Below are 57,671 nucleotides of genomic sequence, written 5' to 3'. Positions count from 1 at the left end.
GGTCCACAGAACTGAAGCTTTCGATATTGCAGGAAGCGTTCGGTGCGGATGGCAGCGTTTCGGATGTGGCGCGCCGGCACGACGTTCTTCCGCAACAGATATACGCCTGGCGAAAGAAGTTCTCGCCGCCCAAATTGGAATCTCCAGAGACCGCATCGTTCGTCCCGGTTTCGCTTATCGGACCGTCGGAGAACCCCAGCGACGGTTCCAAGAGGAGCGGTGTCCGGTCGAGGTGCAAAGACGTTGAAATCGTCCTGAGGAATGGCCGCTTGCTGAGAATTGCAGCGGACATGGATCTCGAGGTGTTATCGTCGCTGGTCGCTTGTGTGGAGGCGGCATGATCGGGCCTTCTGGAAATGTGCGGGTCTTTCTGGCCTGCGGGTGACCGACATGCGGCGTGGCATTGATGGACTGTCGGCATTGGTCGAAACGGTCATAAAGGAAGCGCCGGGGTCTGGCGCAATCTTCGGTTTCCGCGGAAAATGCGCCCAATTACCAACATTCTGCATACGGTTTTCGTTTTGCGACGATCGCATATCCTTGGCATCCGCTGTTCGGGAGAAAGGTGCAGGTCTCGCCGTATCGGCGCGGCAAGAGCCTGATGTCGATCTATACGGACGAGCGGCCCGATCTTTCCCGTGAGTTGCCGAACTGGATGTTGGAAATCTGCGTAAAATTTTCCCATCTGCGTCTCAAACATGGGCTCGGACGTGACATCACCGGACGAACTCCTCAGTCACTTTATGGCATCGTCTAACTCCTCCCCGAGCGTAACCATCTCTCATGAGCATGATCGCATATCCAATCTAGTGCCGCGCCACAGAGATTATGACTCTTTGACGGGGTAAGCTTTGCGGAGCTTTTGGCGGGCTTTTTCGGTTGTGAACATCCATTGGATCTTTGCGCCATTAGCGTTGCGTTGCTGCTCCCAGGCTGCGACTTCGGCGATTATGGTGTCTTTATTGTCGATACGACGGTCGAGGCATTGGCTGCGCAGGACACCGATCTCGATCTCGACCATGTTGAGCCAACTGGCGTGCTTGGGCGTGTGGTGGAACTCCAGTCGCTTCAGCACCCTTCGAGCCTCCGGGGCTGGAAATGCGTCGTAAAGCGCCCCGGCGGAATGGGTGGAGAGGTTGTCCATCACCACGCGGATGATCGGGGCGTCGGGATAATCGACGTCGACCAGTTCGCGCATGCACTGGGCGAAGTCTTGGTTGGTTCGCCGATCGGTGACCTTCACCCTGCGCCAGGGCTGGTGGGCGTCCATGAAGACAAACAGATTGACCGTGCCGTTTCGGCGATACTCGCAGTCGTAGCGTTCAAGCTGGCCAGGCTTGGCCGCAATGGGCTCGCGCACTTCGCCGATGAGTTGGGTCGGGCTCTCGTCGAAGCAGACCACGGGCCTTTGTGGATCAGGCGTCTCTGCGTAGAGGTCGAGAACATCCTCCATGCGCGCGACGTATTCCCCATCGAGCTTTGGGATGCACCACATGTCTTTGCGCCAAGGTTTGAGATGATTCTCAGCCAGCCGGCGACGTACGGTCTCCGAGGACAACTCGTCATGATCGGTGAGTCGGACCATCTCATCGGCCAGAAGCTCCAGGGTCCAGCGGGCTCGCCCGGGCGGCGGCTTTGAGCAGGCGGTCGCCACCAACAGCGCCTCCTCCTTGCTCGATAGCTTGCGCTCAACACCCGGGCGCGGTTCTTCACTGAGCGCGCCTTCCAGATTGGCTTCCACAAACCGGCGCTTGGTCCGGTAAATCGTCGATCCGCTGACGTTCAAGGTTGCCGCGATCACCTCGTCGCTGAAGCCTTCGTCCGCCGCCACCAGGATCTGGGCGCGCTTGATCTTGCGCGACGCATGGCGTCCCCCGCTCAACAAAACGGCCAGTTGATCACGTTCCGATTGGCTAAGCTCTACGTGAAACTTTATAGTCATCGACACCTCCTTCAGCGCGGAGACGCAGATGAATCCGAAAATGAGTCCCTCACTTGACCCGCAAGCCGCAACGGCAAGACATGGCCTTACGCAAGTCCAAGGCCAGTACCTGGCCTTCATCTACGCCTACAGCCGCATCTTCAAACAGCCTCCGGCCGAAGCCGACATGCGTCGCCACTTCGCCGTTACGGCTCCGTCTGTTCACCAGATGGTGCTGACCCTCGAGAAGGCAGGATTTATATCCCGCGTGCCAGGCGCAGCACGCAGCATCCAACTTCTCATCCCACCAGAAGACTTGCCCATTCTACGATAACCCAACCCGTCATAATCTCTGTGGCGCGGTACTAGCATAGACTGGAACGCGCGCTCGGCTTAGGATCCTACGTGTCTGATCTGGTGAGAGGGAGAGATAACAGCAATGACAAGTCCAAGGCAGCCCCAGTCACCCGGTGGTTCCGACCCGGAGGTGGATCAGTGGGCCAACGCACTAATGGGGGCAAACATCGATGGATGGATGCAACAGTACCAAATGGCGGTCCAGCAGCAACAGCAGCAGCAAGCGGGGCAGCCACAGCAAGCCGCAGGCCTGCGCGGCGACAAACAAGGTGAGACTCAGCGTCAATCAGGATGAGACTCGGCGGCGGGGGTGTGACGAAGGGAGGGCGTAGCCCGACTGGAGTTACACCCCCGCCGCGGCGCAATTTTTCGGCGTCTCATGATCGCGGTTGGCCCGGTAGCGTCGGTGATTTTCTGAGAATGGAGAATCACCTTTGTGCCGGGTCGCCATGTAACCGATCATCAGACGAGGCTTTTTATGAAGTACCGACAAAACAACCCCATTGAGGTCGCTGCCGCCAAGGCGTCGATCAGCCGGGCGACGGCTTACCGCATCGAGAAGGATGCGCGTCTTCCATCGCAGACCAAGCCGCCGCGCGACCGGCGTCGCCCCGATCCCCTTGAGCACATCTTCGACGCCGAGGTTGTTCCGCTCCTCAAGGCCGCGCCCGGCATCCGAGCGGTCGCCGTTTACAACGAGATGCTGCGGCGTCATCCAGAGCTGTCAGAAGGTGTTCGCCGTACGATTGAGCGTCGTATCCGATCATGGCGGGCTGTTCACGGTCAGGAGCAGGAAGTGATCTTCCGTCAGATGCACGAACCCGGTCGGTTAGGACTGTCGGATTTTACCGACATGGGCAGCCTCGGCGTGACGATCGCCGGCCAATCGCTCGATCATCTGCTTTATCACTTCCGGCTGGTCTGGTCGGGCTTCGAGCATGCCCATGTCATCCTGGGTGGAGAGAGCTTCGTCGCTCTGGCCGAGGGGCTGCAGAACGCCCTGTGGTCGGTTGGCGGTTCGCCGCTCTATCATCGCAGCGACAGCTTATCGGCCGCCTTCCGCAACCTCGATGCCGACGCCAAGGTCGATCTGACGCATCGCTACGACGAACTGTGCGCCCATTATCGCATGACGCCGACGCGCAACAACAAGGGCGTCGCGCACGAGAACGGCTCGATCGAAAGTTCCCACGGCCATCTCAAGAATGCGATCCGCGATGCTCTGCTGATGCGCGGAACCAGGGACTTTGGCGACCTCGGATCCTATCGCGCCTTCATCGATGAGATCGTCAGCCGCCGCAATGCCGCACATGGCAAGCGCATCGATGCCGAGCGCACGCATCTGCAAGCTCTTCCCGATCGTCGCACCACCGACTTCGAAGAGGTCATCGTCACCGTATCGAGCACCGGCGGCTTCGCCTTGCGCAAGGTCTTCTACACCGTGCCTTCCCGTCTGATTGGCCACCGGCTGCGGGTGCGTCTGTTCGACGATCGCCTCGACGTCTTCATCGGCGGCACGCATCTGCTGACATTACCCCGAGGCCGCGCCCATGCGAGTGGCAAGCACGATCAAGTCGTCAACTATCATCACGTCATTCATTCCCTGCGCAAAAAGCCGATGGCGCTTTTGGGGCTCGTCTATCGCGACAAGCTCTTCCCCAGGCCGGAATATCGCAGGACTTTCGACGCGCTCATCGAGCAACTGCCCGAGCGGCAGGCTTGCAAGATCACCGTGGAACTGCTTGCCTTGGCTCACGATCGCAGTTGCGAGCGTGAACTGGCCGAGGAGCTTGCCAAAACGCTCGACGCCCACAAACTGCCTGATCTGGCGGCTTTGAGAGCGGTCTTCAGCCCGGACCCGGATCAGTTGCCGATCGTTCATGTGCAACTCGCGTCGCTCAATGGTTATGAAGCCCTGATCGGCACGGCCTATGCGGGAGAGGTCGCATGAAGAGCAACATCCACACAGTCGATGAAGCCCGCCTCGGCATCATGCTCAACGAACTGAGGCTGCCGACGATCAAGACGTTCTGGCACCAATTTGCCGAGCAGGCCGATCGGGAAGGATGGCCTGCTGCCCGTTTCCTCTCGGCCATCGCCGAGCATGAATTGGCCGAACGCGCCCATCGCAGGATCGAAAGACACCTCGCCGAGGCCCACCTGCCACCCGGAAAGACGCTCGACAGCTTCGCCTTCGACGCTGTTCCCATGGTCTCCAAGGCCCAGGTCATGGCGATTGCAGCCGGCGATAGCTGGCTCGCCAAAGGCGCCAATATCCTGATGTTCGGTCCGCCCGGCGGCGGAAAGAGCCATCTCGCCGCAGCCGTCGGCCTCGCGCTAATCGAGAACGGCTGGCGCGTGCTCTTCACCCGCACGACCGATCTCGTCCAGAAGCTTCAGGTCGCGCGGAGGGAGCTTCAGCTCGAAGCCGCCATCGCAAAGCTCGACAAGTTCGATCTTCTCATCCTCGACGACCTGGCCTACGTCACCAAGGACCAGGCCGAAACGAGCGTGCTCTTCGAACTCATCTCCGCAAGATATGAGCGGCGTTCCATCATGATCACCGCCAATCAGCCCTTCGGAGAATGGAACCGCGTCTTTCCAGACCCGGCCATGACGCTTGCCGCGGTGGACCGACTTGTCCATCACGCAACAATCTTCGAGATGAATGTCGAAAGCTACCGGCGGCGTTCGGCCATGGAAGCCAAACGCCAGCGCGGCAGACCCGCCTCATTCGCGACAATCAAAAGCTCTTCCCAGCTTGTCGCGGAGCGGCAATCAGAACACGATGAAACTCTTGCCAGCGACAATCAACATGATAACTTCGCTCCAACCGCGACATAAGAATCTCATCCAGATTGTCGCTCGCGTCTCATCCTGATCGTCGCGCTATACGCAGGCCAAAGACGGCGGACCAGGGGCCCTTCATACTCTATCTCTACAGCCGACGAGACGGAGATCCAGGCGGCGGCGGCGACGGAGCGGGCTCGCGGGAAGCTAGCCGAAACCACCATCGGCCGTAATATTACGCACTTGCGTACGTTGGCCCATCGGCTAGAACCTTTCGGGAAAAGACTCGTCGACCTTGATGTTAAATCTTTGGTTGAAGCTGCTAAACAGCTAATCCCGGACGGACCAGAGGCGGTTAACATGCTGTCGAGGCATCGGGGCGCAAGCAGCTCAGTGGATCGTCGCAGTCGTTTTATTGTCTCCCCTGAAGATGATGCGTTGATTAGGAGGGCGGAGAATGCGGCTAAGCGCCGCGGAATGACTTCGAACGTCGGTAACCGTTCTTCTCTTCTCCGCCAGTTGGCGGATGGGCTCCGGCACCAGCGGCTGACTCTGGGTGCACTTGACGATGCAGCGCTGCAATATTGGGCCGCTCAGTTGATGCCGGGAAACTCTAAGATCGGGGCCGCATTGCGTCAGCTTGAAGAATACCGGGCGGAGGAGCGTGCCAAGAACAATCGTCAGGCTGGAGAAGGCAGCTCTCATCAAGCTGCGCCGTTTCCAATGGAAGTGGATCAAGCCGGCCAGGCGCCCGCCGATAGTTTCAGTGCGGAGGAGCTTTGGGCAGGAGCGGAGCAAGCCGGCCAGTTGCCCGCCGATAGGTTCGGTAGTTTCGACCCGGAAAACGGTTCCCCTTCGCCGGCCCAAAGTGTAAATCAATCAAGCCCGCCAATGTCGGATCAAGGCTACGGGGCATGGCTATTCGGCGCCGGCGCCGGCGCCGTCGACTTCGGACAATACCTCCCTCCAAATTGGGACGACGGCATCCAGGCGGACATGAACATGTTGCGCCGATTGTACTACAATAATGTACTCCCGGACGAGTACCGGCAAATGACAACTATCACTGTCAGTGGGCAGCTCTGCACGGCTGTATACAATGGACGAATAAATCAGGTTTCCGACGTTCGCATCTACCGCCGCCGGTAGTAGACGCGCCCGTGCTTGAGCATGAAGGCACTTACCTGTTGCCGATGGTGAGTTCATGCTGAACGGCGTTGTTGCGTGGATCACCCGGCGACTGATATTGAGCGGGTTGTTTTCAGTCTCCTGATCGGGATTTCGACGATGCCGCACACGTTCAATGCCGCTCGGCGGGACAAGATTGCCAAGCAGAAATATCAAGTGACGAATTGGCCGGCATATAATGAAAGCCTGCGTCAACGTGGTGATTTGACCATCTGGGTGAAGGATGAGGCCCTGTCTTTATGGACGGCGCGGAGGCGGGCATCGCGGGGTGGTCAGCCGAAATACTCGGATCTGGCGATTACGTTGTGCTTGACCCTGCGCGTCGTCTACGGGCTGGCGCTACGCCAGACCCAAGGCTTGATGCGCAGTGTCGCGGCGCTGATGGGGTTCGATATTGCCGTGCCTGACTTCTCCACCCTGTCTCGCCGGAGCAAAGGGCTGGCGTTGCCGTCGACAAAGTCCCGAGCCACAACATCAGGTCCGGTCCATCTGGTTGTCGACAGCACCGGCTTGAAGGTCTTCGGCGAGGGCGAGTGGCTGGAAAACAAGCACAAAACCAAGGCCAAACGCAAAAGATGGCGCAAACTGCACCTTGGTGGCGTTGGTGCATGGATCGGGACTTGAGCGGATCTGGATCTGTGAAGGGGCTATCTGTGTGGTCGGTCCATTGCGGCGGATGGATTTAGGGCGTGCGCATGCAAGCATACGATTGAGGGCGGCGCAGCCGATGGCCACTTCCGTCTGCTGAGCGTGAAACGACCGAGCCCGCAGACGCCGCCCGATGATGGACTTGTATCGGCCGATGGCAGTCTCGACCAGCGAGCGCTTGCCGTAGCCGGTGGAGACCTGCCATTTCATTCGCCCGTCTCTGCTGATTGCAGCGATATGCTGATCTCTTTGTCCGGGAGATTGATCGCCGGCTGGTTCGATCGCGTTGGCGCGCGGGGGAATGACGATGACGGCAGCCGCACTGTGGTCGGTGACCGCGTCGTAGGTGGGCTTCCCGTCATAGGCGCCGTCGGCTGTGAACTGCCCGATCCGACCATCGATCTGGTTGAGCAACGGCTCCACCTGCGATGCGTCGCCCGCGTCCTGGTCGGTCATCGTATGTGCAATGATCTCGCTGCTATCGGCATCCAGCGCCACATGCAGCTTTCGCCAACCACGGCGGGATCTGGCGCCATGCTTCTCCTCCAACCATTGGCCCGCGCCGTAGACCTGCAGTCCAGTGCTGTCGACAAGAATATGCACTGGCCCGTCCGGTCGACCCTGGAGGTCATGCGCCTTGTTGGGCGATTGCCATGTTCGCGCCCGACGGCTCAGGGTGGTATGATCGGGGACAGCGAGCGCCAAGCCCATCAAGGGCAGCACCGATCCTAATAATCCTTCGACCTGACGCAGCCGCAAGCCGAACACCAGGCCCAGCGTCAAGCCGGTCTCGATGGCTAGATCGGAATAACGAGGCTGGCCACCACGCGTCGCTGGGCGTGGAGCAAGCCACATGGCAAGCACCTCCGGTGTCAGCCACAGGGTCAAGCTGCCACGTCGCCGTAACCCCGCCTCATATTCCGGCCAGTTCGTCACCTTGAATTTCATCCTGCCGATGCGATGGCGGCGGGCGGCGTTATGTTTGAAAGGCATCAAGGTCACAGATCGGTTATTGAGGTTGCCGATCGCCTACACCACGACCGCTAAACGATCCGTGCACCAACGCGGATTGGCTGCACATATTACCGTGCATGGCGAGGCTCCTATGCTACCCTGCAAGATTTCTAGCATGAATTCGTGAAAGCTTTCTAAAGCGCAATGTGATTGCAAGCAGACTGATATCACGCAGGCAAGCTATCGTGATTGCTATCACAAAGGCCCGCCGAGCAGTTGTCGCATTCCCACTCTGGCCTATATTGTGATAGTGTTTAATCCTATTCAGCGCGATCCGAAATAAGGAGATTCCCCATGCGCAGCACGCAACAATTCAGCGTCACATTGCCGAACGATATGGCGCAGATGGTCAAAAGCAAGGTTTCGTCGGGCGAGTATGCCAGCGAGAGCGAGGTTATCCGCGATGGCCTGCGCGCCTTACAGGCGCGTGACAAGGCCCTAGAAGCCTGGCTGCGCACGGAAGTCGCCACCACGTATGACAAGCTGAAGGCCGATCCGAGCCGTGCGCTGAGCGTAGACCAGGTGCGGCAACACCTTGCCGACAAGCGTAAGCGGTCGGCCTCAGCGTGAGCCATATCGTCCATTTTACGCCGGAAGCCCTTAACCAGCTGGACGAATTGGAAAGCCATATAGCCGCGGAAGGGTCGCCCATCACAGCGGCTCGATACATCGATTCCATCGTGGCCCACTGCGAGAATCTGCGAACTTTCCCGCATCGAGGTACGCGGCGCGATGACATTCGGCCAGGCCTCCGGACGCTTGGATATCGCCGGCGTGTGACGATCGCGTTTGAAGTGGCGGGCGACACGGTAAATATTCTTGGCGTCTATTATGGCGGCCAAGACTACGAGGCGGATCTTGGGGATGACCAATAATTGCGCATCGCTATGTCAGTAATCGCTTGGTTGATCCGCCCGGCCGGGCATTGCCGCTTAGCGGCGGTAGGAGACGCCTATGGTGAACGGAAAATCCAAACCGCACCCGATTACACGGCGCTTTCTAACTGGATGGCGCATAATGAGGTGCGCGATAACGAGATTACTAGCTTGGTACTGAGACTTGCCGACCATGGAATGCGGGTGGCCCAAATCGAAAATCTAATGAAAACAGCACTCCGGGAGCAACTGGAAATAATAGAGATGTTCCCGTCGGACGAAGATGAAACCTGACGGGGCACTTGCTCTTTTGAAACTGAAGTACAGATGGAGGGCATCGCACTGTGGTTTTCTTCAAGGCGGGAACGCAGGGCGTTTTTGGCATTTGAATTCGGGAAGAGCGAGAAGTCGCTTCGGGTCGAATGCTAGAGGTGATTTAATGGCCAAGGTTTACAAGAGCGAGGCTCTGTCCGCGATCCATGAAACGATGGAGGGCCTGTTTGAGATTGGTGCGATCGACAAGCAGACGATGCGTGAATTCGATGAAGGGTGCCTGACCGCGGTCGAGACGATGACCCCCGAAGAAATCCGTTTCATTCGAGAGCGCGAGCATATTTCACAGCCAGTTTTTGCCAGCTACCTCAATGTGAGCAAAGGCTTGGTGTCCGGTTGGGAGCGCGGCGTCAAGAAGCCGGGCGGACCAGCACTGCGTCTCCTGACGGTCGTGCAAAAGAAGGGCCTTCAGGCAATCGCCTGATTGCGGCGAAAGCCGCGCCGGCCCGGAGGCGAACGCGCTTCCTCGTTGCGCCGTAGAGAGCCGGAGGGCCGTCCAGTGACAATGCCCCGGCGGCTTCAGCCGGGACCACTTGTTATGCTACCAGGACACCTCCGCACCGAGATAGTCTACGAAGGTCCCGGTCGAATCCATGTCAGTCTCCCATGCCCGTGCATGGATTCCTGCGGCGGCGTCCTCAACCTTTACCGTGGCGTCGGGTCCGCCCATTTCCGTTCGCGCCCATCCGGGATCGACCACCCTGACCGCGATCGACTCGGCGGCGAGGTCGGTCGCCAAGCCCTGCATCAGTTTGTTCACAGCCGTCTTGGACGCGCGATAGGCGATTCGGTCGGACTTCGCATAGTTCATCCTTCCCATCTGGCTGGAGATCGTGACGATCCGGGCGATGCCGGCTCGGTCTCTCGCAGCGCGTAGGTTGGGAAGGAAGGTCTGCACGACGCGCAGCGGCGCGAGGGTATTCACTTCCAGTGCGTGGCGAAAGCCGTCGAAGTCCATATCAAGGGTGGACTGGCGCTCCGGGCCGATAATCCCGGCATTGTTGACGAGAAGATCGACTGGACGGTCCCCGAGCATGGCAGCTACGCGGTCAAGCGCGTCCTTGCCGGTGACATCGACTCCGTCGAAGACCTCGCCGGGGCCACCAGCGTGGGCGCGCACTAACGCAATGACGTCAATCCCTTGCTCCGAAGCAAACACGCCAAGTGCGCGTCCAATTCCGCGTCGTGCCCCGGTAATAAGCATCGTCCTCTTCATGCACAACGCCATATTGGGAGCACGTTACAGCGCTATGACATTTATCCCGCCTCTGCGCCGCTTGAATTGGGGTGCCGAGCCGTTAGGCGCAAATGGGTGGGTCGATGATTCTCCATAGTGGGCCCTTCAGTGCACCGTCGGCTCCGACAGGGGAAGCATTTTCAGAGTTTTGTTTATGACCTTGCGGAGCTTTCGCCAGTCCGGGAGGTTGCGCTCGTTCACCCGCTCCTGGATCGCCGTCATCGTCCTTCGGGATGTTGGCGACCAATTCCTGCGCTTGCCAATAGGCCAGCGCAATGTGTTTGCGGTCATCAGGTCCGCATTGCGCGATTGAGTCGACGGCCCAAGCTAGCGTCTTTGACAAGCTTTCCACCTCTTTGTTCATGCCGGATCGAACGCTCCCTTGAACTCTGCGAGGGGCCGGCCGGTGTGCTGCTGGCTGTAGGAGATCCCCGACTTTTCGGAATCAAGCGCGCGGGCCATGGTCTGGAACACCACCGTCTCCTGGCCGAGCAGATCGGAGACGAGGCGGGCGCTGTCGTGATCGTTGACGCTGAACACCTGCAGCAGGCCGGCATTCGACGGCAACGATCTTGAGGATGAGGCCGGCAATGAGCGCCTTGGCTTCCTCGTTCCAATGGGCCTCGCCGGCCATGCCCGGTTCGTCGAAGACGAGGGCGTCGGCCCCGCTCCGGTTCCGGCCTGCTCATCGGCCGCGACGGCAAGACCGGAAAGCTCCTGCGCTATGACGGGCCGGCGCATCTCATTACCATGGCGCCGACGCGCACCGGCAAGGGCGTCGGCGCCATCATCCCGAACCTGCTGACGGCCGATCGCTCGGTAATCTGCATCGACCCCAAGGGCGAGAATGCCAAAATCGCCGGCCGCGCCAGAAAATCCTTCGGCCCGGTCCATGTCCTCGATCCCTTCGGCGTCACCGGCCTGCCCTCGGCCGCCTTCAATCCGCTCGACGGGCTCGATGTGGCCGGCCTCGATGTCGCCGAAGATGCCAGCACCCTTTGAGGGGAGCCACTTCCCGGTTGGTAGCAAATCGGGCCGAACCGTGAGTGTCGTCGGCGATGTCCCCGAAATGCAGGATCAGCGGATTGGTGATGAAGCGGAAGGCGAGGGCGGCAAGCACCAGCAGCGTGACGAGATCGAGGGCGATAACCGGACTGCTGCCGACGCCGAAGCCCATTTTCTCGAGGACGAACCGGCCGCCGAAGCCGATCACGAACAGGACGATGATGAGGAAGAACAGAAGGCCGAGCAGCGGCTTCCAGATCCGAAAAGGTGCGGAGAGCACTGCGACGAAAGCCCATAGCGGATCGCGCGCTGCCGCCCGCATCATGTTCTTGAAGGCGACCCACGCCGAGGTCGCCTGACTCATTCACCCGCCTCGCTTTTGTGAACCGCCGTTGTCCCATCCGGGGTTTTCAGCAGATCGGCAAAGAGCGCCTTGTCGTTGTCGCGCGTGAGGAAGCCGGGCAGCTCGCGGCGCAACCAGTCGCCGAGGCGTTTGGTGAATTCGGGATCGTTGGCGTTCTCGAGCCGATGCAGGACGAGCGCGCCGAGCAGGACCTTGCGGCGGGTATCGTTGGCGCGTTCCTGTTTCGACAGCCGCGCCTTGAGCGCCGAGCGTTGCGCCTCCAGTTCGGCCAATCGCTGTTCAATGGTTTTGCGTGCCATGCTTGTTCCTTTCATTTCGGTGCGGGCGCGGCCTTGAGCTTGACCATGATGATTTTCGGGTGATCGCCCGTGCTCTCCATGTCCACCAGGCCGGAAGCCGCGACCAGATCGGACAAGCGGGCGAAGCCGTAATTACGGGCATCGAAGTCCGGAGCCTGTTTGGCCAGGTGCGCGCCGACGCGCGCGAGGTTGGCGCGGCCGTTCTCGTCGGCCGAGGCGGTGACGGCCTTGGCGAGCATGTCGAGGGCAGCTCGATCGAGCGCTGGTTTTGCCGGAACTGGCTTGGCGGTCGGCGCGGCGGCTTCTGCTGCGGCTACCGGCTTGCGGACTGTTCGTTCTGGGGCGACCGGCGCTTCTGCTTCCGGCGCGGCGCCATTGAGCACGTCGAAATCACAAGCGGTAACGAAGGGGCGCGGCGTCTTGCGTTCACCGAAACCGTAGACCGCCACGCCCTGTTCGGGGAGCCGCGCCGCCAGTCGGGCGAAATCGCTGTCGCTCGAGACGATGCAGAAGCCGGAAAATCGACCCGTATAAAGCAGGTCCATGGCTTCGATGATCATGGCGCCATCGGTAGCGTTCTTGCCGGTCGTGTAGGCGAACTGCTGGACCCGCTGAATGGAATGCTCAACCAGGCAGTCTTTCCAGCCTTTCAGGTTCGGACCGGTCCAGTCGCCATTGATGCGTTTGACGCTTGCCACGCCATAGTTGGCGATTTCCGCGAGCAGCCCGGTGACGATCGACGGCGATGCATTATCACCGTCGATGAGAAGCGCGAGTGTGTCGGAAGCCATCAGTCTACTTCTCGTCACGTGCACGCGGCGGCTCGCCGGTTTCGTTCGCCGCTTCAGCAGCGGCAAGCTCCTTTGCTTCCGGTAGCAGATGCGGATCCTCGACTGTGGCCATATGTTCGGGACGCGTGCCGGTCGCGGGAAACACGATGCCGGTGATTTCGGGTTCGCTATTGAGAATGCCCGCCAGGAGCGCATCGACTTCGTTCACGTAATTGCCGGGAAAGTCGCGGCTCAAACTCAGGTCGCCGCTCGTGGTCTTGATCGTGACGCCACCGAGATGCGGCAGGAGATCGAATATGCGCATCAGGGCGTTGTTTGTCTCGGCACTGAACGCGATCATCCCATCGGTGTTTCCGACCATCAGCAATTGCCATGGCGGGCGACGCGTCCTGATTTCGTTCAGCTTGCCGATTACGACCCTGTCATCAGCCTGTCCGCTCATTGTGACGCTCCATCTCGTTGCCGATACGATTGCTACTACAGGAATGTTGCTGTCATTTCACGGAAAAGTTGCGTTCTCCGCTTGAAAATGCATCCCCTGTGTTGCGCATTCGCGACCTCACCTTTGTTGCATCGACATTGCCACAGGCGCCACACCGTGGCCGATTGAGCGAAAGCGACAGGAGATAGTGCTGTGGCATCGGCGGCTTATCGTTGTGCGGTTCGCCTGACCAATGAGCGCGACGGGCTTGTACATGATTTCACCCGGAAAGAGGGGGTGGAGCATACCGAGATTGTGCTTCCAGTGGGCGTTTCCGCCGATTGGGCTCTGGATCGTTCGACCTTGTGGAATGCGGCTGAGTTTGCCGAGAACCGGAAAGACGCGCGTGTCGCCCGCGAGTTCGAGATTGCGCTTCCGCATGAGCTATCGGCTGAAGGGCGGATTGCGGCGGCGCGGACGTTCGCTCAGGATTTGGCCGATCGCTATGGCGCAGCGGTAGACTTCGCGATCCATGCGCCGCATGAGCAGGGCGATATCAGAAACTACCATGCGCATGTGATGATGACAACGCGGCAGGTCGAAGAAAGCAGCCTGGGGGAGAAGACTTATCTTGAGCACAAGAATGCGCAGCTGTTGTCGAATGGTCTGCCGACGACCGACATGCAGCTTCGCGACATTCGCCAGTCGTGGGAGAGCATCGCCAACAGCCAGCTTCAGCGCGAGGGGCTGGATATCCGGATCGATCACCGTTCGCATGCAGAGCGCGGACTTGAGCTTTCGCCGACCGAGCATATGGGTGTGCATGCCTCGCAGATGCAGCGCAAGGGTATGGCGGTTGAGCGGGCGCGGCTGGACGGAGAGGCGGCGCAGCGTAATGCCGAGCTGATCCGGGAAAAGCCGGAACAGGTTCTTTCGATCATCACGCAGGAAAAGAGCGTTTTCGACCGGCGCGATATTGCGCGGGCGCTGCATCGCTATATCAACGACGATGCGCAGGCATTCCAGAATGCCTTTGCCGCCGTCATGGCATCGCCGGCGCTGGTCGAGCTTCAGCCGGAGCGCACCCACATTGCGGGGGATCGCGAGACGGGCGAGACAGAGTTGGCGCGGTATTCGACAAGGGAAATGGTCGAGATCGAATCCGGCATGGTGGGAGCGGCCGAGCGTATGGCCGAGGTGCTCAGCCATGGTGTCGATCGGCGGCATGTCGTTAGGGCGATGGAGCGGCAGGACGATGCTATTCGGCGCAGTTCCGGCGATGAAACCGCGCGGCTTTCCGACGAGCAGCGGCGCGCAATCGAGCATATTACCGGACCGGAACGCATATCCGCTGTCGTCGGGTTCGCCGGCGCTGGCAAGTCCACCATGCTGGCGGCCGCCCGCGAGGCGTGGGAGGCGCAGGGCTATCGGGTGCATGGCGCAGCACTGTCCGGAAAGGCGGCCGAGGGTCTGGAGGAAAGTGCCGGCATCCAGAGCCGTACGCTGGCATCCTGGTCCCGCGGTTGGGATAACGAACGGGGGATGATCGGCCGCGGCGACGTGTTCGTGATCGACGAGGCCGGCATGGTGGGAAGCCGGCAGCTCGCCCGCTTCATCGGCGAGGCCGAGCAGCGCGGGGCGAAGATCGTCCTTGTCGGCGACCATGAGCAGCTCCAGGCGATCGGGGCCGGCGCACCGTTCCGCGCCATTGCCGAGCAGATCGGCCATGCGGAGCTTTCGGAGATACGCCGGCAGCGCGTGGACTGGCAGCGGGAGGCGTCGGTTGCCTTCGCCACGCACCGGACGGCCGAGGGCCTGGCCGCTTATCATGAGCATGGCGATATTCGGTTCAGCGAGACCCGGGAAGACGCGCGCGGCGAGATCGTTCGGGATTACCTTGCCGATCGTGATCAGCGCCCGGACGGCACCCGCGTTGCGATGGCGCATCGTCGGGCAGATGTGCGGGCCATCAATGAGGCAATCCGCTCCGAGCTGCAGGACAGCCATCGGCTGGGGCGCGGCGCGGAGGGCGGAGAGCTCACATTCCAGACCAATGACGGCAAGCGCAGTTTTGCACCGGGCGACCGGATCGTGTTTCTGGAGAACAGCCGCGACCTCGGCGTGAAGAACGGCATGCTAGGCACCGTTCAGTCCGTCGAGCCGCACGCAATACAAGTTCAGCTCGACGGAAATGCGCCGGGAACGGACGGTCCGCGCATCATCGATGTACCTGTCAATGATTACCAAGCCGTTGACCACGGCTATGCGACGACGATTCACAAGAACCAGGGGGCGACGGTCGATCGCGCCTTTGTGCTGGCGTCCGGAACGATGGACCGGCATCTGACCTATGTCGCCATGACCCGGCATCGCGACGGGGCGCAGCTCTATGTCGACGGACAAGAGTTCACCAACGCCCGCGCCGACCAAATGTTGGCCCAAGGCAAACTGGTGGAGCATGGGGCCGCGCCCTACGAGCACAAAGAGGGCAACAGCCAGAGTTATTTCGTGACGTTGGAAAACGCAGCCGGCGAGCGTCACACCACTTGGGGCGTGGACTTTGAGCGCGCCATGGCTGAGACCAAGCCGGAGATCGGCGCGACGATCAGCCTTCGGCATCAGGGATCGGAGTCGGTTCGCCTGCCGGACGGACAGACGGTCGAGCGGCATTCGTGGAAGGTGATGGACGCCGGCGAGCTGGCCTACGCCCAACTCGAAAGCCGTCTGTCGCGATCGGGGGTGAAAGAAACGACGCTGGACTACGCGAAAGACTTTGCCGAGCGGCGTGGGATCGCGGAGGCGTTCGGAGTCAAGAGCGAGATCGAGCTTGCTCCGGCCCAGAAACTGTCGCAGGACATCACCTCCCGTCTGGGCCATCCAGGACAGGAGCAACAGGACCGGCCATCTGAGCGTCAGCGTGTCCACGAGGAACGTGCCGACGATCTGGCCGGCCCTGTTGGCGGGCGCGAGGGTCCGCGACAGCAGGCAACCTACAGCCGCGAGGCGATCGAAAGCTTGCCTCTGGATCAGCCACCGCGGAGGCCTGAACATGCGATTGCGCCACCCGGCCATCAGCAGGCCGAGAAACGCCCGCAGAGAGCCGAGACGCAGAAGCGCAGCACGTTCGCTGGCCTCAAGCTCAATGCGGGTCGTGGCGCCGCGCAGGAGCGCGACAAGGCCTCGCAGGCGGAGCGGCCGGGAAGGGAAGAGAGCTTGCGGCCAGCTGCCGCGCAGGACCGGCTCGCGGAGCGCGCGCGGCCTCTAACGGGCTTTGAGCAGGCCGTCGATCATTATGCGCGCGCATTCAGCGCCGCCGACAAGCAGCTTCGGCAGGACCTGCCCGTTCTCGAAACGCAGAGGCAGGAACTGCGCACGTCAGCCGAGCGCCTCGATCAGGCGCGGCCGGGATCGCACGAGCTCATGAAATCGGCCTTGCAATACGATCCGGAGACGGCAACGGCGATGACCGAGCTTTCCGGCCGCGAGCGTGTCGGCGAGCTCGTCGCCGGCATGGACCGGGAGCGGGCGGCGCTGGCAGACCCTAACGTGAGGGCCGATCGCTTTATCGAGCGCTGGCAGGAACTACAGGCTGAGCGTCGGACGCTCACAACCGGTTGGCATGTGGAAGCACGGGCAAAGATCGACAGCCAGATGAAAGGCCTTACGAAAAGTCTTGAACGCGATCCACAGCTTGAATCGGTCTTGCGCAATCGCGCTCAGGAACTCGGAATCAGTCATATCCGTCAGAGCCAGAATCTTGCCCGTGAAATGGAGCGCCATATAACCCAGAGCCGGAGCCAAAGCCTCGGGCTGGAACGATAAGGAGAAGACATGGCGGAAGAGTACCGCGACGAGGATCTGGACGGCCGGGACGATCTCGAGCCGGACACATCACCCGAGGATGACGCCGGCGATCCGGCAGCCGCCTTCGAGGCATTGCGGGAAACGGTCGAAGACCTTGCCGCCAATCTAACGCGAGAAATGACGACGATCCGCAAGGGCGTGGAAACCGCATTCGACCAGATCGAGCGGCAGGGTACGCCAGTCGACTACAGCGCCGAGCTCGGGCGCATCGTCCAGAGCCTCACCACGGTGGGCGAGCGGTTAAAGGCCGTGGAGCAATCCCCCGTTCTGCGGCAGGGTGCCGAGCACTATGCCCGCGCTCTCGAGCGTAGCGGCGACGGGCTGGTTCGCAACGCCGTTCAGCAACTCGAGCGGCAGGCGTCCGATCTCGAGCGCATCAGCGGCGTTCTCGCCTCCCATAGCAGAAGCGCCTTTCTCAGAAAGGATCAGGACATTCGGATGTGGACGGCCGCGGGCTTTGGAGTCATCGCCGGCATGTCCTTGCTTCTCATCTTGCCACGTTTCCTGCCGTTCTCCGCCGACAGCCATGTCGCGAGCCTCGTCATGGGCCGCGATCGCGACAGCGCCGGCTATGCCATGATCGAGGCCGTCGATCCCTTTACGGTCAAGAAAATGAAATGGGGCGGGCAGTTTTACGATGCCGGCGGCGGGGAGATTTCGGCGTGCCTGGAGAATGCCAGGCAGACGGGGAAGGACCAGAAATGCACCGTCACCGTGCCGGCTCCGGAGAAGCAGCAATGAGCGAGGCAGCAGAGCAATACCAGGCAGGACGCCGACGACGCTCGATCGGCCCCATGGGAAGGGCAAGCGATAGAAGCTCGTTGAATGTAGGAAGATCACGAGCCCAAGCCAGCTCCGATCGCGAGATCGGCCGGAAGTGCGCGTAGCCCAAAGGAGCGTGCCGTCAATGCAAACAGCAACGCCGATCCGACGATGAAGCCTCCTCCGACCGCTATCGACGCCATGAGACCCAGCAGGCCGCCCCCCATCAGCAAGACAGCGTTTCAATCCGCAGGTCCGGCTTCAGCGGTTTCGGATCGAAATGCCGCGATAAAGTGACTGATCCCTAGCAAGCCGAGGAATCCTGCGACCACGTATGGAACTGCGGCGGGACTGATGCCGTAAGTGAAGCCACCTTGGACGCGGTTGGCATTAAACGCGACAACGATGGGCGTTGTTGCGTGGATCACCCGGCGACTGATATGGAGCGGTTGTTTTCAGTCTCCTGATCGGGATTTCGACGATGCCGCACACGTTCAATGCCGCTCGGCGGGACAAGATTGCCAAGCAGAAATATCAAGTGACGAACTGGCCGGCATATAATGAAAGCCTGCGTCAACGTGGTGATTTGACCATCTGGGTGAAGGATGAGGCCCTGTCTTTATGGACGGCGCGGACGGCGGACATCGCGGGGTGGTCAGCCGAAATACTCGGATCTGGCGATTACGTTGTGCTTGACCCTGCGCGTCGTCTACGGACTGGCGCTACGCCAGACCCAAGGCTTGATGCGCAGTGTCGCGGCGCTGATGGGGTTCGATATTGCCGTGCCTGACTTCTCCACCCTGTCTCGCCGGAGCAAAGGGCTGGCGTTGCCGTCGACAAAGTCCCGAGCCACAACATCAGGTCCGGCCCATCTGGTTGTCGACAGCACCGGCTTGAAGGTCTTCGGCGAGGGCGAGTGGTTGGAAAACAAGCACAAAACCAAGGCCAAACGCAAAAGATGGCGCAAACTGCACCTTGGTCTCAATCTTGTCAGTGGTGAGATTGTTTGTTCCGATCTGACCGCGGATGATGTCGGCGATCCGACAGCGTTATCAGGACTTCTGGACCAGATCGGTGGCCCCGTCGAGAAGTTCATTGCCGACGGCGCCTATGATGGAACGCCAACCCGAGATCTTCTGGCGACACGCTTTGGTGAGATCGTGGAGGTCATTATCCCACCTCCCAAGACTGCCGTTGCCAGCCCTCAATCGGTGCTGGTTCCACCTGTCCGCGATCGCCATATTGCAGAAATCCAGACCAAAGGGCGGATGGCATGGCAGAAATCCACCGGCTACAACAAGCGCAGTCGCGCTGAGACCCAGATGGGTCGATGGAAGGCTGTGATCGGGCCCAAACTCAAAGCGCGACATTTTGACAATCAGAAGACTGAAGCAAAGATTGGCGTCCGTGTTCTTAACCGGATGACAGAACTTGGCCGGCCCAAGTTCGAGCGCGTTGCAAAAATGCAGTGGATAGGGTTGCCTGTCCAAAGTCTGATCCATGCAACAGTGCTATGGCCGCACAGCTCCTCGGCGATCAACTTGACAACCGCGATTAGAGAACTCCCTGGGACATGATCAGTCGAAACCTTCGACGATTTGCTGCTACCAGCCTCGGATCGAGTCGCCATACTGATCCAACTCGCCATCCACCATCCGCGGACAGCGCGCCCATGCCATCTCTGCTTGAGACAATGCCAGGGTCAGTTTTCATTTTGCCCGATGTAATCGTCCCTCTCGCCGTGATTATCATGGAATACCAATCTTGCATGACGGCGAGAGACGACTCGGCCGTATGATACTGGCTGATGTGTCAAAGGAGAGGCCGCGATGGGCAGTACAGGTGATGAATCGTCGGACTCTAGTCCCGAACAATGTAGCGAGGCTGATACTTGGATCGCGGGTTTGCAAGGGGAAGATGTGGCCTCGAGCCGCTCCAGGCATTCGACCGCCTCGCAGGAGGAGCCGATAACCCGACAGCCGAAAAAAGAAAAAAAAGGTTGGTTCACAAAAGGCTTTGCAAAAGTCAAAGATGGTGTGAAGAAGCTCGTCGTTCCAAGCAGCGGCAAGAAATCGTCGAAGGACTGGACGCGCGAGCCGGAGGCTGTCGTGCAGCAGCTGAGCGATCTACATTTAGACAGTGGTGCAATTCGGCGTACCTCCATGGGTGGCTCGATGCGCATGCCGGCGCAGCCTTCCCTGCGAGACAACAACAGCAGCGCGCGCCACAGCACAGACGCGTCTTACGAATACGTCGAGACGACGTTTCACCAACATCATGCCAAGGCCACGCCTGCGGCCTCTGCCGAAGACACTAACCTCATCGACGGGGCGGCCGAGGCGTACAGGCGCAGGGGCTATAGTGAGAGCACCATCAAAGATAATCTTACATATCTTCGCGCATTATCTAATGAGCTCAACTCTCTCGGCGGTCTAGCTCAACTTAGTGACGAACAGTTGCGCGTTTATGTTGACGACAACTACCCGCGCCAAAAGAAGAATGTTCCTCGCGCCGCAAAAATTGCCTCGCTGCGCTGCGCATGCTTGAGAAATACAGGAATGATGCGGGCGACGGAGTAAAGCGGGGCGCCCCACGGCGTGTTGCCTCTCCTGAAGACGAGGCCCTCATCAATGAGGCGAGTGAGTATGGAGTGGCGCGTGGCGGTTACACCCAAACAACCGTTGACGTATATGCCCGTAGTCTTCGCAGGTTATCTGAGGAGCTCCGGTCTTACAAACAAACCATCACTGGACTACAGGACGCGGCGCTGCGAGGATGGGTTGCGAAGTTGGACCTGGACAGCAACTCCATGCAAGGCGGGTTGCTTATGCTTGAGCTATACCGCCAGTTCCAGCGGGCGAACAATTCGCAGGATGCAGGCGAAATCCAACCTTTTCAGTGGCAGCTCGTAACTCCCCAGAGCCAGATAGGTCCGTCATCGGACGATCCGCAGCAGAACTGGCATGAGCAGGAGATTATTAAGCAGTTTGGCTCGCCCTTCACGCCGGATTACGACTCGACGCAGAACGAGCTACCTCCTCCGCCAGCGGACAATAATCCACGTTTTGTCCCAAATCCACGTTGGACCCCAGCCCATCTTCCGGATCTCGGCGATGCCGTCGGGCCGGGTTGGCGGCACTACAGCGAGTTTGCCCCGGACGCTCTGACCAACGCCCTGAGAGAGCGCGGCCTCATGCCAGCCTGGAACGAACGGACAAGCTTCTTGATCAACCGAAGGTTTTACAGGGCCGAACTGCGGGACAACGGGCGTCTTTACCTCACCTTTCAATTCGGAGCTTGGCTCGGTGACAAGGAGTGGCTGTGGGAAGACAACATCCGTAGGAATTTCAATCTAATAAGCCTCGAGTTGCTGAACAACTATCCGGGACTCGCCGCCATCACGGCGCTGGCGGACCCCTCGCAAGTACCAATGCTGCTGGGGACGGCCCCGGATACGGGACGTCGTCCCATGGTCCGCAACCTGTACGGTCACGATAATGCAGCCGACTTCGTGTTCATTCCAGTGAGTAACGCCGAGGGTGATGATCCCGATCGCCGCGGCACCCACTGGTCGCTGCTGCTCCTTGATCGCCGCCAACGGCAAAGTCCGATGGCCTATCACTTCGACTCCCTCAACGGCTTAAACAACCCCTCTGCCCGACGGATCGCACGCGCCTTGGGAGCCCCCGAGGCAATCCAAATGGCGATGACCCAGCAGGACAACGGTCGTGATTGCGGCATCTTTTTGCTGGAGGCGGCGCGGGCGCTGATTGGAGAATTGGCACAAGGTCGGCCACCGATCATCGTCCGCGACCTCCCCGGCGACCGGGGAGCGGTCCAGGCCCGATTGCGCGACCCCCGGGGCGATAATCCTTGACCTGACATGTTCAGATCAACGCCCGAATCGCCATCGCCGAGCAAATGTCCCGCCGGTCCCTTCTGAAGGTGATCGGGGGCGCCTTAGCAACGGTTTTGATGAGCGACGTTCCCGCCTTTGATCTGGAGCCGGCAAAAAACCGATACTGCTCACCATTCTGACGAGAGGTAGCAACGTCGCCCGATTTCGCGTCTCCTCTGCCCCGGAGCGCCGAGCGAGATCAGGGCGGCGTATTCACGTTAACAGCGGACGGGGAAGATGAAGCCGACAATGCAAGATAGCACCTCCACACACGTGCCGCTGTGGTCTTGGATCATTCCGCTCTTCGGTGGCGTGATTGCGGCTCTGGCACTAGCGCACGTGCTGCCTGAAGTCTCTGTCCCGATACTTCTGACGTCGGCGGCCTTGCTTGCAGGTGCTGTTTTTGCAGCGGTGCATCACGCCGAAGTTCTTGCCGAGCGGGTGGGTGAGCCTTGGAGCTATCCTCCTCGCCATCTGCGTGACAATCATCGAAGTGGCGGTCATCGTTTCCATAATGTTGTCGGGCGCAGAGGGAACGAAGAGGTCGCGAGAGACACGGTTTTTTCCGCGGTGATGATCGTGCTCAACGGAGTCATCGGCCTTTGTCTAGTGGTTGGCGGCCGACGCCACCACGAGCAGACGTTTCAGTTGGATGCGGCCTCGGCGGCACTGGCGGTGCTTGGCACACTCGCGACACTGTCTCTCGTGCTGCCGAATTTCGTCATCGCAGGACAGCCGCAGCAGTTCGCTCGAATACAGCTTGCCATCATTGGACTTGTGTCGCTGGTCCTCTACGGCGTGTTTCTATACGTGCAGACGGTCCGCCATCGCGACTATTTTATGGATCACACGGGTGCCATCGATGACGGCAAGGCGCTTCCGGCCGAGCACGAACGCCCGAAGGGCAATATGCCGGTAACTGGAGGCCTGCTCGTGCTGGCCCTCGTGTCAGTCGTCTTGTTGGCCAAGCTGCTGTCTCATCCCCTCGACAGCGCAGCATTGCTGAGCCGGCTTCAAAACAGCGTAAATCTTGTTCTCGGGTCAGCGCTCGCAAGCATAGGCATGACAGTTCCGGTGGTCGCTGCGATCTCCGTCACACTTGGGCAGAACAATTACGTTGGGGCTCCGCCCGGAGAACCTCGTAATGCTCATCCTGACACTCTTCGTCAGCACGATCACCCTCGGCACGGGCAGAACCACCGTGCTCCAAGGTGCCGTTCACCTCTCGATTTTTGTTGTTTTTCTCCTGCTTTCCGCCGTGCCCTAATTCGGCGAATCGATTGTGGCCGATTGGCCCCTCCATCGTCCCGCGACGTCGACAACGATGGTCCGCACATTGGCAGGTTCAGGGCCTCCGGGCGACTTTATCCCGGACGCGACACGAGGATCAGCCCCGATCTGACCGGCTGGTCCGGGTTGCAAGCGCACACGCCGACACCGACGTGAAGTAGCGATCGAAGCCGCGTCAACAAAGACCGACAAGGTTGATGGTGAAGCATTGGTCCGGGCACTGCTCGCGTTCAAGCGCGGCGAGCACGTGTATGCGCAATGTCAAAGCGCAGGTCCCAGGGGACGAAGATCGGCGGCGCATCTGCCGGGAGCGCTAAGCGCTCATTGCGGAACGGGTGAGGCATGTTAACCGCATCAAGGGTTTGCTTTTCGCTCAGGGTGTCAGCGGTTACCAACCGCTACACAAGGATCGGCGCAAACGACTGGAGGAATTCCAGACCGGAGACCGGCGCGGGTTGCCGACGTATCTCAAGGCTCAAATAAACCGTGAACTCGATCGACTTGAGTTGTTGCTTGAGCAGATCGCTGCGGTGCTCCGTCAAGCCGCATGACCAGCACTCATGACCGCCCAATTTTGCGGCGTTGGTGCATGGATCGGGACTTGAGCGGATGTGGATCTGTGATGGGGCTATCTATGTGGTTGGTCCATTGCGGCGGATGGATTTAGGGCGTGCGTATGCAAGCATACGATTGAGGGCGGCGCAGCCGATGGCCACTTCCGTCTGCTGAGCGTGAAACGACCGAGCCCGCAGACGCCGCCCGATGATGGACTTGTATCGGCCGATGGCAGTCTCGACCAGCGAGCGCTTGCCGTAGCCGGTGGAGACCTGCCATTTCATTCGCCCGTCTCTGCTGATTGCAGCGATATGCTGATCCCTTTGTCCGGGAGATTGATCGCCGGCTGGTTCGATCGCGTTGGCGCGCGGGGGAATGACGATGACGGCAGCCGCACTGTGGTCGGTGACCGCGTCGTAGGTGGGCTTCCCGTCATAGGCGCCGTCGGCTGTGAACTGCCCGATCCGACCATCGATCTGGTTGAGCAACGGCTCCACCTGCGATGCGTCGCCCGCGTCCTGGTCGGTCATCGTATGTGCAATGATCTCGCTGCTATCGGCATCCAGCGCCACATGCAGCTTTCGCCAACCACGGCGGGATCTGGCGCCATGCTTCTCCTCCAACCATTGGCCCGCGCCGTAGACCTGCAGTCCAGTGCTGTCGACAAGAATATGCACTGGCCCGTCCGGTCGACCCTGGAGGTCATGCGCCTTGTTGGGCGATTGCCATGTTCGCGCCCGACGGCTCAGGGTGGTATGATCGGGGACAGCGAGCGCCAAGCCCATCAAGGGCAGCACCGATCCTAATAATCCTTCGACCTGACGCAGCCGCAAGCCGAACACCAGGCCCAGCGTCAAGCCGGTCTCGATGGCTAGATCGGAATAACGAGGCTGGCCACCACGCGTCGCTGGGCGTGGAGCAAGCCACATGGCAAGCACCTCCGGTGTCAGCCACAGGGTCAAGCTGCCACGTCGCCGTAACCCCGCCTCATATTCCGGCCAGTTCGTCACCTTGAATTGAATTTCATCCTGCCGATGCGATGGCGGCGGGCGGCGTTATGTTTGAAAGGCATCAAGGTCACAGATCGGTTATTGAGGTTGCCGATCGCCTACACCACGACCGCTAAACGATCCATGCACCAACGCGCCGGCGATGCGGTGATACTGGCCCTTGGTGGTGCGGTCACGGATTTCAGCTTGGCAACCGATGCATAGCGCATTCTGTTGAGCCCGATCTACCCACGCCGTTGCATGTCCGTGTCGAGGATCCGCGCCCTGATCGCACCGCATGTCCCTTACCGGAATTGCTATCCCGTTTTGCTGAGATGTGCAAGCGCGTCATGCGACTGGGTTATGATTGCATGTCAATTGGGGATTGTGCAGCCCCATCGGTGGTCGCTACGATCCCATCCTGAATGATGGGCCGTTTGGTACGATGTTGGAAACTCTTGGACGACATCCAAGTCGCGCGGCCTGCGTCAACGTGGTGATTTGACCATCTGGGTGAAGGATGAGGCGCTGTCTTTAGGGACGGCGCGGAGGCGGACATCGCGGGGTGGTCAGCCGAAATACTCGGATCTAGAGCGGGAACAGTCCAGCCAACTGGGTCGAGTGGCTGAGGGGTAAAGATGACATATCAGACTTCTCCGACGCGCGGGAGTGCCTGCCAACCAGGCGATCAGGGCATGGATCCTGCAGCGCGATCGATCTCCTCCAGTGTCGTTGTTGGAAGTGGTACGCTCGCTATCCGCTGCGCTCAGCTGGCAATTGAGATGGGCCACGTCATTGGTGCGGCCCTGTCCGGCGACGCTATATTCGCAGAGTGGGCGACTCGCGCCAAGATCCCGTGTGTAGGAAGCGTTGAAGAGCTCTCGTCTTTTTTGCAGGCCGAACCGGTAGATTGGATTTTCTCCGTTGCCAATCCGTTCATATTGCCACCGGACGTGTTTGGGCAAGTGCGTCAAGGTGCTTTCAATTACCACGACGGTCCGTTGCCACGATATGCGGGAACGCACGCGACGTCCTGGGCGCTGCTGGCGCAGGAGACCGAATATGCCATCACGTGGCATCGGATCGATGATGGTGTTCATACGGGTGACGTCGTGGTTCAGCTCCAAGTGCTGATTGCGCCGGCCGATACGGCTTTGACCCTGAACCTTAAATGTGATGAAGCCGCGATCGAGGGCTTCCGCGAGCTTTTAACTGGCTTGGCAAAGGGAGAGCTTGCTGCCTATCCGCAGGCGCTGGTGAGCAGAAGTTACTTTCCGAGACGTCGGCGCCCGGATGCGGCAGGCTGTCTGCGATGGGATCGGCCCGCGCAAGATCTGTCAGCGATGACGCGTGCCTTGAACTTGGGCCTACATCATCTCAATCCATTGGGTCTGCCCAAGGCTCTCGTAGGCGATGAGGTGGTCACAGTCAGGCGCTTGGAGGTGCTGCCTCAACGCTCGGGCCTCCCGGCAGGTTCTCTGCTTGAAATCCACTCCAGCCACTGGCGGGTGGCGACGGGTACACAGGATGTCGATGTTTGCTTTGGCAGCTCCGATGGTCAGGCGCTGGACGCGCGAGCCCTCGCCAGGCACTCCAATCTGGATGAAGGTGGTCGCCTTCCAATTTTGAGCGACGATGAGGCGCGGAGCATAACTGCGGCCCATGAATTGCTGGCGCCTTCAGAGGATTTTTGGCGACGGCGGCTAGAGCAGCTTAGAATATTGCAGTTTCCTTTCCTGTCGTCGTGCGTGGCTGAGGCGCCGCCCAAACGGCAGTCGAGTTCGTGGTTCATGGCAAGTGCTTTGGCTAAGCTGTCGCCAAATGATCGCACGGAATACTTGGTAACGGCTTGGCTGATCTATCTCGCCCGCATCACCGGAGAAACAGAGCTTCAACTGGGATGGACGCCTGAATCGGATCGATCGCAAGCCGGTTTGAAAGCGGTGGAGGTGCTTATCGCCTCTGTCGTGCCGATGGAAGTTACCATTGATCTTGCACATGATTTTGAAGAAGTGCGCAAAGCGGTGGCGGCCGAATGCGCTCAGCTGAGCGAGCACGCTAGCTTTGCCCGGGATCTTATCGCGCGCTGCCCGACATTGCGAGGTGTGGAGGCGCTACGGTCGCACCAGCCCTGGCCGATTGGCATCACGATCACGACAGACAGCTGTTCTGTCGCTGGCGATCTGACGACAAGCCAAAGTGCTGGGTCAGCCCCATGCGGCGATTTGCTGACGTTTGAGGTTTGCACTCAGGATGGGAGCTTTCGATGGCATTTTGATGCAAGTCGATTAGCACCGGAGCAGATCGACCGTATGACGCAGCATTTGCAAACTTTGTTATATGGTGTGACGGCCGATGCCGGGCAGCCGGTCGGCCGCATCGAGCTGCTGTCGTCCGAGGAGCGCACCTATCTGCTGGAGGATCTGAACCGGACGGCGGCGGCCTATCCGTCGGATCTTTGCATCCATGAGCTGTTCGAGCAACAGGTGCAAAAGGCGCCGGAGGCGGTGGCGGTGGTCCATGAGGAGGAGCACCTAAGCTATGGCGAGCTCAACGCGCGGGCCAACCGGCTGGCGCATCATCTGATCGCCCTGGGTGTGAAGCCGGACCAGCCGGTGGCGATCTGCCTGGAACGCAGCCCGGCGATGGTGGTGGGTCTTTTGGCGATCCTCAAGGCGGGCGGCGCCTATCTGCCGCTGGATCCGGCCTATCCCTGCGCGCGGCTGCGGCAGATTGTCGAGGATGCCGCACCGCGGCTGCTGCTTTGCGATGCCGCCGGACGCGCCGCACTCGGCCCCGAGGCGCTTGTCGATCTGACGGTGGTCGATCTGGAGACGGCCACCCCGGCCTGGGCCGAACTGCCGGCCTCGAACCCGGAGCCGCGCGCCCTTGGCCTGAGCCCGCGCCATCTCGCCTATGTCATCTACACCTCAGGCTCCACCGGAACCCCAAAGGGCGTCATGGTCGAGCATCACAGCCTGGTCAATCTGGGGTTGGCTCAGATCGGGCTTTTTGGCGTCTGTTCAAATAGCCGTGTCGTGCAGTTCGCCTCCTTCGGTTTTGATGCAAGTGCTTGGGAGCTTGTCATGGCTTTTGGCTCAGGCGCCGCATTGCACTTGCCTGCGGACGAGCTCCGCCAAGCGAGTAACAAGCTATCGGATTACCTGCGAAGCGAAGCCATAACCCATGCGACATTGCCTCCAGCCTTGCTTCAGGCAAGCCGGGATCCGGGATGTTTGGCATCGCACGTTCTCATTCTTGCTGGCGAACTGCCGAAGGCTGAACTCGTCCGAAGTCTGGCCTCGGCATCTATCGTCAACGCTTATGGCCCGACCGAAGCAACGGTCTGCGCGACGGTTTGGAATTGCCCGGCTGATTTTGATGGGTCAGTTGTCCCGATCGGGCGCCCGATTGCGAACACGCGGGTGTATCTGCTGGACGGTCATGGTGCGCCGGTTCCGTTCGGGGCGGTGGGTGAGCTTTACATCGGCGGGGCGGGGGTTGCGCGTGGCTATCTGAACCGTCCTGAGCTGACAGCGGAGCGGTTTTTGGCCGATCCGTTCAGCGATGAGGCAGGCGCCCGGCTGTACCGGAGCGGCGACCTGGGGCGTTATCTGCCGGACGGCAATCTGGAGTTTTTGGGCCGCAACGACGACCAGGTGAAGATCCGCGGCTTCCGCATCGAGCCGGGCGAGATCGCCGCGCGGCTTTGCGAGCACGCCTGGGTGCGCGAGGCGGTGGTGGTGGCGCGCCAGGACCGTGCCGGCGAGAAGCAGCTTGTCGCCTATGTCGTGTGTGGACCCGAGGCAGGCTCGGACGAGGCCGATGGCGGCGGGCTTGCCGGCGCCATGCGCGCGCATGTGAGCGGGCGGCTGCCGGACTATATGGTGCCGGCTGCGTTCGTGCGGCTCGCGGCGCTGCCGCTGACACCGAACGGCAAGCTCGACCGCCAGGCGCTGCCGGCCCCCGACGACGACGCCTATGCGCGGGCGGCCTATGAGGCGCCGCAGGGCGCGGTCGAGACGGCGCTGGCCGAGATCTGGGCGGAGCTCCTCGGTGTCGAGCGGGTCGGACGCAACGACAACTTCTTCGAGCTCGGCGGCCACTCGCTCCTGGCGGTGCAGCTGATGGAGCGGCTGCGGCAGCTGTCGCTGGGGGTGGAGGTGCGCACCCTGTTCGCCCGGCCGGTGCTTTGCGATCTGGCTGCAAGCCTTGGCAGCCATCACGAGGTGGCGGTGCCTGCCAACCTGATCACCGAGCACAGCACGGCGATTACGCCGCAGATGCTGCCGCTCATCGAGCTGGCCCAGCCGGAGATCGACCGGATCGTCGCCACGGTTCCCGGCGGCGTCGGCAACATCCAGGACATTTATGGCCTGTCGCCGCTGCAGGACGGCATCCTGTTCCATCATCTGCTGGCCAGCCGGGGCGATCCCTATCTGCTGGTGTCGCAGATGGCGTTTGCCGAGCGGGGTGTGCTCGATCGCTACCTTGCTGCGGTTCAGCAGGTGGTGGATCGGCACGACATCCTGCGCACGGCCTTTGTCTGGGAAGGGCTGTCGCGCCCGGCCCAGGTGGTGTGGCGGAAGGCGGTCCTGGAGGTGACCGAGGTCGAGCTGGATGAGGATGGCGGTCCCGGTTCCGAGCAGCTGAAGCGGCGGTTCGATCCGCGCCAGGACCGCATCGACCTTGGCCGGGCGCCGTTGTTGCGGTTTGTGATCGCGCGCGAGCCCGGCAGCGGGCGCTGGCTGCTGCTGGAGCTGCAGCATCATCTGATCGGCGATCACACGACGCTGGAAGTGATGCATGCCGAGGTGCGGGCCGTGCTGGAAGGACGCGCGCATGAACTGGCCGCACCGCAGCCGTTCCGCAATCTGGTGGCGCAGGCGCGGCTGGGGGTTGATGCCAAGGCGCATGAAGCGTTCTTCCAGGAACAGTTGGCCGACATCGACGAGCCGACCACGCCGTTCGGGCTGAGCGAGGTGCGCGGCGACGGCAGCGGGGTCGGCGAGGCGCATCGGATGTTGCCGCAGGCGCTCAACGATCGGCTGCGGGCCCAGGCGCGGCGGCTGGGGGTGAGCCTGGCCAGCCTGTGCCATCTGGCCTGGGGGCAGGTGGTGGCGCTGAGCAGCGGGCGAGAGCAGGTGGTGTTCGGCACGGTGCTGTTTGGCCGCATGCAGGCGGGGGCGGGCGCCGATCGGGCGCTGGGCCTGTTCATCAACACCCTGCCTGTGCGGCTTGACCTGGACGGGACCGGGGTCGAGGAAAGTCTGCGTCTCACCCATGCCCGTCTGGCCGAGCTGCTGGCGCACGAGCATGCCTCGCTGGCGCTGGCGCAACGCTGCAGCGGGGTGGCGGCGCCGGCGCCGCTGTTCAGCGCGCTGTTGAACTACCGCCACAACACGCCGGCGGCCATGGCCGGTTCTGGAACGGATGATGTGCTGTCCGGCATGGAATGGCTGGGCGGCGAGGAACGCACCAACTATCCGCTGACCCTGTCGGTGGAGGATTTTGGCGAGGCGCTCGGCCTCACCGCACAGGTGGTGGAGCCGATCTCTGCGGATCGGGTCTGCGGCTACATGCAGCAGGTGCTCGAGCAACTGGCCGAGGCGCTGGAGCATGCCCCCAATAGGCCGGTGCGCGACCTCGACATCCTGCCGGCCGCCGAGCGCACCTATCTGCTGGAGGAGCTGAACCGGACGGCGGCGGACTATCCGTCGGAAGTGTGCATCCACGAGCTGTTCGAGCAGCAGGTGCGCCGCACACCCGAGGCGGTGGCGGTGGTTCATGAGGACGAGGCGCTCTCCTATGGCGAACTCAACGCCCGGGCCAACCGGCTGGCGCATCATCTGATCGCACTGGGTGTGAAGCCGGATCAGCCGGTGGCGATCTGCGTGGAGCGCAGCCCGGCGATGGTGGTGGGTCTTTTGGCGATCCTCAAGGCCGGCGGCGCCTATCTGCCGCTCGACCCGGCCTATCCCTGCGCGCGGCTGCGGCAGATTGTCGAGGATGCCGCGCCGCGGCTGCTGCTTTGCGATGCGGCCGGCCGCGCCGCCCTCGGCCCCGAGGCGCTTGTCGATCTGACGGTGGTCGATCTGGAGACGGCCACCCCGGCCTGGGCCGAACTGCCGGCCTCGAACCCGGAGCCGCGCGCCCTTGGCCTGAGCCCGCGCCATCTCGCCTATGTCATCTACACCTCAGGCTCCACCGGAACCCCAAAGGGCGTCATGGTCGAGCATCACAGCCTGGTCAATCTCACAGCATGGCATGTGCAAACGTTCTGTCGGCAACCAGAAACCTGCTGCGCACTCACGGCCGGAGTGGCATTCGATGCCAGCATTTGGGAGCTGTGGTCTGCATTATCCAATCGGAGCACATTGCTGCTCTCGCCAAGGGCAGCAGCAGGAGATCCCCTGCTTCTCCTGCAATGGTGGCGTGATCAACCACTGGAGGCCGCCTTTTTAGTAACACCGCTGGCTACAACCGCATTAGAAGACAAGCTGATAAATCCCACGTTGGAGTACTTGCTTATTGGCGGTGATCGTCTCCAGCGTGTGCCTTCCCGGCTACCGTCGCCTCTCAAGTTAATAAACAATTATGGCCCGACGGAAGTTACCGTCGTGGCAACCTCGGGACGGCTCTTCAGTGACAACGTTGTGCCACATATCGGCCGTCCGATTGCGAACACGCGGTTGTATCTGCTGGACGGTCATGGTGCGCCGGTTCCGTTCGGGGCGGTGGGTGAGCTTTACATCGGCGGGGCGGGGGTGGCGCGTGGCTACCTCAACCGTCCCGAGCTGACAGCGGAGCGGTTCATCGCCAGTCCCTTTGTGGAGGGCGACCGGCTGTACCGGAGCGGCGACCTGGGGCGTTATCTGCCGGACGGCAATCTGGAGTTTTTGGGCCGCAACGACGACCAGGTGAAGATCCGCGGCTTCCGCATCGAGCCGGGCGAGATCGCCGCGCGGCTTTGCGAGCACGCCTGGGTGCGCGAGGCGGTGGTGGTGGCGCGCCAGGACCGTGCCGGCGAGAAGCACCTTGTCGCCTATGTCGTGTGTGGACCCGAGGCAGGCTCGGACGAGGCCGATGGCGGCGGGCTTGCCGGCGCCATGCGCGCGCATGTGAGCGGGCGGCTGCCGGACTATATGGTGCCGGCTGCGTTCGTGCGGCTCGCGGCGCTGCCGCTGACACCGAACGGCAAGCTCGACCGCCAGGCGCTGCCGGCCCCCGACGACGACGCCTATGCGCGGGCGGCCTATGAGGCGCCGCAGGGCGCGGTCGAGACGGCGCTGGCGCAGATCTGGGCCGAGCTTCTCGGGCTCGAGCGGGTCGGACGCCACGACAACTTCTTCGAACTCGGCGGCCACTCGCTCTTGGCCGTGCAGCTGTTGAGCCGGTTGTCGCAGGCCCTGGGTGTCGAGCTGCCGCTGTCGACGCTGTTCGCCAACCCGGTGCTGGCCGATCTGGCGGCAAGCATCGTCGATGTGTTGAGCCGCTGCGGTCCGCAAGACCTGCCGGCGATTGTTGCCGTGTCGCGCGACGAGCCGCTTGCACTGTCGTTCGCGCAGCAGCGGCTGTGGTTCCTGGCGCAGCTGGACGAGGGCAGCACCAACTATCACATTCCGCTGGCCCTGCGGCTGCGTGGTGTGCTCGACCGCACCGCGTGGCAGCGCAGCCTCGACCGTCTGTTTGCCCGACACGAGGCGCTGCGCAGTGTCTTTGTCGCGTCGGATGGCAAGCCCCGGGTTGAGGTCCTGCCGCCGGAGGCAGGGCTGCCGGTGCTGGAGCACGATCTGCGGGACAGGCGGGACGCGGAAGCGGCGCTTTTGGATCTGTGCCATGAAGAGGCGCGCATACCGTTCGATCTTGCGGGTGGCCCGCTGATCCGCGGGCGTCTGATCCGGATGTCGGATGCGGAGCACGTCTTCCTGCTGACGCAGCATCACATCGTCTCGGACGGCTGGTCGATGGGCGTGCTGGTGCGTGAACTCAGTCAGCTTTACCGGGCGTTCGAGGCTGGACAGGACGATCCGCTGCCGCCGCTTGCGATCCAATATCCGGATTATGCCGCCTGGCAACGGCAGTGGCTGTCGGGGGAACGGCTGCAGACCCAGGCGCAGTATTGGCGCGACGCCCTGTCTGGCGCTCCGGCCCGTCTTGTCTTGCCGACGGACCGGCCGCGGCCGGCCCAGCAGTCGTTTGCCGGGGCGACGGTTCCGATCGTCATCGATGCGGATCTGACGCGGGGTCTGAAGCGGCTGAGCCGGCAGCATGGCACGACGTTGTTCATGACGGTGCTGGCGGCCTGGGCGGCGGTGCTGTCGCGCCTGTCGGGGCAGGACGACCTTGTGATCGGCGTGCCGAGCGCCAATCGAGGCCGGCGCGAGATCGAAGACTTGATCGGCTTCTTCGTCAACACGCTGGCGCTGCGGGTCAACCTGTCGGGCGAGCCGAGCGTGTCGGAGCTTCTGGAGCGGACGCGGCGCACGGCGCTGGCCGCGCAGGAGCATCAGGACCTGCCGTTCGAGCAGGTGGTCGAGATCGTGCAGCCGCCACGGCATCTTGATCACACGCCGTTGTTCCAGGTGATCTTGGCCTGGCAGAACAATGCGGTCGGGTCATTGGACCTTCCCGGGCTGAGTGTGGAGGCTGCCGGGGATGGGTTCGATCAGGTCAAGTTCGATCTGGAGCTAAGCCTTGGCGAGCATGGCGAGGAGATCGCCGGAACAATCGGCTATGCCACGGCGCTGTTCGATCAGGCGACGATCGAGCGGCAGCGTGGTTATCTGCTGGCATTGCTGCGGGCGATGGCTGCCGATGCCGGGCAGCCGGTCGGCCGCATCGAGCTGCTGTCGTCCGAGGAGCGCACCTATCTGCTGGAGGATCTGAACCGGACGGCGGCGGCCTATCCGTCGGATCTTTGCATCCACGAGCTGTTCGAGCAACAGGTGCAAAAGGCGCCGGAGGCGGTGGCGGTGGTCCATGAGGAGGAGCACCTAAGCTATGGCGAGCTCAACGCGCGGGCCAACCGGCTGGCGCATCATCTGATCGCACTGGGTGTCAAGCCGGGGGACCGCATTGCGACAGTGCTGGACCGCTCCGTCGCTCTTGTCGTGGCGCAGTTGGCGATCCTTAAGGCGGGCGGAGTGTACGTGCCGATCGATCGTGGCGTTCCGTCTGCGCGACAAGGATGGCTGATTGCCGATTGTGCTGCGCGCCTCGTGCTTAGCGAGGGTGACGATGAATTGGTTGATGTGACGACCCCTGTTCTGTCTATTGAGCCGCTCATGGCTGGGACTGGGTCTAGTGCCGACCCTGGCTTGACGTTGAGCGCCGAGGCTGCCGCTTACGTGATGTACACTTCCGGCTCGACCGGCCTTCCCAAGGGGGTTGTTGTTCTTCATCGTGCGGTCAATCGGCTCGTCATCAACAATGGGTATGCGAAGATCGATGCCCGAGATCGTGTGGCGTGGGTGGGTAATCCCGCCTTCGACGCCAGCACATTTGAAGTGTGGGCGCCGCTGCTCAACGGTGGCTGCATTATTGCATTGGATGCCACGACCGTCATAAATCCTTCCAATTTTGCCAAGTCACTTGAACAGCAACGGGTGACAACCCTTTTTCTAACAACAGCGTTATTCAACCAATATACGTTATCGATCGCTCCAGCGTTGGCACAACTTAAGTACCTCCTTTCTGGAGGCGAGGCCAGTGACGTTCCCTCATTTTTGAGATTGCTGAGAGAAGAAGGTCCTGTACGCCTCATTCACTGCTACGGTCCGACCGAGACGACGACCTTCGCGACAGTCTGCGAGATCACCGCGATTGATGAGACATTCCGCCGTATCCCGATCGGGCGCCCGATTGCGAACACGCGGGTGTATCTGCTGGACGGTCATGGTGCGCCGGTTCCGTTCGGGGCGGTGGGTGAGCTTTACATCGGCGGGGCGGGGGTTGCGCGTGGCTATCTGAACCGTCCTGAGCTGACAGCGGAGCGGTTTTTGGCCGATCCGTTCAGCGATGAGGCAGGCGCCCGGCTGTACCGGAGCGGCGACCTGGGGCGTTATCTGCCGGACGGCAATCTGGAGTTTTTGGGCCGCAACGACGACCAGGTGAAGATCCGCGGCTTCCGCATCGAGCCGGGCGAGATCGCCGCGCGGCTTTGCGAGCACGCCTGGGTGCGCGAGGCGGTGGTGGTGGCGCGCCAGGACCGTGCCGGCGAGAAGCAGCTTGTCGCCTATGTCGTGTGTGGACCCGAGGCAGGCTCGGACGAGGCCGATGGCGGCGGGCTTGCCGGCGCCATGCGCGCGCATGTGAGCGGGCGGCTGCCGGACTATATGGTGCCGGCTGCGTTCGTGCGGCTCGCGGCGCTGCCGCTGACACCGAACGGCAAGCTCGACCGCCAGGCGCTGCCGGCCCCCGACGACGACGCCTATGCGCGGGCGGCCTATGAGGCGCCGCAGGGCGCGGTCGAGACGGCGCTGGCCGAGATCTGGGCGGAGCTCCTCGGTGTCGAGCGGGTCGGACGCAACGACAACTTCTTCGAGCTCGGCGGCCACTCGCTCCTGGCGGTGCAGCTGATGGAGCGGCTGCGGCAGCTGTCGCTGGGGGTGGAGGTGCGCACCCTGTTCGCCCGGCCGGTGCTTTGCGATCTGGCTGCAAGCCTTGGCAGCCATCACGAGGTGGCGGTCCCTGCCAACCTGATCAGCGAGCACAGCACGGCGATTACGCCGCAGATGCTGCCGCTCATCGAGCTGGCCCAGCCGGAGATCGACCGGATCGTCGCCACGGTGCCCGGCGGCGTCGGCAACATCCAGGACATTTATGGCCTGTCGCCGCTGCAGGACGGCATCCTGTTCCATCATCTGCTGGCCAGCCGGGGCGATCCCTATCTGCTGGTGTCGCAGATGGCGTTTGCCGAGCGGGGTGTGCTCGATCGCTACCTTGCTGCGGTTCAGCAGGTGGTGGATCGGCACGACATCCTGCGCACGGCCTTTGTCTGGGAAGGGCTGTCGCGCCCGGCCCAGGTGGTGTGGCGGAAGGCGCCGCTGGAGGTGACCGAGGTCGAGCTGGATGGCTGTGACGGTTCCGGCGCCGAGGAGTTCAGGCGCCGGTTCGATCCGCGCCAGTACCGCATCGATCTGGGCCGGGCGCCGTTGTTGCGGTTTGTGATCGCGCGCGAGCCGGGCAGCGGGCGCTGGCTGCTGCTGCAGCTGCTGCACCATCTGATCGGCGATCACACGACGCTGGAAGTGATGCATGCCGAGGTGCGGGCCGTGCTGGAGGGTCGCGGGCATGAGCTTGCCGCACCGCAGCCGTTCCGCAATCTGGTGGCGCAGGCGCGGCTGGGGGGCGATGCCAAGGCGCATGAAGAGTTCTTCCGCTCGATGCTGGCCGACATCGACGAGCCGACGCTGCCGTTCGGGCTCAGCCAAGTGCATGGCGACGGCAGCGGGGTTGGCGAGGCGCATCGGATGTTGCCGCAGGCGCTCAACGATCGGCTGCGGGCCCAGGCGCGGCGGCTGGGGGTGAGCCTGGCCAGCCTGTGCCATCTGGCCTGGGGGCAGGTGGTGGCGCTGAGCAGCGGGCGAGAGCAGGTGGTGTTCGGCACGGTGCTGTTTGGCCGCATGCAGGCGGGGGCGGGCGCCGACCGGGCGCTGGGCCTGTTCATCAACACCCTGCCTGTGCGGCTTGACCTGGACGGGACCGGGGTCGAGGAAAGTCTGCGTCTCACCCATGCCCGTCTGGCCGAGCTGCTGGCGCACGAGCATGCCTCGCTGGCGCTGGCGCAACGCTGCAGCGGGGTGGCGGCGCCGGCGCCGCTGTTCAGCGCGCTGTTGAACTACCGCCACAACACGCCGGCGGCCATGGCCGGTTCTGGAACGGATGATGTGCTGTCCGGCATGGAATGGCTGGGCGGCGAGGAACGCACCAACTATCCGCTGACCCTGTCGGTGGAGGATTTTGGCGAGGCGCTCGGCCTCACCGCACAGGTGGTGGAGCCGATCTCTGCGGATCGGGTCTGCGGCTACATGCAGCAGGTGCTCGAGCAACTGGCCGAGGCGCTGGAGCATGCCCCCAATAGGCCGGTGCGCGACCTCGACATCCTGCCGGCCGCCGAGCGCACCTATCTGCTGGAGGAGCTGAACCGGACGGCGGACTATCCGTCGGAAGTGTGCATCCACGAGCTGTTCGAGCAGCAGGTGCGCCGCACACCCGAGGCGGTGGCGGTGGTTCATGAGGACGAGGCGCTCTCCTATGGCGAACTCAACGCCCGGGCCAACCGGCTGGCGCATCATCTGATCGCACTGGGTGTGAAGCCGGATCAGCCGGTGGCGATCTGCGTGGAGCGCAGCCCGGCGATGGTGGTGGGTCTTTTGGCGATCCTCAAGGCCGGCGGCGCCTATCTGCCGCTCGACCCGGCCTATCCCTGCGCGCGGCTGCGGCAGATTGTCGAGGATGCCGCACCGCGGCTGCTGCTTTGCGATGCCGCCGGCCGCGCCGCACTCGGCCCCGAGGCGCTTGTCGATCTGACGGTGGTCGATCTGGAGACGGCCACCCCGGCCTGGGCCGAACTGCCGGCCTCGAACCCGGAGCCGCGCGCCCTTGGCCTGAGCCCGCGCCATCTCGCCTATGTCATCTACACCTCAGGCTCAACCGGAACCCCAAAGGGCGTCATGGTCGAGCATGCTCAGATTGCTCGTTTGTTCGAGGCGACCCAGGACTGGTATGGCTTCAGCGAGCACGACGTATGGTGCCTGTTCCATTCCTTCTCGTTCGACTTCTCAGTATGGGAATTGTGGGGTGCACTGCGCTATGGCGGGCGTTTGATTCTCGTGCCGAGTAATACCGCCCGTTCTGCTCCCGACTTCCATGAGCTAGTCTGCAAGTCTAACGTCACGGTTCTCAATCAGACCCCCTCGGCTTTCAAAGCTCTCATGGATGTAGAGTGCCAGAGCAATGTTCGAAACCGCCTTCGATATGTGATTTTTGGTGGGGAGGCGCTGGAGCCGTCAATTCTGAAGCCGTGGTATGACAGGCATCCAGACGGTGCTCCGCAATTGATTAACATGTACGGCATCACGGAAGCTATCGTGCATGTAACCTATCGGCCTCTAAATCAATCTGACACCTCCAACTCGGGCAGTCTGATCGGAAAGCGCATCCCCGATCTTCGGGTGTACCTGCTGGACGGTCATGGTGCGCCGGTTCCGTTTGGGGCGGTGGGTGAGCTTTACATCGGCGGTGCAGGCGTTGCGCGGGGTTACCTGAACCGGCCCGAGCTGACGGCGGAGCGGTTCATCGCCAGCCCGTTTGTGGAGGGCGATCGGCTGTACCGGAGCGGCGACCTGGCGCGTTATCTGCCGGACGGCAATCTTGAGTTTCTGGGCCGCAACGACGACCAGGTGAAGATCCGCGGCTTCCGCATCGAGCCGGGCGAGATCGCCGCGCGGCTTTGCGAGCACGCCTGGGTGCGCGAGGCGGTGGTGGTGGCGCGCCAGGACCGTGCCGGCGACAAGCAGCTTGTCGCCTATGTCGTGTGTGGACCCGAGGCAGGCTCGGACGACGAGGATGGCGGCGCGCTTGCCGGCGCCTTGCGGGCGCATCTGGGTGGGCGGCTGCCGGACTACATGGTGCCGTCGGCCTTCGTGCGGCTCGAGGCGCTGCCGCTGACGCCGAACGGCAAGCTCGACCGCAAGGGACTGCCGGCGCCGGAGGACGACGCCTATGCGCGCCGCAGCTATGCGGCGCCGCAGGGCGAGGTCGAGACGGCGCTGGCGCAGATCTGGGCCGAGCTTCTCGGGCTCGAGCGGGTCGGACGCCACGACCACTTCTTCGAGCTCGGCGGCCATTCGCTCTTGGCCGTGCAGCTTTTGAGCCGGCTGTCACAGGCTGTTGGTGTGGAACTGCCGCTGTCGACGCTGTTCGCCAAACCGGTGCTTTCCGATCTGGCTCGCGCAACTTCTATCACTTTGATCGAACGAGAGTTTGATCGTGACGAGCTTCTGAAGCTGCTCTCTCCGGGGTCTTGAAATGACAGATTTAATTAGATCCGGTTTGGAAAAACTGGATACAGAAAGCCTAACTGAGCTTCTTTCACTTGCCAAAGAGAGAAGCCGGAGTGGCAGCCAAGAAGCTACGTTGATACCAAGGGTCGGACGCGAAAGCGTCCTAGTACCATCGTTCGCGCAGCAGCGGCTGTGGTTCCTGGCGCAGCTGGACGAGGGCAGCACCAACTATCACATTCCGCTGGCCCTGCGGCTGCGTGGTGTGCTCGACCGCACCGCGTGGCAGCGCAGCCTTGACCGTTTGCTTGCGCGTCATGAAGCGCTGCGCAGTGTCTTTGTCGCGTCGGATGGCAAGCCCCGGGTTGAGGTCCTGCCGCCGGAGGCAGGGCTGCCGGTGCTGGAGCACGATCTGCGGGACAGGCGGGACGCGGAAGCGGCGCTTTTGGATCTGTGCCATGAAGAGGCGCGCATACCGTTCGATCTTGCGGGTGGCCCGCTGATCCGCGGGCGTCTGATCCGGATGTCGGATGCGGAGCACGTCTTCCTGCTGACGCAGCATCACATCGTCTCGGACGGCTGGTCGATGGGCGTGCTGGTGCGTGAACTCAGTCAGCTTTACCGGGCGTTCGAGGCTGGACAGGACGATCCTTTGCCGCCGCTTGCGATCCAATATCCGGATTATGCCGCCTGGCAACGGCAGTGGCTGTCGGGGGAACGGCTGCAGACCCAGGCGCAGTATTGGCGCGACGCCCTGTCTGGCGCTCCGGCCCGTCTTGTCTTGCCGACGGACCGGCCGCGGCCGGCCCAGCAGTCGTTTGCCGGGGCGACGGTTCCGATCGTCATCGATGCGGATCTGACGCGGGGTCTGAAGCGGCTGAGCCGGCAGCATGGCACGACGTTGTTCATGACGGTGCTGACGGCCTGGGCGGCGGTGCTGTCGCGCCTGTCGGGGCAGGACGACCTTGTGATCGGCGTGCCGAGCGCCAATCGAGGCCGGCGCGAGATCGAAGACTTGATCGGCTTCTTCGTCAACACGCTGGCGCTGCGGGTCAACCTGTCGGGCGAGCCGAGCGTGTCGGAGCTTCTGGAGCGGACGCGGCGCACGGCGCTGGCCGCGCAGGAGCATCAGGACCTGCCGTTCGAGCAGGTGGTCGAGATCGTGCAGCCGCCACGGCATCTTGATCACACGCCGTTGTTCCAGGTGATCTTGGCCTGGCAGAACAATGCGGTCGGGTCATTGGACCTTCCCGGGCTGAGTGTGGAGGCTGCCGGGGATGGGTTCGATCAGGTCAAGTTCGATCTGGAGCTAAGCCTTGGCGAGCATGGCGAGGAGATCGCCGGAACAATCGGCTATGCCACGGCGCTGTTCGATCAGGCGACGATCGAGCGGCAGCGTGGTTATCTGCTGGCATTGCTGCGGGCGATGGCTGCCGATGCCGGGCAGCCGGTCGGCCGCATCGAGCTGCTGTCGTCCGAGGAGCGCACCTATCTGCTGGAGGATCTGAACCGGACGGCGGCGGCCTATCCGTCGGATCTTTGCATCCACGAGCTGTTCGAGCAACAGGTGCGCCAGGCGCCCGAGGCGGTGGCGGTGGTCCATGAGGAGGAGCACCTAAGCTATGGCGAGCTCAACGCGCGGGCCAACCGGCTGGCCCATCATCTGATCGCCCTTGGGGTCAGGCCGGATCAGCCGGTGGCGATCTGCCTGGAACGCAGCCCGGCGATGGTGGTGGGTCTTTTGGCGATCCTCAAGGCGGGCGGCGCCTATCTGCCGCTGGATCCGGCCTATCCCTGCGCGCGGCTGCGGCAGATTGTCGAGGATGCCGCACCGCGGCTGCTGCTTTGCGATGCGGCCGGCCGCGCCGCACTCGGCCCCGAGGCGCTTGTCGATCTGACGGTGGTCGATCTGGAGACGGCGACCCCGGCCTGGGCCGAACTGCCCGCCTCGGATCCCGACCCGCGTGCGCTGGGCCTGAGCCCGCGCCATCTCGCCTATGTCATCTACACCTCCGGCTCCACCGGAACCCCAAAGGGCGTCATGGTCGAGCACCACAACCTGGTCAATCTGGGGTTGGCTCAGATCGGGCTTTTTGGCGTCTGTTCAAATAGCCGTGTCGTGCAGTTCGCCTCCTTCGGTTTTGATGCAAGTGCTTGGGAGCTTGTCATGGCGTTTGGCTCAGGCGCCGCATTGCACTTGCCTGCGGACGAGCTCCGCCAAGCGAGTAACAAGCTATCGGATTACCTGCGAAGCGAAGCCATAACCCATGCGACATTGCCTCCAGCCTTGCTTCAGGCAAGCCGGGATCCGGGATGTTTGGCATCGCACGTTCTCATTCTTGCTGGCGAACTGCCGAAGGCTGAACTCGTCCGAAGTCTGGCCTCGGCATCTATCGTCAACGCTTATGGCCCGACCGAAGCAACGGTCTGCGCGACGGTTTGGAATTGCCCGGCTGATTTTGATGGGTCAGTTGTCCCGATCGGGCGCCCGATTGCGAACACGCGGGTGTATCTGCTGGACGGTCATGGTGCGCCGGTTCCGTTCGGGGCGGTGGGTGAGCTTTACATCGGCGGGGCGGGGGTTGCGCGTGGCTATCTGAACCGTCCTGAGCTGACAGCGGAGCGGTTTTTGGCCGATCCGTTCAGCGATGAGGCAGGCGCCCGGCTGTACCGGAGCGGCGACCTGGGGCGTTATCTGCCGGACGGCAATCTGGAGTTTTTGGGCCGCAACGACGAGCAGGTGAAGATCCGCGGCTTCCGCATCGAGCCGGGCGAGATCGCCGCGCGGCTTTGCGAGCACGCCTGGGTGCGCGAGGCGGTGGTGGTGGCGCGCCAGGACCGTGCCGGCGAGAAGCACCTTGTCGCCTATGTCGTGTGTGGACCCGAGGCAGGCTCGGACGAGGCCGATGGCGGCGGGCTTGCCGGCGCCATGCGCGCGCATGTGAGCGGGCGGCTGCCGGACTATATGGTGCCGGCTGCGTTCGTGCGGCTCGCGGCGCTGCCGCTGACACCGAACGGCAAGCTCGACCGCCAGGCGCTGCCGGCCCCCGACGACGACGCCTATGCGCGGGCGGCCTATGAGGCGCCGCAGGGCGCGGTCGAGACGGCGCTGGCGCAGATCTGGGCCGAGCTTCTCGGGCTCGAGCGGGTCGGACGCCACGACAACTTCTTCGAACTCGGCGGCCACTCGCTCTTGGCCGTGCAGCTGTTGAGCCGGTTGTCGCAGGCCCTGGGTGTCGAGCTGCCGCTGTCGACGCTGTTCGCCAACCCGGTGCTGGCCGATCTGGCGGCAAGCATCGTCGATGTGTTGAGCCGCTGCGGTCCGCAAGACCTGCCGGCGATTGTTGCCGTGTCGCGCGACGAGCCGCTTGCACTGTCGTTCGCGCAGCAGCGGCTGTGGTTCCTGGCGCAGCTGGACGAGGGCAGCACCAACTATCACATTCCGCTGGCCCTGCGGCTGCGTGGTGTGCTCGACCGCACCGCGTGGCAGCGCAGCCTCGACCGTCTGTTTGCCCGACACGAGGCGCTGCGCAGTGTCTTTGTCGCGTCGGATGGCAAGCCCCGGGTTGAGGTCCTGCCGCCGGAGGCAGGGCTGCCGGTGCTGGAGCACGATCTGCGGGACAGGCGGGACGCGGAAGCGGCGCTTTTGGATCTGTGCCATGAAGAGGCGCGCATACCGTTCGATCTTGCGGGTGGCCCGCTGATCCGCGGGCGTCTGATCCGGATGTCGGATGCGGAGCACGTCTTCCTGCTGACGCAGCATCACATCGTCTCGGACGGCTGGTCGATGGGCGTGCTGGTGCGTGAACTCAGTCAGCTTTACCGGGCGTTCGAGGCTGGACAGGACGATCCGCTGCCGCCGCTGGCGATCCAGTACCCGGATTATGCCGCCTGGCAACGGCAATGGCTGTCGGGGGAACGGCTGCAGAACCAGGCGCAGTATTGGCGCGACGCCCTGTCTGGCGCTCCGGCCCGTCTTGTCTTGCCGACGGACCGGCCGCGGCCGGCCCAGCAGTCATTTGCCGGGGCCGCTGTGCCGGTTGTCATCGATGCGGATCTGACGCGGGGGCTGAAGCGGCTGAGCCGGCAGCATGGCACGACGTTGTTCATGACGGTGCTGGCGGCCTGGGCGGCGGTGCTGTCGCGCCTGTCGGGGCAGGACGACCTTGTGATCGGCGTGCCGAGCGCCAATCGAGGCCGGCGCGAGATCGAAGACTTGATCGGCTTCTTCGTCAACACGCTGGCGCTGCGGGTCAACCTGTCGGGCGAGCCGAGCGTGTCGGAGCTTCTGGAGCGGACGCGGCGCACGGCGCTGGCCGCGCAGGAGCATCAGGACCTGCCGTTCGAGCAGGTGGTCGAGATCGTGCAGCCGCCACGGCATCTTGATCACACGCCGTTGTTCCAGGTGATCTTGGCCTGGCAGAACAATGCGGTCGGGTCATTGGACCTTCCCGGGCTGAGTGTGGAGGCTGCCGGGGATGGGTTCGATCAGGTCAAGTTCGATCTGGAGCTAAGCCTTGGCGAGCATGGCGAGGAGATCGCCGGAACAATCGGCTATGCCACGGCGCTGTTCGATCAGGCGACGATCGAGCGGCAGCGTGGTTATCTGCTGGCATTGCTGCGGGCGATGGCTGCCGATGCCGGGCAGCCGGTCGGCCGCATCGAGCTGCTGTCGTCCGAGGAGCGCACCTATCTGCTGGAGGATCTGAACCGGACGGCGGCGGCCTATCCGTCGGATCTTTGCATCCACGAGCTGTTCGAGCAACAGGTGCGCCAGGCGCCCGAGGCGGTGGCGGTGGTCCATGAGGAGGAGCACCTAAGCTATGGCGAGCTCAACGCGCGGGCCAACCGGCTGGCGCATCATCTGATCGCACTGGGTGTCAAGCCGGGGGACCGCATTGCGACAGTGCTGGACCGCTCCGTCGCTCTTGTCGTGGCGCAGTTGGCGATCCTTAAGGCGGGCGGAGTGTACGTGCCGATCGATCGTGGCGTTCCGTCTGCGCGACAAGGATGGCTGATTGCCGATTGTGCTGCGCGCCTCGTGCTTAGCGAGGGTGACGATGAATTGGTTGATGTGACGACCCCTGTTCTGTCTATTGAGCCGCTCATGGCTGGGACTGGGTCTAGTGCCGACCCTGGCTTGACGTTGAGCGCCGAGGCTGCCGCTTACGTGATGTACACTTCCGGCTCGACCGGCCTTCCCAAGGGGGTTGTTGTTCTTCATCGTGCGGTCAATCGGCTCGTCATCAACAATGGGTATGCGAAGATCGATGCCCGAGATCGTGTGGCGTGGGTGGGTAATCCCGCCTTCGACGCCAGCACATTTGAAGTGTGGGCGCCGCTGCTCAACGGTGGCTGCATTATTGCATTGGATGCCACGACCGTCATAAATCCTTCCAATTTTGCCAAGTCACTTGAACAGCAACGGGTGACAACCCTTTTTCTAACAACAGCGTTATTCAACCAATATACGTTATCGATCGCTCCAGCGTTGGCACAACTTAAGTACCTCCTTTCTGGAGGCGAGGCCAGTGACGTTCCCTCATTTTTGAGATTGCTGAGAGAAGAAGGTCCTGTACGCCTCATTCACTGCTACGGTCCGACCGAGACGACGACCTTCGCGACAGTCTGCGAGATCACCGCGATTGATGAGACATTCCGCCGTATCCCGATCGGGCGCCCGATTGCGAACACGCGGGTGTATCTGCTGGACGGTCATGGTGCGCCGGTTCCGTTCGGGGCGGTGGGTGAGCTTTACATCGGCGGGGCGGGGGTTGCGCGTGGCTATCTGAACCGTCCTGAGCTGACAGCGGAGCGGTTTTTGGCCGATCCGTTCAGCGATGAGGCAGGCGCCCGGCTGTACCGGAGCGGCGACCTGGGGCGTTATCTGCCGGACGGCAATCTGGAGTTTTTGGGCCGCAACGACGAGCAGGTGAAGATCCGCGGCTTCCGCATCGAGCCGGGCGAGATCGCCGCGCGGCTTTGCGAGCACGCCTGGGTGCGCGAGGCGGTGGTGGTGGCGCGCCAGGACCGTGCCGGCGAGAAGCACCTTGTCGCCTATGTCGTGTGTGGACCCGAGGCAGGCTCGGACGAGGCCGATGGCGGCGGGCTTGCCGGCGCCATGCGCGCGCATGTGAGCGGGCGGCTGCCGGACTATATGGTGCCGGCTGCGTTCGTGCGGCTCGCGGCGCTGCCGCTGACACCGAACGGCAAGCTCGACCGCCAGGCGCTGCCGGCCCCCGACGACGACGCCTATGCGCGGGCGGCCTATGAGGCGCCGCAGGGCGCGGTCGAGACGGCGCTGGCGCAGATCTGGGCCGAGCTTCTCGGGCTCGAGCGGGTCGGACGCCACGACAACTTCTTCGAACTCGGCGGCCACTCGCTCTTGGCCGTGCAGCTGTTGAGCCGGTTGTCGCAGGCCCTGGGTGTCGAGCTGCCGCTGTCGACGCTGTTCGCCAACCCGGTGCTGGCCGATCTGGCGGCAAGCATCGTCGATGTGTTGAGCCGCTGCGGTCCGCAAGACCTGCCGGCGATTGTTGCCGTGTCGCGCGACGAGCCGCTTGCACTGTCGTTCGCGCAGCAGCGGCTGTGGTTCCTGGCGCAGCTGGACGAGGGCAGCACCAACTATCACATTCCGCTGGCCCTGCGGCTGCGTGGTGTGCTCGACCGCACCGCGTGGCAGCGCAGCCTCGACCGTCTGTTTGCCCGACACGAGGCGCTGCGCAGTGTCTTTGTCGCGTCGGATGGCAAGCCCCGGGTTGAGGTCCTGCCGCCGGAGGCAGGGCTGCCGGTGCTGGAGCACGATCTGCGGGACAGGCGGGACGCGGAAGCGGCGCTTTTGGATCTGTGCCATGAAGAGGCGCGCATACCGTTCGATCTTGCGGGTGGCCCGCTGATCCGCGGGCGTCTGATCCGGATGTCGGATGCGGAGCACGTCTTCCTGCTGACGCAGCATCACATCGTCTCGGACGGCTGGTCGATGGGCGTGCTGGTGCGTGAACTCAGTCAGCTTTACCGGGCGTTCGAGGCTGGACAGGACGATCCGCTGCCGCCGCTGGCGATCCAGTACCCGGATTATGCCGCCTGGCAACGGCAATGGCTGTCGGGGGAACGGCTGCAGAACCAGGCGCAGTATTGGCGCGACGCCCTGTCTGGCGCTCCGGCCCGTCTTGTCTTGCCGACGGACCGGCCGCGGCCGGCCCAGCAGTCATTTGCCGGGGCCGCTGTGCCGGTTGTCATCGATGCGGATCTGACGCGGGGGCTGAAGCGGCTGAGCCGGCAGCATGGCACGACGTTGTTCATGACGGTGCTGGCGGCCTGGGCGGCGGTGCTGTCGCGCCTGTCGGGGCAGGACGACCTTGTGATCGGCGTGCCGAGCGCCAATCGAGGCCGGCGCGAGATCGAAGACTTGATCGGCTTCTTCGTCAACACGCTGGCGCTGCGGGTCAACCTGTCGGGCGAGCCGAGCGTGTCGGAGCTTCTGGAGCGGACGCGGCGCACGGCGCTGGCCGCGCAGGAGCATCAGGACCTGCCGTTCGAGCAGGTGGTCGAGATCGTGCAGCCGCCACGGCATCTTGATCACACGCCGTTGTTCCAGGTGATCTTGGCCTGGCAGAACAATGCGGTCGGGTCATTGGACCTTCCCGGGCTGAGTGTGGAGGCTGCCGGGGATGGGTTCGATCAGGTCAAGTTCGATCTGGAGCTAAGCCTTGGCGAGCATGGCGAGGAGATCGCCGGAACAATCGGCTATGCCACGGCGCTGTTCGATCAGGCGACGATCGAGCGGCAGCGTGGTTATCTGCTGGCATTGCTGCGGGCGATGGCTGCCGATGCCGGGCAGCCGGTCGGCCGCATCGAGCTGCTGTCGTCCGAGGAGCGCACCTATCTGCTGGAGGATCTGAACCGGACGGCGGCGGCCTATCCGTCGGATCTTTGCATCCACGAGCTGTTCGAGCAACAGGTGCGCCAGGCGCCCGAGGCGGTGGCGGTGGTCCATGAGGAGGAGCACCTAAGCTATGGCGAGCTCAACGCGCGGGCCAACCGGCTGGCCCATCATCTGATCGCCCTGGGTGTGAAGCCGGATCAGCCGGTGGCGATCTGCCTGGAACGCAGCCCGGCGATGGTGGTGGGTCTTTTGGCGATCCTCAAGGCGGGCGGCGCCTATCTGCCGCTGGATCCGGCCTATCCCTGCGCGCGGCTGCGGCAGATTGTCGAGGATGCCGCACCGCGGCTGCTGCTTTGCGATGCCGCCGGCCGCGCCGCCCTCGGCGCGGAGGCGCTGGCCGATGTCAGCGTGGTCGATCTGGAGACGGCGACCCCGGCCTGGGCCGAACTGCCCGCCTCGGATCCCGACCCGCGTGCGCTGGGCCTGAGCCCGCGCCATCTCGCCTATGTCATCTACACCTCAGGCTCCACCGGAACCCCAAAGGGCGTCATGGTCGAGCACCACAACCTGGTCAATCTGGGGTTGGCTCAGATCGGGCTTTTTGGCGTCTGTTCAAATAGCCGTGTCGTGCAGTTCGCCTCCTTCGGTTTTGATGCAAGTGCTTGGGAGCTTGTCATGGCGTTTGGCTCAGGCGCCGCATTGCACTTGCCTGCGGACGAGCTCCGCCAAGCGAGTAACAAGCTATCGGATTACCTGCGAAGCGAAGCCATAACCCATGCGACATTGCCTCCAGCCTTGCTTCAGGCAAGCCGGGATCCGGGATGTTTGGCATCGCACGTTCTCATTCTTGCTGGCGAACTGCCGAAGGCTGAACTCGTCCGAAGTCTGGCCTCGGCATCTATCGTCAACGCTTATGGCCCGACCGAAGCAACGGTCTGCGCGACGGTTTGGAATTGCCCGGCTGATTTTGATGGGTCAGTTGTCCCGATCGGGCGCCCGATTGCGAACACGCGGGTGTATCTGCTGGACGGTCATGGTGCTCCCGTGCCGTTCGGGGCGGTGGGTGAGCTTTACATCGGCGGGGCGGGGGTTGCGCGTGGCTATCTGAACCGTCCTGAGCTGACAGCGGAGCGGTTTTTGGCCGATCCGTTCAGCGATGAGGCAGGCGCCCGGCTGTACCGGAGCGGCGACCTGGGGCGTTATCTGCCGGACGGCAATCTGGAGTTTTTGGGCCGCAACGACGAGCAGGTGAAGATCCGCGGCTTCCGCATCGAGCCGGGCGAGATCGCCGCGCGGCTTTGCGAGCACGCCTGGGTGCGCGAGGCGGTGGTGGTGGCGCGCCAGGACCGTGCCGGCGACAAGCAGCTTGTCGCCTATGTCGTGTGTGGACCCGAGGCAGGCTCGGACGAGGCCGATGGCGGCGGGCTTGCCGGCGCCTTGCGCGCGCATGTGAGCGGGCGGCTGCCGGACTACATGGTGCCGGCTGCGTTCGTGCGGCTCGAGGCGCTGCCGCTGACGGCGAACGGCAAGCTCGACCGCAAGGCACTGCCGGCCCCCGACGACGGCGCCTATGCGCGCACCGCCTATGAGGCGCCGCAGGGCGCGATCGAGACGGCGCTGGCGCAGATCTGGGCGGAGCTTCTCGGTGTCGAGCGGGTCGGGCGCCACGACAACTTCTTCGAACTGGGCGGCCACTCGCTCTTGGCCGTGCAGTTGCTCAGCCGAGCATCAGATCTTGGGCTGAAGTTTAGCACCGCCGACCTCTTCCAAGCCCCTGTTCTGACGGACTTTGCATCGAAGATCCACTTGGAACCACAGCCCAGCAATCCGGGAGTGATATCCGTTCAAGCAACCGGCTCGCAGCCGCCGCTGTTCTTTGTTCCCACAGGTTTGGGCGATTGTTCCTATGTCCCCAGTTTGGTAAAGGAAATGGACGTAGACTGTCCCGTCTATGCTTTGTCATGGCCGTCTTTCGATGAAGTTCGTCCACTGACCCTTGAAGCGATAGCTGATCAGGTGATCCTCGCGATCAAAGAAATTCAACCGCAGGGTCCATATCGCTTCGCTGGATACTCATCAGGCGGGATCTTGGCTTACGCAATCGCCCAGCGCTTGCTGAGTCTCGATGACGCTGTGTCGTTCATCGCTCTCATCGATGTTACGCTACCTGCAAATCCATCAAGCATATCGCCCACCCAAATGATACGAAACGTAGTACTGGATTCTTTTGAACCCTTGGATGATGAGAGCTTCGAAGTGTTGGAACGCTTTGCTGGACAATGTTCAATTGCTCAGCTGCTTGAAAAGGCACAGCAAATTGGAGCTCTACCTCCGGATCGTGATCTCCACAATGACGTTCTGATGTATGAAAGAATCGACCAATTTCATACGGCGCTGCCGTCGTATCAAGTTCCGTCCCTGCCAACTGGGATACATCAGTTTTATGCCACCGAGGCTCTCTTCAGTCGTCGGGTACCACTAGGTCCAGAGGCAAGCTCGCCCATGCGCGGTTGGGACCGGGTCTTGAGTCCGGAGGCCATTACTGCCGTACCGATTGTAGGCGACCACGTGACGATGATGAGTGTTCTGGAAAGCCGCAAGGCTCTGGCCCGAGCTATTTCTACGCCCTTAACCGGGGTTCTTGAAAAAGATCCCTAGCGAACTGCACCGAAGGTTCTGGCACCCAGACGAGGTTCAGTCTCGGATCGCGACAATCCCCAAATGTCGGAGAGTTCTGGCTCGGTGATCCAAAGATGGGAAGCATATGTGGTCTGCCGCCGCTGCTGATCGACGACCGAGTCGAGCAATTCCAAGGCCAAGCTGCATTGGCTGAACTTCTCATTCGAAAAGCTCAAAGGGACCAGACAGAATGGAGACTATCACCATTGATCAACAGAACATCCTCGTCGGCATCCGTCCAATAGAACCGGCTGACGACTCCACCTTGTACGCTTCCGAAGTTACCTCGTTGGGACGCGCTGTCACCAAAGTTCGCCGCCAAAGCGGTGCTGCAAGAGTAGTCGCCAGAACACTCCTTGGCTCCAGTACATTATAGGGACACAGATATACGGTAGCGATTATCGGCGAAGATTTTCGATACCGAGTTCGGTCCAGATCCACTGGAAATCATAGGTCGCCATGGGATCGTTGGGGTCAGGCTGGCTTGAAGAACGGTTTTCAAGATATTTGAGCCATTCGGCGGCCTTCTCGCGACCCTTGGCGGTTTTGATGGCCTCGCGCGGGGAAATATTACCCAGCATTCCGACGGGCTGATCGAGGGTTTCGCGATACTGCTTGTCGAAAAACTCATGAACGACTTTTGTGGCGATCTCGGGTGGCAGCTGTCAACGGCGGAGTAAAAACAGGCCACGGGGCGGAGCAAAAGTCGGCCACTGTGGCGCGCGCATGAGACCCCCGGGAGGGCGTAGCCCGAGCGGGGGTCTCATGCGCGCGCGGCGCTTTCTGGAGAGGGGTTTCAGCCAGCCTTGCGGGCGCGGCTTTGAGCGAGACGATAGCTGTCGCCGTTCATCTCGAGGATGTTGACGTGGTGGGTGATGCGAGCGAGCAGCGCGCCGGTCAGGCGCTCGGATCCCAGAGTTTCCGTCCATTCGTCGAAAGGCAGATTACTGGTGATCAGGGTGGCACCCCGCTCGTAGCGTTGCGAGATCAGTTCGAACAGTAATTCCGCGCCGGTCTTTGACAGCGGCACAAAGCCCAGCTCGTCGATGATCAGGAGCTTGTAGGCTGCCATCTGCTTCTGGAACCGAAGCAGACGCCGCTCGTCACGCGCCTCCATCATCTCGCTGACCAGGGCAGCCGCCGTGGTGAAGCCGACGGACAGACCCTTCTGGCAGGCGGCCAGACCGAGGCCGAGCGCTACATGCGTCTTGCCCGTGCCGCTGGGACCGAGAGCAATGACGTTCTCGCGTCGCTCGATCCACTCGCATCGGGCCAACTCCAGCACCTGCATCTTGTTGAGCTTCGGGATAGCGGCGAAGTCGAAACTGTCGAGGCTTTTGACGACCGGGAATTTGGCCGCCTTGATCCGGCGATCGACCTTTCGGCGATCGCGTTCGATCACCTCCCGCTCACCAAGTCGGAACAGATATCCGACATGATCGACGCCTTCGGTGGCGCATAGCCGGGCCAGCTTCTGGTACTCGCGCTGGAAGGTCGGCAGCTTCAGGGTCTTGAGATAATGGGCGAGAAGGATCTCTGGTACTTCGGTGCTCATGCGGCTTCTCCCGCATCAGATGACAAGAGGCGCATGTACGCCTTTGCCGACGTCTTCTCGACCGTTGCCCTCGGCAGGTAGGGATAGATCGACAGGTCCAGCCGTGGCGGCCGGCGTTCTACCCGGCACAGGATCAGATGCTTGACCGCATCGAAGCCGATTGCGCCGAGCTGGATCGCCTGCTTCACCGCCGCATGCAGATCGGCGAGCTCGAAACTTTCCAGCAGTCGCAGAACCTGCACGTATTCCCGCCGACCATGCTTGGCCATGCGGCCTTCCATCAGCCGGCGCAACGTGGCGAACTCGTCCGGCAGATCCCAGCCCTGCAGAGGAGCGGCCTGATCCAGCGCATTGATCTTCTGCTCGATCAGCGGCAGATAATGGATAGGGTCGAAGACGACGTCTTCCCGCTCCCAGCTCCGCGGATGGCGAGCAATGATCTCGCCACGGCAGCCGATGACCACCTCATCAACATAGCCCCGGATCCAGACATCCTGATGACCGTAGGCGACCGGCACGGAATAATCATTGGTCTTGTAGCGTACGAGAGACTGGGCCGTGACCTTGGCGCTGGCCTGATCGCAGGCATCGAAGGGTGATGCTGGCAATGGACGCATAGCCGCCAGATCCCGCTGCAGCCGTTCGCCGATCGTCTCGCTCTCACCCCGCAATCTGTCGCGCTGGCGCTTTCGGCATTGCTCTTCCAGCCAGACGTTGAACGCATCCCATGTCGGAAACTGCGGGATCGGCACCATGAAGTTGCGCCGGGCATATCCGACGAGACCCTCGACGTTCCCCTTGTCGTTGCCTTTCCCAGGACGACCATAGCGATCCCGGATCAGGTAATGGGACAGGAAGCCGCTGAACAGCGCCGCTCGCTTGCGCGTGCCGTCTGGCAGGATCTTGGCGACAAGGCAACGATCGTTGTCATAGACGATCGACTGCGGCACGGCCCCGAAGAATGAGAACGCATGGATGTGGCCGTCGACCCAGGCCTCAGCCACTGCAGCCGGATAGGCCCGCACATAGCAGCCGTCGCTGTGCGGAAGATCGAGCACGAAGAAACGCGCCTTCTGCTCGACGCCGCCGATCATCACCATCGCCTCGCCGAAGTCGGCCTGCGCATGGCCGGGCGGATGCGACAGCGGCACGAACACTTCCTGCCGGCGCTGATCCTGCTCGCGCATGTGATCCTTCATGAATCGTATAGCCGCCGGTGAACCCGCATTCGTCGCGCAGGCGGTCGAACACCCGCTTGGCCGTATGGCGCTGCTTGCGCGGCACCTTGAGGTCTTCCTCCAGCCAATACTCGATCGTCGAAACAAACGCATCCAGCTTCGGCCGAAGGATCGGTGATCGCCGCTGATAGCCGGGTGGGGTCGAATACGACACCATCTTGGCAACGCTGTCGCGCGATATGTTGAAATGCTTTGCTGCCTGACGCCGGCTCATCCCTTCCGAAACAGCCAGCCGCACCTTCAGATAAAGTTCCACGGTGTAGATCCCCTGTCCCTCCTGCGTTCATTGCAGAAAGGAAATAGGTGGCCGGATTTTACTCCGCCCGCGGCAGGACTATTCCGCCGCTACCGTGGCCGGTTTTTGCACCGCCGCTCTCACCTTGATGCCTGCGTTCTCTACCCCTTCCATCTTCGCAACCTCCTTGTTCAGGCCGCTTTCGACGGTCTTTTCGATGCGCACTGGTCCGACGACATTCACGCCGAGTGGATACGCAATCTCGCTGCAAACGCTCCGCATGTCACGGTGGATCGACTTGAGGTCACGCGCGACCGGATGAAGGATGTTTTGCCGCAAGCCGATGTCCGCGGTTACCAATCTCTCATTCCCGAACTGGATTTGCCCGATCCGGATGACCGGCACGTCCTGGCGGCCGCCATAATCGGAAAAGCAACACTGATCGTCAGTTGGAATATTAAGGATTTTCCTATCGAAAATCTCCGATCCCATGGCGTGGCTTGCATCACGCCCGATGCTTTTCTGGTCGAGCTTTACGGGCAGTTTCCCGAGGCACTGATCGACAGTGTCGCTCGTGCCCGAGGCAATCTTCGCAAATCGCTGCCTTCAAGCGAAGATTTTGTTGGAGCCGTGGAACGCCAGGGTCTGACGGCTTTTGCCGCAATCCTCCGCCGGAATACGACAAGGATCGATTGATCGGCTGCTCTACAGCGACGCAGCCAGCACGGATAAAAAACCAGGTTGTCTAGGCTTTGAGCGCTGATAGCTTCGCGGGGTACGGCCAAGTCCCACACTCTCGCATTTCCTTCCGGCCCACCGGGTTTGCTCGTCATTATAGGCGCTCGTTGCAAGCGAGGTGTGTTCCCTGCCCTCCATTTTTTCTGACTGTCCCGCCGACAAATGATAGGAACGCACAATCTGCCGTATGCAAGTTCCGCGGTCTTCTCCGAGGATTTGGGGCAAGGCCTTTGTAAGTGCGTTGCGCATTGCCGATTTGCCTACGCGAGAGATGGCGACACCAACCGACGGGTTGGCCGCGCTCTATGCCGATGGCACGAAGCCGCCCTTCGGCCGTCTTCGCCGATCCCGGTGACGATCGCTTGTCCGGACCCGAGAAGACCTCCGTCTTCCGCGCCGCGCGACTTGACAGTCTCGTGCGTCGCCGTGGAACGGGCATTCGCCCTCCCTCTGTCCAGGGGAATATCACAGGCATTACCGCGCGTCGCCCGTATCGACCTGGGCGTCGCGCGGTTCGAGGGAGCCCCTGCCCCCCTCCCCTGTCCTGGATCCAGGGCTAAGGGCTCTCACAGCCATCGTGGAGTTCATTCCGCGGTATTGTTCGACTGTTTTCCAGCCGCAGTGCCGTCAGACGGCGCGCCCGCGGCCGAAGCGAGCCCAAAAGGCGAGCGCAGCCAAGCGGAGGAAACCCGCGCTCCCGCATTGCGCTGTAGGGTTTTCCGGAGCTTGGTGGAAAACGGTCGTTTTTGGCGTTTGGGTTTTTTCTTGTTTCTGCCCCATGCAAACGGTGCGCAGCGTGCGGCGGCAGTCGATCCCGCCTCCCCTTCGGGCCACTATGTTGAGGCTCCTGCGGCTGCCTTTTCCCGCTCCCTGCGCTTCGAGAATTCCCGATATCCCGCCTGGGAGCGGCGCTATGCTGATTTCTCCGATACTCTTCATTTTTCGCTGATCGTGCCTTGGTCGTTGGCACTCGCACCGGCACGAACGCCTTGGCAAGGTCCTCCTCCCTGCCCGCCTCACGGCATAGCCGCTGGGACGGGTTAATTGGTTTCTCTGCGTTACGCGTCCAGCCAGTTTTCGAGCTTCAGTCCGGTATACACCAGGAAGTCGCGCGTGTTATTGGTCACCAACACCGTGTTAAGTGCGATCGCATGCGACGCGATCAGTTTATCGAGATGATCTTTCTTCCGGTCTCTTGTCGCCATCCGAACCGGCCCATAGGCTCTCGCTGCGGCAATCCCAAACGGTTCCACTGTGATCAGCTCGGCCAGGGCTGCGAGATTATCAAGTTCCCGTGCGGGATCATCGGATGCGGATACACCATACTCGAGTTCGGCGAAGGTGATGGCGGACATGACCACGTCTCCCACATAGCAACTGGCAAAGCGGCGGGCGACCTGCTCCGGCTGGTTTTTCATCAGGTAGATGCACATATTCGTATCGAGCATGTAGCGCGCCATCAGATCTTATCCCGCTCGTCTTGCTCATGGGACCCTCTTCCGTCACGCATAAAATCCGGAGAGAAGCGGGCGAATACATCCAGAACGCCGGCCAGGGAGCGATGCACAGGACGGATACGAAGCTCGTCGCCGACGCGCTCGATTTCCAACTCGACATCGGTCCGGTCGAAAGCAAGCTCGGCCGGGATACGCACGGCCTGCGAATTTCCGTTTTTGAAAGCTTTCGTGGTGTGCATAGCGCTCATCCTTGTGTGTACGTGGATGTACAATAGCCTTATATTGATCAAATGTACATCCCTAGTGTGCACACTGGCGATGTATTTTTGGCTGTGGTGGCGCATAACAAACGAGGCGGGCTCAACTGTGCCGCATCGTGTTCTGCTCCACCGAACCCGCAAACGGGTGCGGCCCATTCGGGGTTACGATCTCTTACACGGCGCGTTCTCGTGTAAAAGGGCGAGAAGTTGAGAGCGCGACCCGCGCTCACATCTGTAAGGAGCATCCGCGAGAGGCGAATGCGCATCTTCTCCGCAACATGCCGCTCTTACGATAGGCCGGTGCTCGCGCCAATGGGCAAGCGCGCCAGGGCGCTGTCGGCCGTGAAGATAAAACGGCTTTCACCGCCAGGGCGCCAAACCTTCCGTTTTTTCTTCCCGTCCGACCCATGACCCGATCTCCGCCCTACCGGCCCCGTCGGCTCGAAGCTGCGATTTTGGCCAAGTTGAAGAACGGATCGGGAACTGCCAGCTCCGGCCTCTTCGCCGACCTCATTAATGGCCGCTGAACATCATTAAACGGGCACAGATATACGGTAGGCGGATCAGAGGGAGAACGGAATGGCGCGGAAGCCGTTTTCGTCGAGAGCGGGCTTGTCTTCCCAGAGGTAATCGCCGGTCAGATTCAAGAGCTCCCATGTGAGCGGGGAAAGGCTGGCAAGCAGGTGCTCCGAGACGGTCTTCCCGGCTTCGCGCAGAGGACCGACGACACGGCCGGTATAGATCGTGTTCCAATGGACGATCGCGGTGACGACCAAGTTGAGGGCTGATGCCCTTATCGAGAGGTTTTCCTGGTTGCGATCGCGGAAGCGTCCGAGGCGATGAAGATTGACGGCGCGCGCGAGGCTGTTGCGACTTTCACCCTTGTTCAGTTCGGCAGTCGTGGTCTTGCGCAACTGCTCGTCGTTGATCCAATCGAGGGTAAAGAGGGTTCGTTCGATCCGCCCCATCTGGCGCAGCGCCTGGGCGAGACCACTCCGGCGCGTTGTAACTGACAGTCGTTTCAGCATGAGCGAGGCGCTGACGGTGCGCGTGCGCAGCGAGGTCATGAGACGCAGGATGTCGTCCCAATGGCTGCGGACCAGATTGGCGTCGATGTGGTCACCCATGACATTCTGAAGAATGCCATATTGCTTTGCAGGCCCGAAGCCATAGAGGCACGCCCGTCGAGATCGGGGATGCGGGGCATGAAGGCAAAGTGCGGGTTTCACAAAGTTCGGGACAAGGATTTCAGAAAGTCGCGGACACCGATTTCAGTAAGTCCGGGATGAGAGCGGCAGTGCAAAAACCGGCCACGGTAGCGGCGGAATAGTCTTGCCGCGGGCGGAGTAAAATCGGTTTTGTCGCAAACTTTTTAAAAGGCCGCAGAAGCGGCCATCGCTGGACACAGTTATGCAGCGAGTGCGGCGAATTGCTGAAATGCCGATTGGCCACTGGTTGAAAATTGGCGCTTGCGGATCATGTGAGCCACCTCGATACCATCCAGTGTTGCTGACGCAGACTGAAAGGATTTGAAGCCCTTCATGGGGCGGGTCAGCTTCTTGATAAACCGGTGGTCCTGCTCAATCGTGTTGTTGAGGTATTTGACCTGCAGGATCTCGATCAGCCAGAACCATCCATACAACAACAGCAGCCAGTTGATGTTTTGCAATCCTGCCAGGTTCGCGCCGCTCTTGTCGATGACGACCTTTTCGGGCCAGCCATTGGTCTTAATCGTGCGGGCGAAGAAAGCGCAGGCCGCGGCCTCATCGCGGTGCTCAGACAGCATGAAATCAAGGGTTTTGCCGAATTTGTCGACAGCCCGATAGAAATAGGTCCACTTGCCTTTGACCTGGATATAGGTCTCGTCCATCCGCCAGGAGCTGCTGGTTGCGGATTTGCGCCGCTGGGCCTGGCAGGCAATCAGGGGCGAATATTTCACGAACCATCTGTTCAGCGTCGCGTGGTCAACGGTAACGCCGCGCTCGGCCATAATCTCTTCCAGATCACGATAGGAGACCGCATATCTCACGTAGAAAAATACCGCGTATAAAATCACGTCTTTCGGGTAATGACTGCCTTTGAAATCGACCATGATCTGGAAACTCAATCTGCCTGCTCATCTTCAACCCGGATCTACGCCTACCATACTGGTTGCAAACCCGGTGAAAAGTTTTGCGACAGAACCCGCCAACGCGATCGAACCAGCCGGCGATCAATCTCCCGGACAAAGAGATCAGCATATCGCTGCAATCAGCAGAGACGGGCGAATGAAATGGCAGGTCTCCACCGGCTACGGCAAGCGCTCGCTGGTCGAGACTGCCATCGGCCGATACAAGTCCATCATCGGGCGGCGTCTGCGGGCTCGGTCGTTTCACGCTCAGCAGACGAAAGTGGCCATCGGCTGCGCCGCCCTCAATCGTATGCTTGCATGCGCACCCTAAATCCATCCGCCGCAATGGACCAACCACATAGATAGCCCCATCACAGATCCAGATCCGCTCAAGTCCCGATCCATGCACCAACGCCGTGCTTGGGCAGTTTAGCTAGACAACGTGACATCGCCGTCGCGGACTCTTTCCACGAGGTAGAGATAGCGGTGGCCGCGGACGACTCTCTCAACGACAAACATGCCAGCGTTGTTAGCGAATAGTTGCCGTAAAATCCATACAGAACCGCGGTAACAGCACAAATGTTGTTACTACACATTTTCGCGCCGGAAATCCAAGGAAGAAGAATTCAATAGCTTAACGGACAGTGTTCGCCATCCGTCACCTCCAACTGTTCAAGTTGGGCATCACTATGTCCGGGCAGAATGACTGAATATGAATTGTGCATGGCTGCGGTGCGGCCGTTGGGTGCTAGTGTAGTTGCTTGATGTGTTACCGGAGACCACAATGGACAATACAAGCAGGGGGCGGCCCCACGGCACTTCCGAACAAAATCATCCCAACGCCGACGCTTGGATCGCGGATTTGGCAAGAGGGACTAATCAGAGGTTTACGGAATCGCTTGCACGC

The 57,671-nt window shown here is 61.8% G+C and carries 29 protein-coding genes and 12 pseudogenes (1 of these 41 running past the window's edge); 25 read left to right on the top strand and 16 right to left on the bottom strand.

The window, feature by feature from the left end:
* The 3 genes in view from WGT02_RS39540 to WGT02_RS39530 are tightly spaced (at most 49 nt apart) and all read left to right on the top strand, a layout consistent with a single transcriptional unit that may run on beyond the window.
* A protein-coding gene (locus tag WGT02_RS39540) for a transposase (RefSeq protein WP_014528046.1) crosses the window boundary here: on the top strand, positions 1 to 341 show its 3' portion. The gene continues 46 nt to the left of window position 1, outside the view; 341 of the gene's 387 nt are visible here — the last part of the coding sequence; its start codon lies beyond the left edge, outside the window; its stop codon occupies positions 339 to 341.
* Between the two features lie 49 nt (positions 342 to 390).
* Positions 391 to 642 carry a hypothetical protein gene (locus WGT02_RS39535; RefSeq protein WP_080654732.1) on the top strand — a complete coding sequence of 84 codons (252 nt, stop codon included), beginning with the start codon at positions 391 to 393 and terminating at the stop codon, positions 640 to 642.
* Positions 602 to 757 (top strand): hypothetical protein, encoded by a 156-nt coding sequence (locus WGT02_RS39530; RefSeq protein ID WP_208250723.1) that lies wholly within the window; start codon positions 602 to 604, stop codon positions 755 to 757. The genes WGT02_RS39535 and WGT02_RS39530 overlap by 41 nt, the downstream gene beginning before the upstream one ends.
* Before the next feature lie 69 nt (positions 758 to 826).
* Here the strand turns inward: WGT02_RS39530 and WGT02_RS39525 are convergent, their stop codons facing one another.
* Entirely contained in the window at positions 827 to 1,942 is a 1,116-nt protein-coding gene (locus WGT02_RS39525; RefSeq protein WP_208244984.1) for an IS630 family transposase, read from the bottom strand.
* 28 nt (positions 1,943 to 1,970) lie between these two features.
* Between WGT02_RS39525 and WGT02_RS39520 the strand changes: the two genes are divergently transcribed.
* The 5 genes and pseudogenes from WGT02_RS39520 to WGT02_RS39500 form a co-directional block, all read left to right on the top strand.
* Complete coding sequence (locus tag WGT02_RS39520) at positions 1,971 to 2,255, top strand: LexA family transcriptional regulator (protein WP_225039569.1); 285 nt, start codon at positions 1,971 to 1,973, stop codon at positions 2,253 to 2,255.
* A gap of 501 nt (positions 2,256 to 2,756) precedes the next feature.
* Complete coding sequence (istA, locus tag WGT02_RS39515; RefSeq protein WP_208245170.1) at positions 2,757 to 4,229, top strand: IS21 family transposase; 1,473 nt, start codon at positions 2,757 to 2,759, stop codon at positions 4,227 to 4,229.
* Positions 4,226 to 5,122: an IS21-like element helper ATPase IstB gene (gene istB / locus WGT02_RS39510; protein WP_208245168.1), complete on the top strand. Its 897-nt coding sequence runs from the start codon at positions 4,226 to 4,228 to the stop codon at positions 5,120 to 5,122. Before istA (WGT02_RS39515) ends, istB (WGT02_RS39510) begins: the two co-directional genes overlap by 4 nt.
* Positions 5,123 to 5,545: 423 nt before the next feature.
* Complete coding sequence (locus tag WGT02_RS39505; protein ID WP_208250699.1) at positions 5,546 to 6,217, top strand: hypothetical protein; 672 nt, start codon at positions 5,546 to 5,548, stop codon at positions 6,215 to 6,217.
* A 138-nt stretch (positions 6,218 to 6,355) separates the two neighbouring features.
* Positions 6,356 to 6,853 (top strand): annotated as a pseudogene (locus WGT02_RS39500) (IS5 family transposase); the annotation flags it as partial.
* 57 nt (positions 6,854 to 6,910) lie between these two features.
* Here WGT02_RS39500 and WGT02_RS39495 read toward each other — a convergent pair.
* A pseudogene (locus WGT02_RS39495) lies at positions 6,911 to 7,897 on the bottom strand (IS5 family transposase); the annotation flags it as partial.
* Positions 7,898 to 8,212: 315 nt separating this feature from the next.
* Here WGT02_RS39495 and WGT02_RS39490 point away from each other — a divergent pair.
* The 4 genes from WGT02_RS39490 to WGT02_RS39475 all read left to right on the top strand — a co-directional run bounded on the left by WGT02_RS39490 (position 8,213) and on the right by WGT02_RS39475 (position 9,550).
* Complete coding sequence (locus WGT02_RS39490; protein ID WP_029728430.1) at positions 8,213 to 8,488, top strand: type II toxin-antitoxin system ParD family antitoxin; 276 nt, start codon at positions 8,213 to 8,215, stop codon at positions 8,486 to 8,488.
* Positions 8,485 to 8,793 carry a type II toxin-antitoxin system RelE/ParE family toxin gene (locus WGT02_RS39485; protein ID WP_029728429.1) on the top strand — a complete coding sequence of 103 codons (309 nt, stop codon included), beginning with the start codon at positions 8,485 to 8,487 and terminating at the stop codon, positions 8,791 to 8,793. Before WGT02_RS39490 ends, WGT02_RS39485 begins: the two co-directional genes overlap by 4 nt.
* The gene (locus WGT02_RS39480) at positions 8,794 to 9,087 is read left to right on the top strand and encodes a hypothetical protein (RefSeq protein ID WP_210363670.1); all 294 of its coding nucleotides are present in this window, start codon (positions 8,794 to 8,796) and stop codon (positions 9,085 to 9,087) included. It begins immediately after the preceding gene.
* 145 nt (positions 9,088 to 9,232) lie between these two features.
* On the top strand, positions 9,233 to 9,550 hold the full coding sequence (locus WGT02_RS39475) for a DNA-binding transcriptional regulator (protein ID WP_208250700.1): 318 nt from the start codon (positions 9,233 to 9,235) through the stop codon (positions 9,548 to 9,550).
* Positions 9,551 to 9,667: 117 nt separating this feature from the next.
* On the opposite strand, the gene WGT02_RS39470 is transcribed toward WGT02_RS39475, so the two are convergent.
* From WGT02_RS39470 to WGT02_RS39460, 3 genes are all read right to left on the bottom strand, one after another.
* Positions 9,668 to 10,330, bottom strand: coding sequence for an SDR family NAD(P)-dependent oxidoreductase (locus WGT02_RS39470; protein WP_208250701.1), 663 nt, complete (start codon positions 10,328 to 10,330; stop codon positions 9,668 to 9,670).
* Between the two features lie 94 nt (positions 10,331 to 10,424).
* Positions 10,425 to 10,727 (bottom strand): hypothetical protein, encoded by a 303-nt coding sequence (locus tag WGT02_RS39465; RefSeq protein WP_318246558.1) that lies wholly within the window; start codon positions 10,725 to 10,727, stop codon positions 10,425 to 10,427.
* Positions 10,724 to 11,104 carry a TraM recognition domain-containing protein gene (locus tag WGT02_RS39460; protein ID WP_375680040.1) on the bottom strand — a complete coding sequence of 127 codons (381 nt, stop codon included), beginning with the start codon at positions 11,102 to 11,104 and terminating at the stop codon, positions 10,724 to 10,726. Before WGT02_RS39460 ends, WGT02_RS39465 begins: the two co-directional genes overlap by 4 nt.
* Here WGT02_RS39460 and WGT02_RS39455 point away from each other — a divergent pair.
* Positions 11,030 to 11,362, top strand: a pseudogene (locus WGT02_RS39455) (type IV secretory system conjugative DNA transfer family protein); the annotation flags it as partial. The gene WGT02_RS39460 and the pseudogene WGT02_RS39455 overlap by 75 nt on opposite strands.
* On the top strand, positions 11,337 to 11,666 hold the full coding sequence (locus WGT02_RS39450; RefSeq protein WP_208250702.1) for a hypothetical protein: 330 nt from the start codon (positions 11,337 to 11,339) through the stop codon (positions 11,664 to 11,666). The pseudogene WGT02_RS39455 and the gene WGT02_RS39450, both read left to right, overlap by 26 nt.
* 62 nt (positions 11,667 to 11,728) lie before the next feature.
* On the opposite strand, the gene WGT02_RS39445 is transcribed toward WGT02_RS39450, so the two are convergent.
* From WGT02_RS39445 to WGT02_RS39435, 3 genes are read right to left on the bottom strand one after another with little or no spacing between them, the layout of a single operon-like run.
* Positions 11,729 to 12,031: a mobilization protein gene (locus WGT02_RS39445; RefSeq protein ID WP_208250704.1), complete on the bottom strand. Its 303-nt coding sequence runs from the start codon at positions 12,029 to 12,031 to the stop codon at positions 11,729 to 11,731.
* 11 nt (positions 12,032 to 12,042) lie between these two features.
* Positions 12,043 to 12,822, bottom strand: a complete 780-nt coding sequence (locus tag WGT02_RS39440; protein WP_028005970.1) for an NYN domain-containing protein — start codon at positions 12,820 to 12,822, stop codon at positions 12,043 to 12,045.
* A gap of 4 nt (positions 12,823 to 12,826) precedes the next feature.
* On the bottom strand, positions 12,827 to 13,264 hold the full coding sequence (locus WGT02_RS39435) for a hypothetical protein (RefSeq protein WP_013845945.1): 438 nt from the start codon (positions 13,262 to 13,264) through the stop codon (positions 12,827 to 12,829).
* Between the two features lie 192 nt (positions 13,265 to 13,456).
* Here WGT02_RS39435 and traA point away from each other — a divergent pair, with 192 nt between their 5' ends.
* The 7 genes and pseudogenes from traA to WGT02_RS39400 all read left to right on the top strand — a co-directional run.
* A complete protein-coding gene (gene traA, locus WGT02_RS39430) occupies positions 13,457 to 17,065 on the top strand; it encodes a Ti-type conjugative transfer relaxase TraA (RefSeq protein WP_208250705.1) in 3,609 nt (1,202 codons plus the stop codon).
* A gap of 9 nt (positions 17,066 to 17,074) precedes the next feature.
* The gene (locus WGT02_RS39425; RefSeq protein ID WP_208250707.1) at positions 17,075 to 17,848 is read left to right on the top strand and encodes a DUF6118 family protein; all 774 of its coding nucleotides are present in this window, start codon (positions 17,075 to 17,077) and stop codon (positions 17,846 to 17,848) included.
* A 502-nt stretch (positions 17,849 to 18,350) separates the two neighbouring features.
* A pseudogene (locus tag WGT02_RS39420) lies at positions 18,351 to 19,314 on the top strand (IS5 family transposase); the annotation flags it as partial.
* Between the two features lie 384 nt (positions 19,315 to 19,698).
* Positions 19,699 to 20,448 carry a hypothetical protein gene (locus WGT02_RS39415; protein ID WP_208250709.1) on the top strand — a complete coding sequence of 250 codons (750 nt, stop codon included), beginning with the start codon at positions 19,699 to 19,701 and terminating at the stop codon, positions 20,446 to 20,448.
* A gap of 209 nt (positions 20,449 to 20,657) precedes the next feature.
* A complete protein-coding gene (locus WGT02_RS39410; RefSeq protein WP_208250711.1) occupies positions 20,658 to 21,746 on the top strand; it encodes a Ulp1 family isopeptidase in 1,089 nt (362 codons plus the stop codon).
* A gap of 270 nt (positions 21,747 to 22,016) precedes the next feature.
* Positions 22,017 to 23,034 (top strand): annotated as a pseudogene (locus WGT02_RS39405) (calcium:proton antiporter).
* A gap of 159 nt (positions 23,035 to 23,193) precedes the next feature.
* A pseudogene (locus WGT02_RS39400) lies at positions 23,194 to 23,590 on the top strand (IS110 family transposase); the annotation flags it as partial.
* Positions 23,591 to 23,689: 99 nt separating this feature from the next.
* Here the strand turns inward: WGT02_RS39400 and WGT02_RS39395 are convergent.
* Positions 23,690 to 24,684, bottom strand: a pseudogene (locus WGT02_RS39395) (IS5 family transposase).
* A gap of 612 nt (positions 24,685 to 25,296) precedes the next feature.
* Here WGT02_RS39395 and WGT02_RS39390 point away from each other — a divergent pair.
* Both WGT02_RS39390 and WGT02_RS39385 read left to right on the top strand, forming a co-directional pair.
* Positions 25,297 to 38,634 carry an amino acid adenylation domain-containing protein gene (locus WGT02_RS39390; RefSeq protein WP_375680039.1) on the top strand — a complete coding sequence of 4,446 codons (13,338 nt, stop codon included), beginning with the start codon at positions 25,297 to 25,299 and terminating at the stop codon, positions 38,632 to 38,634.
* A gap of 112 nt (positions 38,635 to 38,746) precedes the next feature.
* Positions 38,747 to 49,150, top strand: a pseudogene (locus WGT02_RS39385) (amino acid adenylation domain-containing protein); the annotation flags it as partial.
* Between the two features lie 419 nt (positions 49,151 to 49,569).
* On the opposite strand, the pseudogene WGT02_RS39380 reads toward WGT02_RS39385, so the two are convergent.
* The 3 genes and pseudogenes from WGT02_RS39380 to istA (WGT02_RS39370) form a co-directional block, all read right to left on the bottom strand.
* A pseudogene (locus WGT02_RS39380) lies at positions 49,570 to 49,833 on the bottom strand (hypothetical protein); the annotation flags it as partial.
* A gap of 134 nt (positions 49,834 to 49,967) precedes the next feature.
* Positions 49,968 to 50,726: an IS21-like element helper ATPase IstB gene (istB, locus tag WGT02_RS39375; RefSeq protein ID WP_208244959.1), complete on the bottom strand. Its 759-nt coding sequence runs from the start codon at positions 50,724 to 50,726 to the stop codon at positions 49,968 to 49,970.
* Positions 50,723 to 52,178, bottom strand: a pseudogene (gene istA, locus WGT02_RS39370) (IS21 family transposase). The gene istB (WGT02_RS39375) and the pseudogene istA (WGT02_RS39370) overlap by 4 nt, the downstream one beginning before the upstream one ends.
* Before the next feature lie 147 nt (positions 52,179 to 52,325).
* On the opposite strand from istA (WGT02_RS39370), the gene WGT02_RS39365 reads away from it, so the two are divergent.
* Positions 52,326 to 52,895: a PIN domain-containing protein gene (locus WGT02_RS39365; protein WP_375680038.1), complete on the top strand. Its 570-nt coding sequence runs from the start codon at positions 52,326 to 52,328 to the stop codon at positions 52,893 to 52,895.
* A 1,100-nt stretch (positions 52,896 to 53,995) separates the two neighbouring features.
* Here the strand turns inward: WGT02_RS39365 and WGT02_RS39360 are convergent.
* From WGT02_RS39360 to WGT02_RS39345, 4 genes and pseudogenes are all read right to left on the bottom strand, one after another.
* Positions 53,996 to 54,397: a type II toxin-antitoxin system VapC family toxin gene (locus WGT02_RS39360; RefSeq protein ID WP_029728330.1), complete on the bottom strand. Its 402-nt coding sequence runs from the start codon at positions 54,395 to 54,397 to the stop codon at positions 53,996 to 53,998.
* A complete protein-coding gene (gene vapB, locus WGT02_RS39355; RefSeq protein ID WP_029728331.1) occupies positions 54,397 to 54,633 on the bottom strand; it encodes a type II toxin-antitoxin system VapB family antitoxin in 237 nt (78 codons plus the stop codon). Before vapB ends, WGT02_RS39360 begins: the two co-directional genes overlap by 1 nt.
* Positions 54,634 to 55,217: 584 nt before the next feature.
* Positions 55,218 to 55,870, bottom strand: a pseudogene (locus WGT02_RS39350) (Tn3 family transposase); the annotation flags it as partial.
* Between the two features lie 192 nt (positions 55,871 to 56,062).
* Positions 56,063 to 56,746 (bottom strand): IS6 family transposase, encoded by a 684-nt coding sequence (locus WGT02_RS39345; protein ID WP_341353108.1) that lies wholly within the window; start codon positions 56,744 to 56,746, stop codon positions 56,063 to 56,065.
* Between the two features lie 94 nt (positions 56,747 to 56,840).
* On the opposite strand from WGT02_RS39345, the pseudogene WGT02_RS39340 reads away from it, so the two are divergent.
* Positions 56,841 to 57,126: pseudogene (locus WGT02_RS39340) on the top strand (IS5/IS1182 family transposase); the annotation flags it as partial.
* Between the last annotated feature and the right edge of the window lie 545 nt (positions 57,127 to 57,671).

This window comes from Rhizobium sp. T1470, assembly GCF_042140505.1.
In the GTDB taxonomy this organism is placed as follows: domain Bacteria; phylum Pseudomonadota; class Alphaproteobacteria; order Rhizobiales; family Rhizobiaceae; genus Rhizobium; species Rhizobium favelukesii.
Note: the sequence above shows the minus strand (reverse complement) of the source record. Positions and strands in the feature narration are given on the sequence as shown.

Excerpts from the sequence above, each read along its gene's own strand:
- WGT02_RS39345 (WP_341353108.1), bottom strand. The coding sequence starts at position 56,746 with ATGGTCGATTTCAAAGGCAGTCATTACCCGAAAGACGTGATTTTATAC.
- WGT02_RS39530 (WP_208250723.1), top strand. The coding sequence starts at position 602 with ATGTCGATCTATACGGACGAGCGGCCCGATCTTTCCCGTGAGTTGCCG.
- WGT02_RS39360 (WP_029728330.1), bottom strand. The coding sequence starts at position 54,397 with ATGGCGCGCTACATGCTCGATACGAATATGTGCATCTACCTGATGAAA.
- WGT02_RS39505 (WP_208250699.1), top strand. The coding sequence starts at position 5,546 with ATGACTTCGAACGTCGGTAACCGTTCTTCTCTTCTCCGCCAGTTGGCG.
- WGT02_RS39520 (WP_225039569.1), top strand. The coding sequence starts at position 1,971 with ATGAATCCGAAAATGAGTCCCTCACTTGACCCGCAAGCCGCAACGGCA.
- WGT02_RS39450 (WP_208250702.1), top strand. The coding sequence starts at position 11,337 with ATGTCGCCGAAGATGCCAGCACCCTTTGAGGGGAGCCACTTCCCGGTT.
- istA (WP_208245170.1), top strand. The coding sequence starts at position 2,757 with ATGAAGTACCGACAAAACAACCCCATTGAGGTCGCTGCCGCCAAGGCG.
- WGT02_RS39475 (WP_208250700.1), top strand. The coding sequence starts at position 9,233 with ATGGCCAAGGTTTACAAGAGCGAGGCTCTGTCCGCGATCCATGAAACG.
- istB (WP_208244959.1), bottom strand. The coding sequence starts at position 50,726 with ATGAGCACCGAAGTACCAGAGATCCTTCTCGCCCATTATCTCAAGACC.
- WGT02_RS39390 (WP_375680039.1), top strand. The coding sequence starts at position 25,297 with ATGGATCCTGCAGCGCGATCGATCTCCTCCAGTGTCGTTGTTGGAAGT.
- vapB (WP_029728331.1), bottom strand. The coding sequence starts at position 54,633 with ATGCACACCACGAAAGCTTTCAAAAACGGAAATTCGCAGGCCGTGCGT.
- WGT02_RS39490 (WP_029728430.1), top strand. The coding sequence starts at position 8,213 with ATGCGCAGCACGCAACAATTCAGCGTCACATTGCCGAACGATATGGCG.
- istB (WP_208245168.1), top strand. The coding sequence starts at position 4,226 with ATGAAGAGCAACATCCACACAGTCGATGAAGCCCGCCTCGGCATCATG.
- WGT02_RS39460 (WP_375680040.1), bottom strand. The coding sequence starts at position 11,104 with ATGCGCCGGCCCGTCATAGCGCAGGAGCTTTCCGGTCTTGCCGTCGCG.
- WGT02_RS39525 (WP_208244984.1), bottom strand. The coding sequence starts at position 1,942 with ATGACTATAAAGTTTCACGTAGAGCTTAGCCAATCGGAACGTGATCAA.
- WGT02_RS39445 (WP_208250704.1), bottom strand. The coding sequence starts at position 12,031 with ATGGCACGCAAAACCATTGAACAGCGATTGGCCGAACTGGAGGCGCAA.
- WGT02_RS39535 (WP_080654732.1), top strand. The coding sequence starts at position 391 with ATGCGGCGTGGCATTGATGGACTGTCGGCATTGGTCGAAACGGTCATA.
- WGT02_RS39465 (WP_318246558.1), bottom strand. The coding sequence starts at position 10,727 with ATGAACAAAGAGGTGGAAAGCTTGTCAAAGACGCTAGCTTGGGCCGTC.
- WGT02_RS39425 (WP_208250707.1), top strand. The coding sequence starts at position 17,075 with ATGGCGGAAGAGTACCGCGACGAGGATCTGGACGGCCGGGACGATCTC.
- WGT02_RS39415 (WP_208250709.1), top strand. The coding sequence starts at position 19,699 with ATGGGCAGTACAGGTGATGAATCGTCGGACTCTAGTCCCGAACAATGT.
- WGT02_RS39470 (WP_208250701.1), bottom strand. The coding sequence starts at position 10,330 with ATGCTTATTACCGGGGCACGACGCGGAATTGGACGCGCACTTGGCGTG.
- WGT02_RS39435 (WP_013845945.1), bottom strand. The coding sequence starts at position 13,264 with ATGAGCGGACAGGCTGATGACAGGGTCGTAATCGGCAAGCTGAACGAA.
- WGT02_RS39440 (WP_028005970.1), bottom strand. The coding sequence starts at position 12,822 with ATGGCTTCCGACACACTCGCGCTTCTCATCGACGGTGATAATGCATCG.